At 53.5% G+C, this 57,671-nt stretch carries 54 protein-coding genes, 1 tRNA gene and 2 pseudogenes (1 of these 57 running past the window's edge); 21 read left to right on the top strand and 36 right to left on the bottom strand.

The window, feature by feature from the left end; all coding sequences use genetic code 11:
* The 3 genes from PZBJ_RS21005 to PZBJ_RS20995 form a co-directional block, all read left to right on the top strand.
* Positions 1–382 carry the end of a PP2C family protein-serine/threonine phosphatase gene (locus tag PZBJ_RS21005; protein ID WP_101764120.1) on the top strand. The gene continues 395 nt to the left of window position 1, outside the view, so only the last 382 of its 777 coding nucleotides appear in the window; its start codon lies off the left edge, out of view; it ends in the stop codon at positions 380–382.
* Between the two features lie 13 nt (positions 383–395).
* The gene (locus PZBJ_RS21000) at positions 396–1,346 is read left to right on the top strand and encodes a hypothetical protein (protein WP_101764119.1); all 951 of its coding nucleotides are present in this window, start codon (positions 396–398) and stop codon (positions 1,344–1,346) included.
* A 66-nt stretch (positions 1,347–1,412) separates the two neighbouring features.
* Complete coding sequence (locus tag PZBJ_RS20995) at positions 1,413–2,828, top strand: serine/threonine protein kinase (protein WP_101764118.1); 1,416 nt, start codon at positions 1,413–1,415, stop codon at positions 2,826–2,828.
* A gap of 6 nt (positions 2,829–2,834) precedes the next feature.
* Here PZBJ_RS20995 and PZBJ_RS20990 read toward each other — a convergent pair whose 3' ends face one another.
* Positions 2,835–3,506, bottom strand: coding sequence for a gamma-glutamylcyclotransferase (locus PZBJ_RS20990; RefSeq protein ID WP_167391208.1), 672 nt, complete (start codon positions 3,504–3,506; stop codon positions 2,835–2,837).
* 237 nt (positions 3,507–3,743) lie between these two features.
* Complete coding sequence (gene chaB / locus PZBJ_RS20985; protein ID WP_101764116.1) at positions 3,744–3,974, bottom strand: putative cation transport regulator ChaB; 231 nt, start codon at positions 3,972–3,974, stop codon at positions 3,744–3,746.
* A gap of 367 nt (positions 3,975–4,341) precedes the next feature.
* Here chaB and chaA point away from each other — a divergent pair, with 367 nt between their 5' ends.
* On the top strand, positions 4,342–5,427 hold the full coding sequence (gene chaA, locus PZBJ_RS20980; RefSeq protein WP_101764115.1) for a sodium-potassium/proton antiporter ChaA: 1,086 nt from the start codon (positions 4,342–4,344) through the stop codon (positions 5,425–5,427).
* A 119-nt stretch (positions 5,428–5,546) separates the two neighbouring features.
* Here chaA and kdsA read toward each other — a convergent pair whose 3' ends face one another.
* From kdsA to hemA, 6 genes are read right to left on the bottom strand one after another with little or no spacing between them, the layout of a single operon-like run.
* Positions 5,547–6,401: a 3-deoxy-8-phosphooctulonate synthase gene (kdsA, locus tag PZBJ_RS20975; RefSeq protein WP_101764114.1), complete on the bottom strand. Its 855-nt coding sequence runs from the start codon at positions 6,399–6,401 to the stop codon at positions 5,547–5,549.
* A gap of 35 nt (positions 6,402–6,436) precedes the next feature.
* Complete coding sequence (gene sirB1, locus PZBJ_RS20970) at positions 6,437–7,246, bottom strand: invasion regulator SirB1 (RefSeq protein ID WP_101764113.1); 810 nt, start codon at positions 7,244–7,246, stop codon at positions 6,437–6,439.
* The gene (locus tag PZBJ_RS20965; RefSeq protein WP_101764112.1) at positions 7,243–7,641 is read right to left on the bottom strand and encodes a SirB2 family protein; all 399 of its coding nucleotides are present in this window, start codon (positions 7,639–7,641) and stop codon (positions 7,243–7,245) included. Before PZBJ_RS20965 ends, sirB1 begins: the two co-directional genes overlap by 4 nt.
* 2 nt (positions 7,642–7,643) lie before the next feature.
* Positions 7,644–8,483, bottom strand: a complete 840-nt coding sequence (gene prmC / locus PZBJ_RS20960; protein ID WP_101764111.1) for a peptide chain release factor N(5)-glutamine methyltransferase — start codon at positions 8,481–8,483, stop codon at positions 7,644–7,646.
* Positions 8,483–9,565, bottom strand: a complete 1,083-nt coding sequence (prfA, locus tag PZBJ_RS20955) for a peptide chain release factor 1 (RefSeq protein ID WP_101764110.1) — start codon at positions 9,563–9,565, stop codon at positions 8,483–8,485. Before prfA ends, prmC begins: the two co-directional genes overlap by 1 nt.
* A 41-nt stretch (positions 9,566–9,606) precedes the next feature.
* Entirely contained in the window at positions 9,607–10,863 is a 1,257-nt protein-coding gene (gene hemA / locus PZBJ_RS20950; RefSeq protein WP_061718543.1) for a glutamyl-tRNA reductase, read from the bottom strand.
* Positions 10,864–11,079: 216 nt separating this feature from the next.
* Between hemA and lolB the strand changes: the two genes are divergently transcribed.
* The 4 genes from lolB to PZBJ_RS20930 all read left to right on the top strand — a co-directional run bounded on the left by lolB (position 11,080) and on the right by PZBJ_RS20930 (position 15,044).
* Positions 11,080–11,703: a lipoprotein insertase outer membrane protein LolB gene (gene lolB / locus PZBJ_RS20945; protein WP_101764109.1), complete on the top strand. Its 624-nt coding sequence runs from the start codon at positions 11,080–11,082 to the stop codon at positions 11,701–11,703.
* Complete coding sequence (gene ispE / locus PZBJ_RS20940; RefSeq protein ID WP_101764108.1) at positions 11,700–12,569, top strand: 4-(cytidine 5'-diphospho)-2-C-methyl-D-erythritol kinase; 870 nt, start codon at positions 11,700–11,702, stop codon at positions 12,567–12,569. The genes lolB and ispE overlap by 4 nt, the downstream gene beginning before the upstream one ends.
* A 124-nt stretch (positions 12,570–12,693) precedes the next feature.
* Positions 12,694–13,641 carry a ribose-phosphate diphosphokinase gene (gene prs / locus PZBJ_RS20935; RefSeq protein WP_006118899.1) on the top strand — a complete coding sequence of 316 codons (948 nt, stop codon included), beginning with the start codon at positions 12,694–12,696 and terminating at the stop codon, positions 13,639–13,641.
* Between the two features lie 227 nt (positions 13,642–13,868).
* The gene (locus tag PZBJ_RS20930; protein WP_101764107.1) at positions 13,869–15,044 is read left to right on the top strand and encodes a GGDEF domain-containing protein; all 1,176 of its coding nucleotides are present in this window, start codon (positions 13,869–13,871) and stop codon (positions 15,042–15,044) included.
* Here PZBJ_RS20930 and ychH read toward each other — a convergent pair.
* Positions 15,041–15,316, bottom strand: a complete 276-nt coding sequence (ychH, locus tag PZBJ_RS20925) for a stress-induced protein YchH (RefSeq protein WP_061723496.1) — start codon at positions 15,314–15,316, stop codon at positions 15,041–15,043. The genes PZBJ_RS20930 and ychH overlap by 4 nt on opposite strands.
* Before the next feature lie 257 nt (positions 15,317–15,573).
* Here ychH and pth point away from each other — a divergent pair, with 257 nt between their 5' ends.
* A complete protein-coding gene (gene pth / locus PZBJ_RS20920; protein WP_008107639.1) occupies positions 15,574–16,161 on the top strand; it encodes an aminoacyl-tRNA hydrolase in 588 nt (195 codons plus the stop codon).
* A gap of 111 nt (positions 16,162–16,272) precedes the next feature.
* Entirely contained in the window at positions 16,273–17,364 is a 1,092-nt protein-coding gene (ychF, locus tag PZBJ_RS20915) for a redox-regulated ATPase YchF (protein WP_101764106.1), read from the top strand.
* Between the two features lie 69 nt (positions 17,365–17,433).
* Here the strand turns inward: ychF and PZBJ_RS20910 are convergent, their stop codons facing one another.
* Together PZBJ_RS20910 and PZBJ_RS20905 are read right to left on the bottom strand one after the other, a co-directional pair.
* Positions 17,434–18,669, bottom strand: a complete 1,236-nt coding sequence (locus tag PZBJ_RS20910; RefSeq protein ID WP_101764105.1) for an MFS transporter — start codon at positions 18,667–18,669, stop codon at positions 17,434–17,436.
* Between the two features lie 62 nt (positions 18,670–18,731).
* The gene (locus tag PZBJ_RS20905) at positions 18,732–19,685 is read right to left on the bottom strand and encodes a sugar phosphate isomerase/epimerase family protein (RefSeq protein ID WP_101764104.1); all 954 of its coding nucleotides are present in this window, start codon (positions 19,683–19,685) and stop codon (positions 18,732–18,734) included.
* 323 nt (positions 19,686–20,008) lie between these two features.
* Between PZBJ_RS20905 and PZBJ_RS20900 the strand changes: the two genes are divergently transcribed.
* Both PZBJ_RS20900 and PZBJ_RS20895 read left to right on the top strand, forming a co-directional pair.
* Positions 20,009–20,890, top strand: a complete 882-nt coding sequence (locus PZBJ_RS20900) for an SIS domain-containing protein (protein WP_101764103.1) — start codon at positions 20,009–20,011, stop codon at positions 20,888–20,890.
* An 11-nt stretch (positions 20,891–20,901) separates the two neighbouring features.
* A complete protein-coding gene (locus PZBJ_RS20895) occupies positions 20,902–21,834 on the top strand; it encodes a ribokinase (RefSeq protein ID WP_101764102.1) in 933 nt (310 codons plus the stop codon).
* Between the two features lie 76 nt (positions 21,835–21,910).
* Here the strand turns inward: PZBJ_RS20895 and PZBJ_RS20890 are convergent, their stop codons facing one another.
* The 3 genes from PZBJ_RS20890 to PZBJ_RS20880 are packed head-to-tail and all read right to left on the bottom strand — an operon-like array spanning position 21,911 to position 25,277.
* On the bottom strand, positions 21,911–22,891 hold the full coding sequence (locus PZBJ_RS20890; RefSeq protein WP_101764101.1) for a LacI family DNA-binding transcriptional regulator: 981 nt from the start codon (positions 22,889–22,891) through the stop codon (positions 21,911–21,913).
* Positions 22,892–22,948: 57 nt separating this feature from the next.
* On the bottom strand, positions 22,949–24,022 hold the full coding sequence (locus PZBJ_RS20885; RefSeq protein WP_101764100.1) for a sugar phosphate isomerase/epimerase family protein: 1,074 nt from the start codon (positions 24,020–24,022) through the stop codon (positions 22,949–22,951).
* Positions 24,023–24,038: 16 nt separating this feature from the next.
* The gene (locus PZBJ_RS20880) at positions 24,039–25,277 is read right to left on the bottom strand and encodes an MFS transporter (protein ID WP_101764099.1); all 1,239 of its coding nucleotides are present in this window, start codon (positions 25,275–25,277) and stop codon (positions 24,039–24,041) included.
* A 214-nt stretch (positions 25,278–25,491) separates the two neighbouring features.
* Between PZBJ_RS20880 and PZBJ_RS20875 the strand changes: the two genes are divergently transcribed.
* Positions 25,492–25,878, top strand: a complete 387-nt coding sequence (locus tag PZBJ_RS20875; protein WP_167391207.1) for a cupin domain-containing protein — start codon at positions 25,492–25,494, stop codon at positions 25,876–25,878.
* On the opposite strand, the gene PZBJ_RS20870 is transcribed toward PZBJ_RS20875, so the two are convergent.
* Positions 25,875–26,549, bottom strand: coding sequence for a GntR family transcriptional regulator (locus tag PZBJ_RS20870; RefSeq protein WP_101764097.1), 675 nt, complete (start codon positions 26,547–26,549; stop codon positions 25,875–25,877). The genes PZBJ_RS20875 and PZBJ_RS20870 overlap by 4 nt on opposite strands.
* Positions 26,550–26,664: 115 nt before the next feature.
* On the opposite strand from PZBJ_RS20870, the gene PZBJ_RS20865 reads away from it, so the two are divergent.
* Genes PZBJ_RS20865 through PZBJ_RS20850 form a run of 4 tightly spaced genes read left to right on the top strand, consistent with a single transcriptional unit; the run spans position 26,665 to position 30,641 of the window.
* On the top strand, positions 26,665–27,345 hold the full coding sequence (locus tag PZBJ_RS20865; protein ID WP_101764096.1) for a DUF2848 domain-containing protein: 681 nt from the start codon (positions 26,665–26,667) through the stop codon (positions 27,343–27,345).
* An 8-nt stretch (positions 27,346–27,353) separates the two neighbouring features.
* On the top strand, positions 27,354–28,697 hold the full coding sequence (locus tag PZBJ_RS20860) for an amidase (RefSeq protein ID WP_101764095.1): 1,344 nt from the start codon (positions 27,354–27,356) through the stop codon (positions 28,695–28,697).
* A 2-nt stretch (positions 28,698–28,699) separates the two neighbouring features.
* Entirely contained in the window at positions 28,700–29,335 is a 636-nt protein-coding gene (locus tag PZBJ_RS20855; RefSeq protein ID WP_101764094.1) for a DUF4286 family protein, read from the top strand.
* Positions 29,328–30,641 (top strand): MFS transporter, encoded by a 1,314-nt coding sequence (locus PZBJ_RS20850; RefSeq protein WP_101764093.1) that lies wholly within the window; start codon positions 29,328–29,330, stop codon positions 30,639–30,641. Before PZBJ_RS20855 ends, PZBJ_RS20850 begins: the two co-directional genes overlap by 8 nt.
* A gap of 74 nt (positions 30,642–30,715) precedes the next feature.
* On the opposite strand, the gene PZBJ_RS20845 is transcribed toward PZBJ_RS20850, so the two are convergent.
* The gene (locus tag PZBJ_RS20845; RefSeq protein WP_101764092.1) at positions 30,716–30,919 is read right to left on the bottom strand and encodes a hypothetical protein; all 204 of its coding nucleotides are present in this window, start codon (positions 30,917–30,919) and stop codon (positions 30,716–30,718) included.
* 61 nt (positions 30,920–30,980) lie between these two features.
* Positions 30,981–31,598, bottom strand: a complete 618-nt coding sequence (locus PZBJ_RS20840; protein WP_101764091.1) for a TetR/AcrR family transcriptional regulator — start codon at positions 31,596–31,598, stop codon at positions 30,981–30,983.
* A 307-nt stretch (positions 31,599–31,905) separates the two neighbouring features.
* On the opposite strand from PZBJ_RS20840, the gene PZBJ_RS20835 reads away from it, so the two are divergent.
* On the top strand, positions 31,906–32,115 hold the full coding sequence (locus PZBJ_RS20835; RefSeq protein ID WP_007892931.1) for a CsbD family protein: 210 nt from the start codon (positions 31,906–31,908) through the stop codon (positions 32,113–32,115).
* 44 nt (positions 32,116–32,159) lie between these two features.
* Here PZBJ_RS20835 and PZBJ_RS20830 read toward each other — a convergent pair whose 3' ends face one another.
* Positions 32,160–32,438, bottom strand: coding sequence for a hypothetical protein (locus PZBJ_RS20830; protein ID WP_101764090.1), 279 nt, complete (start codon positions 32,436–32,438; stop codon positions 32,160–32,162).
* Positions 32,439–32,660: 222 nt separating this feature from the next.
* A pseudogene (locus tag PZBJ_RS20825) lies at positions 32,661–32,777 on the bottom strand (Bcr/CflA family drug resistance efflux transporter); the annotation flags it as partial.
* Positions 32,778–33,022: 245 nt separating this feature from the next.
* Here PZBJ_RS20825 and PZBJ_RS20820 point away from each other — a divergent pair.
* Positions 33,023–34,003 carry a GlxA family transcriptional regulator gene (locus PZBJ_RS20820; RefSeq protein ID WP_101764089.1) on the top strand — a complete coding sequence of 327 codons (981 nt, stop codon included), beginning with the start codon at positions 33,023–33,025 and terminating at the stop codon, positions 34,001–34,003.
* A gap of 78 nt (positions 34,004–34,081) precedes the next feature.
* Positions 34,082–35,092 (top strand): type I glyceraldehyde-3-phosphate dehydrogenase, encoded by a 1,011-nt coding sequence (gene gap / locus PZBJ_RS20815; RefSeq protein ID WP_101764088.1) that lies wholly within the window; start codon positions 34,082–34,084, stop codon positions 35,090–35,092.
* Positions 35,093–35,130: 38 nt separating this feature from the next.
* On the opposite strand, the gene phoA is transcribed toward gap, so the two are convergent.
* Positions 35,131–36,537 carry an alkaline phosphatase gene (gene phoA, locus PZBJ_RS20810; RefSeq protein WP_101764087.1) on the bottom strand — a complete coding sequence of 469 codons (1,407 nt, stop codon included), beginning with the start codon at positions 36,535–36,537 and terminating at the stop codon, positions 35,131–35,133.
* Positions 36,538–36,781: 244 nt separating this feature from the next.
* Here phoA and PZBJ_RS20805 point away from each other — a divergent pair.
* A tRNA-Ser gene (locus PZBJ_RS20805) sits at positions 36,782–36,869 on the top strand.
* Positions 36,870–36,986: 117 nt separating this feature from the next.
* Here the strand turns inward: PZBJ_RS20805 and PZBJ_RS20800 are convergent.
* From PZBJ_RS20800 to PZBJ_RS20725, 16 genes and pseudogenes are all read right to left on the bottom strand, one after another.
* Positions 36,987–38,336: a VasL domain-containing protein gene (locus PZBJ_RS20800; protein WP_101764086.1), complete on the bottom strand. Its 1,350-nt coding sequence runs from the start codon at positions 38,334–38,336 to the stop codon at positions 36,987–36,989.
* Between the two features lie 37 nt (positions 38,337–38,373).
* Positions 38,374–38,829, bottom strand: coding sequence for a type VI secretion system baseplate subunit TssE (gene tssE, locus PZBJ_RS20795; RefSeq protein ID WP_101764085.1), 456 nt, complete (start codon positions 38,827–38,829; stop codon positions 38,374–38,376).
* A complete protein-coding gene (tssJ, locus tag PZBJ_RS20790) occupies positions 38,826–39,362 on the bottom strand; it encodes a type VI secretion system lipoprotein TssJ (RefSeq protein WP_101764084.1) in 537 nt (178 codons plus the stop codon). Before tssJ ends, tssE begins: the two co-directional genes overlap by 4 nt.
* The gene (tssG, locus tag PZBJ_RS20785) at positions 39,340–40,407 is read right to left on the bottom strand and encodes a type VI secretion system baseplate subunit TssG (RefSeq protein ID WP_101764083.1); all 1,068 of its coding nucleotides are present in this window, start codon (positions 40,405–40,407) and stop codon (positions 39,340–39,342) included. Before tssG ends, tssJ begins: the two co-directional genes overlap by 23 nt.
* Positions 40,371–42,125, bottom strand: coding sequence for a type VI secretion system baseplate subunit TssF (gene tssF, locus PZBJ_RS20780; protein ID WP_101764082.1), 1,755 nt, complete (start codon positions 42,123–42,125; stop codon positions 40,371–40,373). The genes tssG and tssF overlap by 37 nt, the downstream gene beginning before the upstream one ends.
* A gap of 63 nt (positions 42,126–42,188) precedes the next feature.
* Positions 42,189–43,760: a type VI secretion system protein TssA gene (gene tssA, locus PZBJ_RS20775; RefSeq protein WP_101764081.1), complete on the bottom strand. Its 1,572-nt coding sequence runs from the start codon at positions 43,758–43,760 to the stop codon at positions 42,189–42,191.
* Complete coding sequence (locus PZBJ_RS20770) at positions 43,760–47,140, bottom strand: ImcF-related family protein (RefSeq protein WP_101764080.1); 3,381 nt, start codon at positions 47,138–47,140, stop codon at positions 43,760–43,762. Before PZBJ_RS20770 ends, tssA begins: the two co-directional genes overlap by 1 nt.
* Positions 47,140–48,627, bottom strand: coding sequence for a KPHS_23130 family T6SS system protein (locus tag PZBJ_RS20765; protein WP_146001315.1), 1,488 nt, complete (start codon positions 48,625–48,627; stop codon positions 47,140–47,142). Before PZBJ_RS20765 ends, PZBJ_RS20770 begins: the two co-directional genes overlap by 1 nt.
* The gene (locus PZBJ_RS20760) at positions 48,579–48,842 is read right to left on the bottom strand and encodes a PAAR domain-containing protein (protein ID WP_101764078.1); all 264 of its coding nucleotides are present in this window, start codon (positions 48,840–48,842) and stop codon (positions 48,579–48,581) included. Before PZBJ_RS20760 ends, PZBJ_RS20765 begins: the two co-directional genes overlap by 49 nt.
* Positions 48,843–49,234: 392 nt before the next feature.
* Entirely contained in the window at positions 49,235–51,226 is a 1,992-nt protein-coding gene (locus PZBJ_RS20755; RefSeq protein ID WP_101764077.1) for a T6SS effector phospholipase Tle3 domain-containing protein, read from the bottom strand.
* Positions 51,223–51,996: a T6SS immunity protein Tli3 family protein gene (locus PZBJ_RS20750; protein WP_146001314.1), complete on the bottom strand. Its 774-nt coding sequence runs from the start codon at positions 51,994–51,996 to the stop codon at positions 51,223–51,225. Before PZBJ_RS20750 ends, PZBJ_RS20755 begins: the two co-directional genes overlap by 4 nt.
* A 315-nt stretch (positions 51,997–52,311) precedes the next feature.
* Complete coding sequence (locus PZBJ_RS20745; protein WP_146001313.1) at positions 52,312–53,064, bottom strand: T6SS immunity protein Tli3 family protein; 753 nt, start codon at positions 53,062–53,064, stop codon at positions 52,312–52,314.
* A 15-nt stretch (positions 53,065–53,079) separates the two neighbouring features.
* Positions 53,080–54,099 (bottom strand): annotated as a pseudogene (locus PZBJ_RS20740) (DUF2345 domain-containing protein); the annotation flags it as partial.
* A gap of 146 nt (positions 54,100–54,245) precedes the next feature.
* Positions 54,246–56,189: a T6SS effector phospholipase Tle3 domain-containing protein gene (locus PZBJ_RS20735; protein WP_101764073.1), complete on the bottom strand. Its 1,944-nt coding sequence runs from the start codon at positions 56,187–56,189 to the stop codon at positions 54,246–54,248.
* Positions 56,182–57,225, bottom strand: coding sequence for a T6SS immunity protein Tli3 family protein (locus tag PZBJ_RS20730; RefSeq protein ID WP_101764072.1), 1,044 nt, complete (start codon positions 57,223–57,225; stop codon positions 56,182–56,184). Before PZBJ_RS20730 ends, PZBJ_RS20735 begins: the two co-directional genes overlap by 8 nt.
* Position 57,226: 1 nt before the next feature.
* On the bottom strand, positions 57,227–57,671 hold a 445-nt coding region (locus PZBJ_RS20725), incomplete at its 5' end, for a DUF2345 domain-containing protein (RefSeq protein WP_146001312.1).

Raw genomic sequence — 57,671 nt, 5'->3', positions numbered from 1 at the left:
GCGTGACCACAGTCTGGCCCAGCAGTTACGCGAGGCGGGCTATGAAAATACCGGCATTAACAGTAATTTACTCTATAATGCGCTCGGTGTTGAGCCTGCCCGTCCGGCCACTTTTAGCGAGGTGATTACGCTGGCCGATGGCGATGCGTTCCTGGTTTGCAGCGATGGATTCTGGCTCAATCTCACCACCCACGAAATGGAACTGGCCCTGCGCATGGTGAATGCCTGCGAAGAGTGGCTGACTTTGATGGAACAAGCCGTTAACCGCAGTGTTAAAAGCGACAATCTCAGCGCTCTGGCCGTCTGGATTGGCGAACCGCAGGAAGCGACGCTGCTTTATTCCCAGGCTGATGCGGCACGTTTTCTGCCGTCACGTTATTGATCCAAGGATGCTTATGAAAGTGTGGTTGACGGGCTTCGCAACCCTGTTGCTGGCCGTAAATGCGCAGGCAGAAGATTACCGCGTGGTGTATTCCCCGAGCCTGTCATTAGAAGTCTACATTGATGACGTGGCGAGCAAAGCGCCCAACGACTGGTGCAAAGAGACGCTGCCGCTGCGCATCGTTTCGGGCAAAAGCACCGACTCCAGCATCCTGACCAGCTTCCTGCCGCGCGTCGGTACGCTGCTGGCGAATCAGTGCGGCCTGCTGGATGAACTGCCGTGGCAGATGACCAATAAAGAGGGCAGCGTGCTGGCTAACGGCAGCGCAGCCAAATTACAGAACTGGCGCCCGATCGTGCTGAACGATGCCACCGCCAGCGCCACCACCAGCAACGCCGCGCCGCTCGATCTCTCGCGCCCGGCGGATAGCACGCCGCTGCAGCACTTTGCATTGCCGGGCGGCTGCCATTTCCGTACCTGGTGGGATGACAAAGGCGAATCGCTGTTTATCCCGGATAACCCGAATCAGCACTGCTCCACCGAAGGCTGGCTGGAAGGCCCGAGCGAAATGACGCTGATGAGCGCTGGCAAAACCCATAATCTGGCGCTGAACTTCTATCAGGGCTACCCGATTGCAGATTTAAAGATGAGCGGTCCGCCGCTGGAAGTGGTCTCGGTGAATAACCAGCGCATGATTGTTACGCGTCCGGATGCCGATGATAGCTGGTTAGTGCTGCCGTTTGATGCACAACAGCATGTGTGGCGTTTTAGCGGCACACTTCTGGTCAAGATGGACAAAACCGCCGATCAGAGCAGCGATGTGCTGAAAAAGCGGGTTGAGACGTTACGCGGCGTTTGGTCGCCGCAATTTATGCCACAGCAAAAAGTGACTGTGTTACTGATTGACACCCTGCATGCGGATCTCGCCGATCCGGCGATTGGTGCCTGGCGTAACATTAATTAATTAGCGGTCGTTGCCTGCCGTCATCGTGATGACGGGGCGCTACAGGACGTGTTCAGAGAGTTCACTATGTCGGCAAACGAAAACCATACACCTAACGCCCTCCCTGCGGGCTACCGGTTTAATGAATTTGAAATCAAGGAAGTGATTGGCGGCGGCGGCTTCGGCATTGTTTATCGTGCCTGGGATCATCAGCTGGAACGCACCATCGCGATCAAAGAGTACATGCCCGTCTCGTTGGCGGTGCGTGCGGCGGATATGTCGCTGGAACTGCGCGGAGAGCGTTTCCATAAGCTGTTTACCGCCGGTCGTAATAGCTTTATTCAGGAGGCGCGCCTGCTGGCACGCTTCAATCATCCCGGCTTGCTGCACGTGCTGCGCTTCTGGGAAGAGAACGGCACCGCCTACATGGGCACGCTCTATTACAGCGGCATGACGCTGAAAGAGTGGCAGATCACCAGTCCGGACAGCATTGACGAGAGCTGGATCCGTCGTCTGCTACCGCCGCTGTTTGGCGCCATTGATACTATCCACGCCGCCGGTTATCTGCATCGCGATATCTCGCTGGATAACATCCAGATTCAGGAAAACCAGCTGCCGGTGCTGCTTGATTTTGGCTCGGCGCGCAAAGAGATCGGTAACCTCTCGGATGAAACCGAGATCATGCTGAAGCCCGGCTTTGCGCCGATTGAGCAGTACAGCGAAGAAGGCGAAATAGAGCAAGGTCCGTGGACCGATATCTATGCGCTAGGCGCAGTGCTGCACAACCTGATCACCGGCCATGCACCGCCGGTGAGCGTGGTGCGCTGCATTGAGGATAACTATCAGCCGCTGGTGGAGCGCAAGCCGGAAGGCTATTCGCTGCCGCTGCTGCACGCTATTGACTGCGCGTTAGCCATGAAGCCAGCAGATCGTCCGCAAAGCATTGATGCCTTTGCCAGCTTGATCGATCTGCCGGTCAGCGATGTCGAAGCGCTCTCCACCACTATTCCGCTCGTGGCTGAGCCGGTTGTGCCGGTGGAGCCGAGTGTTGCAACGCCGGAACCGCAAGTGTTGGCCGTCAATCATGCCGCTGCCACCGTTGAACCTTTGACGCCGCGCAACGTGCGTCGTTTATCGCCGGGTTTAGTGGCGGCCGCTGCAATTGCGCTGCTGGCGGTTGTGGTGGTGGTTTGGAAAGCGAATCATCACAGCGAAGTACCGCCGGTTGCCGCCAGCTCCGCGCCCGCTGCGCCTGCCGCAGCAGGCAACAGTGTAGCGAGCAGCGCACCGACGGTGGCGACGGTTTATCTGCGTTTGCAGGCGGGTGAGAATGTGATGCTGAATGGCGAAGCCCGCGATGTGAAGCCCTCCTCCAGCGGATTCGCTTCACTGAATCTGGCGGCGGGGAACTATCGCATTGAGGTGCGTAACGGCAACCAGGTGCATAGCCAATCGCTGACCATCGATAAGCCGGGAACCTGGCTGATTAATCCGGCGCAGTAATCCGTATCAGCGCGCTGCCAAATGACTCTGCAGCGCTCTGACATCTGCTGCCAGGCGCGTCAATGCCGCTTCCTGCATGCCACGTTTGCCTAGCTCCTGCTCCAGCGCGTAGAGGTATTGTGCGTTGGTGCCGAGCGGACCGCTGGCCTGGGCAATCAACGGCGCAATGGTGCTGCGGCAGGAATCGGTTTCATACAGCGGATGACGTGGATCCATGATAAACACCAGCGCGGTAACGTTGCGTCCATCCTCCAGCTCCAGTTCACACCAGGTTGGCAGATAGCAGCCAGTAATCATTTCACGCTTCCACAGCAGCTCCAGCTCATCATGCAAACGCGATTCCGGTAAGCGGAACGCCAGTCCGCTGGTGGAACCGCCCTCTTTCAGCGCCAGCATGCGGCCAGGCGCGGTTACGGTGCCGCGACCGGCAATTAGACGCAGGCAAAACGCACGGTGCCAGCCCTCTAAACGACCCGGTGCCACTTCGGCCGCTTCAAAAATGGGATTCCACATCAGCGAGCCGTAGCCAAAAATCCACACCGGGCTTTGGTCAGGACGACAGGCCAGCGTCGCGGACAGCGATGCCGCACGCTTTTCACAGCTCCAGAACAGCGCTTCATCAATATCGCCAAACGATGTTTTACAATCTGCTTTTAACAAAAATTCCCGCGTTAACACTGTGGTCTCCTCTACTACGCTGACATCTTGCCGGTGTGGTTCCTCAAAACTGATGTCTAAAGGCGACGCTCATTGCATCGTCTTAAGAGAAGACATTAATTCATTTTTAACAAAACATTCAAGATTGACCCCGATCACAAAAGGGAAATTCTGTGTAAATAGCATCGGCTGCCTGGTGAGGAACTTGAATGGCGAAGGGAAAAGTGCGAGGCGGGCCGCACCGGCCCGCAAGACAAACTAGTTTTTAGGGTGCCACTTGTCATCGTCACCTTTCGAGTACTCGTGCTTGACTGCTGCCCAGGCGACTTTGTGTGCCACCTCTTCGCGCGACTCATCGCCACGCCGGTCGTCGGGATCTTTGTATTGGTCCCAGGCGCTGTTAAAGGCCTTTTGATAGATGGTTTGTGCGTGAGCCGGCAGGACATGACGCACGCTGTCTGGCAGCTCTTTGTTTGATGAATAAGGCATATTTCCTCCTGTTTCATACCCAGGGTTTAAGTCTGGATCATCTGGGTCAAAACGCAAACTGGTACTTTTACTGGCAGATGGCGTAAAACAGGTTTAAACCTCTATAAACTTCACCCTATACGACGATTAACCAGACCAATCTCACCTTTAATTGGGTGAGTGACTCATGCAACATAATGAATACAGGCGTTAATCCAGCGATAACACACTCTTTTGCCGTGTTATGCATAATAAACGCTTTTGGTAAAATCGCGTAAAGTCACAGCAGCACAGCTGATGAAAAGTTACACTGCGTTACGTCAGAAAACTCATTATATTTATCAGGCAATGATTGCCTGCTTTGTACTTTTTCCGGAGAGGATGGTAAATGCCTGGACATGAGAAAACCCGCCATACCGAGTACTCACTGATTTTCCCCGTTGCTGCGCTGGCGGTGCTGAGCTTCTTCGGCAACCAGACAGCGCTTCTGCCGGTTATCGGCATCAACCTGTTGGCATTAGTTGCCATTCTGTTTAGCGCCTTCAGCGTGGTGCGTCACGCCGACGTGCTGGCACACCGTTTAGGCGAACCTTATGGCTCGCTGATTCTCAGTCTTTCCGTCGTCATACTTGAAGTGAGTCTGATCTCCGCGCTGATGGCCACCGGCGATGCCGCGCCCGCGCTAATGCGCGACACGCTCTACTCGATCATCATGATTGTGACCGCCGGTTTAGTCGGCTTTGCCCTGCTGCTGGGCGGACGCAAGTTTGCCACGCAGTACGTTAATCTGGCGGGCGTAAAACAGTACATGATCGCCATTTTCCCGCTGGCGATTCTGGTACTGGTGTTCCCCAATGCGTTACCTGGCGGTAACTTCACGACTACGCAGGCGCTGATCATCGCGGCGATTTCTGCGGCCATGTACGGCGTATTCCTGCTGATTCAAACCAAAACCCACCAAAGCCTGTTCGTTTATGAGCATGAAGATGATGGCGACGATCCGCACCACGGTAAGCCTTCTGCGCACAGCTCGTTGTGGCACACCGCATGGCTGATCGTGCATCTGATTGCGGTGATTAGCGTGACCAAGATGAACGCCAATCCGCTGGAAAGTCTGCTGACAGAACTGAACGCCCCGGCGCAGTTCACCGGCTTCCTGGTGGCGCTGTTGATCCTGTCGCCGGAAGGTTTAGGTGCAATCAAAGCGGTACTGATGAATCAAGTCCAGCGTGCTATGAATCTGTTCTTCGGTTCGGTGCTGGCGACCATTTCACTGACGGTGCCTGCAGTGACCATCATCGCTACCCTGACCGACCAGCAATTGGTGTTCGGCCTTGAGCCACCGCAGATGGTGATCATGAGCGCCGTGCTGATCCTGTGTCACATCTCGTTCTCAACGGGCCGCACCAACGTGTTAAACGGTGCCGCGCATCTGGCACTGTTTGCCGGGTATTTGTTGACGATTATGCTGTAAGACTAGCGGTCGGCATAAATGCCAACCATACGGAAATCGTGCATGTTGTAGGATCGCCATAAATGGCGACAAGCCAATAAAAAAGGCGCCATCGGCGCCTTTTTCACATTTCAAAACAATCAGTTGCTGGTATCCAGCTCTGGGAAGCTCTTCACCAGATCGTCGATTGCTTTCATCTGCACCAGGAAGGGTTCCAGCTTATCCAGCGGCAGCGCGGATGGACCGTCGCATTTGGCGCTGTTTGGCTCTGGGTGCGCTTCGATGAACAGGCCAGCAATGCCAACCGCCATGCCGGCACGCGCCAGCTCGGCGACCTGCGCACGACGACCGCCTGACGCAGCGCCGAACGGATCGCGCGTTTGCAGCGCGTGGGTAACGTCGAAGATCACTGGGCTATTTTGGGTGACGTTCTTCATCACGTTGAAGCCGAGCATATCGACAACCAGGTTGTCATAGCCGAAGTTGCTGCCGCGATCGCACAGGATAACCTGATCGTTGCCGCCTTCGACGAATTTGTCGTAGATGTTACCCATCTGGCCTGGGCTAACAAACTGGGGCTTCTTGACGTTGATTACCGCGCCGGTTTTCGCCATCGCTTCCACCAAATCGGTCTGACGCGCGAGGAAGGCCGGCAGCTGAATCACATCAACCACGTCAGCCACCGGCTGCGCCTGCGATGCTTCATGCACATCGGTGATGATTTTCACGCCGAAAGCCTGCTTCAGCTCCTGGAAAATCTTCATTCCCTCTTCCAGGCCAGGACCACGATAGGATTTGATTGAAGAGCGGTTCGCTTTATCAAAAGAGGCTTTGAATACGTAAGGGATCCCGAGTTTGTCGGTGACCTCAACGTAGTGTTCGCAGATGCGCATGGCGAGATCGCGCGATTCCAGCACGTTCATGCCGCCGAAGAGAACGAATGGCAGATCGTTTGCGACCTTGATATCGCCGATATTCACTACTTTCTGTGTCATGCCCTTTCCTTTCCTTTCCTTTTATCGGGTAACGCTTAATGCAGCGTTACCTGTTTCTGTTCAATTGCGTGAATCTGCACTTTAATCATCTCGCTGACCGGATCTTCAGGACACTGTTCAACGAAATAGGTCAAATCATTCAGCGCGATGTGTTCACACTCTAATTGCGCGTAAATCAAACCACGGTCGCGAATCTCGTAAGGATCGTCAGGATCGATCTGCAGCAGCACTTTGCTGACGTTCAGCGCCAGCTCCATCTGCTTCTCTTCCATCAGCGCGGATTTCAAGGTGTCGAGCATCTTGCGCATCACGTTGATGGTCTTGGCTTCGTCGAGATCGTCGTTATACAGCTTAGCGGTTGGGCTGATGTTGCCTTTCAGCCACACTTCCAGCGTATGCGTATCAAGCGTTTCGCCGTTGAACGGGTTGATCAGCCACATTTCGCCATCTAACCAGTCGGCACGCAGAATCAGCTGTGTCGGGAAAATCACCGGCATCAGCGGCAATTCCAGCTCATCGGCGATGTGCAGCAGGATCACGCCCAGCGACACCGCCGTGCCCTGACGGCTCTTCAGGACTTTGTCGATCCACAGCGCGTCGGAGAGATTGTAGACGCCGCTGGCGCCGCCAAATCCCCACTGACGATAGAACAGCTCCAGCAGCTTACCCAGCTGCAAATCGGCGTCCTGTTCGCTGCTGACAAACTCACGGGCTTCATCTACCAGCGCCGCCAACTGTTGTTGCACAGAAGGCGCGGAAAAATCATTGCGTATGGCGCATGTGGCACCAATCACCGCTTCACTCAACGGTGTTTTACTGTAATCGAGTTGCTCTGGCGAGGTCATACAATCCCCAATAACGGCATTTTGGTCATCGCCAGCTTAATCACAAACAGCAACGCTACGATTGCAATCAGGAAGGCGATCCAACGTGTCCCCATTTTACGTGGGCGACGGCTCAATGCCACGGAACCTAAGGCGATGTAGATAATAACCGCTAACAGCTTCTCCGTCAGCCAGCTTCCTTGCGGTGTGAACGGATAAAAATGCGTAATCATCACCAGCAGCGCACCGCTTAACAGCAAAAAGGTGTCGTTAACGTGCGGCGCAATGCGCACCCAGCGGCGTTGCAGCATCGCTGAGCCGGTGGTTTGCCAGTAGAAGCGCAGCAAAAACAGACAAATCGTCAGCGCGACGGTCAGCAAGTGAAAATGTTTAATCAGGGGATACCAGCTCGCCATCGTTATTCCTTATTAAAAAATTGTCCTAGTGTGACGCGCGGATTACCGCCGTAATCGTCAACGGTGCTCACCGCCTGATAACCATGCTGCGTCATGATGGCGCGCACGGCATCACCTTGCTGCCAGCCATGTTCCAGCAGCAGCCAGCCGCCAGCGTGCAGCCAGTGCGGTGCGGTGTGAATGATAAAACGTAAATCGGCCAAACCCTGATCGTCCGCCACTAACGCGCTGCGCGGTTCAAAGCGCACGTCGCCCTGCTGCAGATGTTCATCGGCGGCATCAATATAGGGGGGATTACTGACAATCAGATCAAAACGTTGGGCGGGAAGATCGTTAAACCAGTTGCTGAGGATGAAGCGGGCGTTATCAATGTGCAGACGCTGCGCATTGTCCTGCGCCAGTTCCACCGCCGCCGCGATGCGATCGCAGCCGATAACCTGGCAGCCTGGCCGTTCGCTGGCCAGCGCCAGCGCAATCGCGCCGGTGCCGGTGCCTAAATCCAGCAGTGAAGTCGCGGCGGCAGGCAGATGCGCCAGCGCTTGCTCCACCAGCACTTCGGTGTCCGGACGCGGGATCAGCGTGGCATCACTGACGCGCAACGGCAGCGACCAGAATTCACGCTCGCCGACCAGATGCGCAATCGGCTCGCCGTTGACGCGGCGCGCCAGCAGCGCATTCAGTTGTTCCAGCTGCTGCGCGTCCAGTTCCGCATCGTCAAAGGCAATCAGCCAACTGCGCGCTTTGCCCGTCACAAAACCCAGCAATATTTCCGCATCGCGCTTCGGGCTGTCGCCGCCACAGAGCGCTACCACAGCCTGCTGTAGCCAGCGACGGATGATCATTAATCCTGTCCAGCCAGCGCGGCCAGCTGATCGGCTTGATACTCCTGCACAATCGGCTCTATCAGCGCATCCAGCTTGCCTTCCATCACCTCATCGAGACGGTAAACCGTGAGGTTGATGCGGTGATCGGTGACGCGGCCCTGCGGGAAGTTGTAGGTGCGGTTACGATCCGAACGGTCGCCGCTGCCGAGCAGGTTACGACGCGTCGAAGCTTCAGCGGCATTACGCTTTGCCGTTTCCGCCGCGTGAATACGCGCACCCAACACCGCCAAGGCTTTGGCTTTGTTTTTGTGCTGTGAACGTTCGTCCTGACACTCCACCACAATGCCAGTTGGCAAGTGGGTGATACGAATCGCGGAATCGGTGGTGTTAACGTGCTGACCACCGGCACCGGAAGAACGGAAGGTGTCGATTTTCAAATCGCCGGCGTTGATTTCCGGCATTTCCGCTTCGGGCAGTTCCGGCATGACCGCAACGGTACAAGCCGAGGTGTGAATACGGCCCTGCGATTCGGTTTCTGGCACGCGCTGTACGCGATGGCCGCCCGATTCAAACTTAAAGCGGCCATACGCGCCATCGCCGATGATGCGGGCGATCACTTCTTTATAGCCGCCGTGCTCACCTTCGTTGGCGCTGATGATCTCAACCTGCCAGCGACGCGCTTCGGCGTAACGGCTGTACATACGGAACAGATCGCCGGCAAAAATCGCCGCTTCATCACCGCCGGTACCGGCGCGCACTTCGACAAAGCACGAACGTTCATCGTCGGGATCTTTCGGCAGCAGCAGCACTTGCAGCTGTTGTTCCAGCGCTTCACGCTTCTCGCGTGACAGCTTTAATTCTTCCTGCGCCATCTCGCGCATTTCCGGGTCTTCCAGCATCATTTCGGCAGTTTCAACGTCTTCCTGCACCTGCTGCCATTCGCGGAAACAACGGGTGACGTCGCTAAGCTGGGCATATTCGCGTGATAACGCACGGAAACGATCCTGATCGGCAATCACGCCGGCATCGCCCAGCAACGCTTCCACTTCCTCGTGGCGTTCCTGGAGCGCTTCCAGCTTGGCAACAATAGAGCTCTTCATGTAATAGCGGGTATCCCAGTGATAGGTCGTGACTGACCAGATTACTCTAAACCGAGGCTGTCACGTAAGATCTGCAGGCGTTCGCTGTCGCCGTCGCGCGCGGCCTGCTGCAGTGATTTGGTTGGTGCATGAATTAAACGGTTGGTCAGCTTGTGTGCCAGTTCCTGTAGCACTTTTTCGGCGTCAGCGCCCTGCTGCAGCGCGGCCAGCGCGCGTTCCTGTAACTCGGCGCGCACCTGATCGGCCTGCGAACGGTATTCACGGATGGTCTCAACCGCGCTTTGCGCGCGCAGCCAGGCCATAAATTCGCCGCTCTCCTGCACCACAATGCTTTCAGCCTGCACGGCGGCGGCTTTGCGCTGCGCCATGTTCTGCTCGATGATCGCTTGCAGATCATCAACGCTGTAGAGATAGGCGTTCGCCAGCTTGCCCACTTCCGGCTCGACATCGCGCGGTACGGCGATATCCACCAGCAGCATCGGCTGATTGCGACGTGCTTTCAGCGCGCGCTCCACCATCCCTTTACCGATAATCGGCAGCGGGCTGGCGGTGGAAGAGATAATGATGTCGGCATCGGCCAGACGGGTTTCGATATCGCCGAGGCCAATCACTTCTGCCCCCACTTCATCGGCCAGCAGCTGTGCGCGTTCGCGGGTGCGGTTGGCGATCATCAGCTTCTTAACGGAGTGTTCGCGCAGATGACGCGCCACTAACTCGATGGTTTCACCAGCGCCGACCAGCAGCACGTTAACGGTGCTGAGCGATTCAAAAATTTGACGCGCCAGTGAACAGGCAGCGAAGGCGACCGATACGGCGCTGGCGCCAATCTCGGTTTCGGTGCGCACACGCTTGGCCACCGAGAAGGTTTTCTGGAACATGCGCTCCAGTTCACTGCTCAGCGCGTGGTCGCGTGACGAATCAACAAAAGCTTTTTTAACCTGACCTAAAATCTGTGGTTCACCCAACACCAGTGAATCCAGCCCGCTGGCCACGCGCATCAGATGGCTAACCGCCGCGTTATCCTGATGCCAGTAGAGGCTGTTGCGCACATCCTCTTCACGCAGATCGTGATAGTCACACAGCCAACGCACCAGCTTCTCCTGCAGGTCGGCTTGCTGCTCTACACTGAGGTAGAGTTCTGTACGGTTGCAGGTCGAAAGGACCACACCGCTCTGCACCATCGGCTGGGACAGCAGGCTATTCAGCGCCAGTTCCAGCGTGTCTGGTGTAAACGCAACGCGTTCGCGTAGCGCAACAGGTGCAGTTTTGTGGTTGATTCCGAGTGCAAGCAGCGTCATGTGATTCGGGTTGGGATATCCCAAGTGTTGTCAGGGTTTTGTGCAGCGCATTCTACAAGATGCCACAGGTCAAGAAAAGCCATACAAAGCCTATGACAGTAATAAGATTAAACTGATCGTGCGCAATTATTGCCATAACAGCATTGACGGCTTACATGCGGATGGTTAGCGTTACCGGTTACGAAGTAAAAACGTGTCTGAGGAGATGACCACGTGATGCATTTGCCCCCGCGCAAGTTACTGCGCCTTTTACCCCTTGCCAGCGTGTTACTGGCTGCATGTACCATTAACAAACCACAAGGTCCGGGCCCAAGCACCACGTCACCGCAATGGCAGCAGCATCAGCAAGCCGTGGCGAAAATCAGCCAGTATCAGACGCGCGGTGCGTTCGCTTACCTGTCGGATAAGCAAAAAGTGTATGCACGCTTTAACTGGCAGCAAACCGCTGCGGATCGCTATCGCCTGCTGCTGACCAATCCGCTGGGCAGCACCGAATTGCAGTTGGATGCACAAGGTTCCGTGGTGCAGATCGTGGATAACAAAGGCAAGCGCTACGTGAGTAACGATGCCGAGAAGATGATTTCACAGCTTACCGGCATGGATATCCCGCTCGCCAATCTGCGTCAGTGGATGATGGGCTTGCCGGGCGATGCCAGCGATTATCAGCTGAATAACAACTACCAGCTGCAAAGCCTGAACTACAGCCGCAACGGTCAGCAGTGGAAAGTGAACATTTCTGATTACGACAGCAAAGTGAATCCGCCGCTGCCAGCGAATCTGGAGCTGTCTGAAGGCGGTCAGCGCATCAAATTACGCATGGATAGCTGGACCACTCAATGATCACCACGTGGCCCGCGCCAGCAAAACTGAATCTGTTCCTGTATATCACTGGCCGTCGTGCTGACGGCTACCACAATCTGCAAACGCTGTTTCAGTTCCTCGATTACGGTGACACGCTGGAAATCACACCGGACAGCAGCGGCAAGATAACGCTGCTGACGCCGCTGACTGGCGTGTCGGATGACGAGAACCTGATTGTGCGTGCTGCGCAGGCGTTAAAAACCGTTGCCGCTGCGCGTGGCACCTTGCCCGCGCAGGCCGGTGCCAGCATCGCGCTGGAGAAGGTTTTGCCGATGGGCGGCGGGCTTGGCGGCGGCTCTTCAGATGCGGCAACGGTGTTAGTGGCGCTGAATCATCTGTGGCAAACCGGATTAAGTGTTGCTGAGCTGGCGACGATTGGTATCAAACTGGGCGCGGATGTGCCAGTGTTTATTGGAGGTCATGCGGCCTTTGCAGAAGGCGTGGGCGAACTGTTGCAGCCGGCTGAACCGGCAGAAAAATGGTATCTGGTGGCGCATCCAGGCGTGAGCATCGCGACGCCAGATCTGTTCTGCGATCCCGAACTGACGCGCGATTCACCAATCCGCACATTAGATGAACTGTTACAGCGTCCTTTTCACAATGATTGTGAGGCTGTGGCAAGAAAACGTTTTCGTAAGGTTGATGAGCTGCTTTCCTGGCTGCTAGAATACGCGCCGTCGCGCCTGACTGGGACCGGAGCTTGTGTGTTTGCTGAATTTGACACCGAATCCGACGCACGTCAGGTGCTGGAGCTTGCCCCGAAATGGATTTGCGGATTTGTGGCGCGCGGGCTTAACCTCTCGCCGTTACAGCGCACACTTTCTGGGCTAAAAGCGTCTACGTGACAGTGTCACCCGTTCCAGACACTGCATGTTGCGCATTAACACACCCGTATGAACATGCTCTTTGGTATTCGCCGGTTACTCTAGAGCCGTTCATTCTCTGGACGCCAAGCCTGAGGTTCTTCTCGTGCCTGATATGAAGCTATTTGCTGGTAACGCCACCCCGGAACTAGCACAACGTATTGCCAACCGCCTTTACACTAGCCTCGGAGACGCCGCTGTTGGCCGTTTCAGTGATGGTGAAGTAAGTGTACAGATTAACGAAAATGTACGCGGTGGTGATATTTTCATCATCCAGTCCACCTGTGCCCCCACCAACGATAATCTGATGGAGCTGGTTGTGATGGTCGACGCCTTGCGTCGGGCTTCTGCTGGTCGTATTACTGCTGTCATTCCTTACTTTGGCTATGCGCGTCAGGACCGCCGTGTGCGTTCTGCTCGTGTACCGATCACCGCCAAAGTGGTTGCCGATTTCCTTTCTAGCGTGGGCGTTGACCGTGTTCTCACCGTTGACCTGCATGCTGAACAGATTCAGGGCTTCTTTGATGTCCCGGTGGATAACGTCTTCGGCAGCCCAATCCTGCTGGAAGATATGCTGCAAATTGGCCTGGAAAATCCCATTGTAGTTTCCCCAGACATCGGTGGCGTAGTGCGTGCCCGCGCCATCGCCAAACTGCTCAACGATACCGATATGGCTATCATCGACAAACGCCGCCCGCGCGCGAACGTTTCTCAGGTGATGCACATTATTGGTGACGTTGCGGGTCGTGACTGTGTACTGGTCGACGATATGATCGACACCGGCGGTACGCTGTGCAAAGCGGCTGAAGCGTTGAAAGAGCGCGGCGCGAAACGTGTTTTCGCTTACGCTACTCACCCGATCTTCTCCGGCAACGCGGTGGAAAACCTGCGTAAGTCGGTGATTGACCAGGTGATTGTCTGCGATACCATTCCGCTGTCTGAAGAGATGAAATCTCTGCCAAACGTGCGTACTTTGACGCTGTCTGGCATGTTGGCCGAAGCGATTCGTCGTATCAGCAACGAAGAATCAATCTCCGCGATGTTTGAGCATTAATTCATCGCGTGAAACCGGGCCTCGTGCCCGGTTTTTCTTTGCACCCGGCCCTCAATCTGACTCACCGATTAAGCCACTTTCCCCATTGATATTTGCGCGATAAATTTCGTTAAATCTCGCTATTCTCGCTGCCATCCACTCTTTTCCATCAACTCGCATTGCCGCCCTTTAGCGCTCCAATAATTAATGGTATTTTCTTCCCCACTTTTTTAAGAGCTCCGACCACTATGACTCTCGACCTCTACACACTGTTTGTTTGCGAGCTCTTTGTGCTGGGGTTTTTGAGTATCATTTTGATTTTTGCCTGGGTCGGTGCGCAGTACGATCGCGTATTGGGCTGCACCACGCTGGCGCTGGTTTTAACCCTGGCGGCGGTGTTCCTTAGCAGCTTACGCAGTGCGGGATTCCATTTTTTACCGGTCGCGGTCGGCAACGTCATGCTGTTGCTGGCTTATGGCAATCTGCTCAATGCCTTCCGCATCTTCTGCGGAAAAGCGATTGGCCTCAGCTGGTTAGGCGGCGGTTTGTTGTGGGCGATTTTGTGCCTGTTCCCCGCGTTTTATCACAGCCAGCCGAAGCGCGTGCTGGTGGTTTGCCTGCTGTGCATCATCTATACCGGCGCGCTAATCCGCTTGCTGTGGCGCGTGCGCGCGTCGTTGACCGTCACCTTCTGGCCGGCGCAAATCCTGCTATGGATCCATTTGCTGTTTCACGTGGCGCGTATCTTTCTGGACGATGCGGTGGCGACGCCGGTGCGCGGTGCGATTGGCGGTTCCACCTTCTCAGTGTATGTGATTCTTGAATCCATTCTGTGTGTTATTGGCCTGAGTTTCACCATTCTGGCAATGGTCAACGAGCGCACGCAAATCGCCCACAAGCTGGCATCAATGCACGATCCGCTCACCAGCGTGTGGAACCGTCGCGCGCTATTCGAGCAGGCCGATAAAATGTTATTGCGCAGCGCGCGACAGTCACAACACTTTGTCTATAGCGCGGTGCTGTTCGATCTGGACCATTTTAAAAGCATCAATGACCGTTTCGGCCATCAGCAAGGCGATCAAGTGTTAATCGATTTTTGTCAGGTGGTGCAGGCGTTGATGCCAGAGAGTGGACATTTTGCCCGTTTGGGTGGCGAGGAGTTTGCTGCGATCATTCCCGGCGATGCCGAGCAGGCGCAGCGGGTATGTGAACGTATCCGTTTGGCGACACAGCTGTCGCAACCTAACGACGTGCGTTATACCGTCAGCATCGGCTTTGCCACCGCGCTGCAGCCCGGCGAACCTTTCCCGCTGTTGCTGGCGCTGGCCGATGAAGCGTTGTACCGTGCAAAAGCCAGCGGCCGTAACCGCATCGAACGTTATCTCGCGCAGTTACAGCCGCTACAGCAAACCGTACTCACTTAATGTGATGAGTGATTGCGACGGCAACGCTTATCGCCGTAATGACGTAACCAGTAATAACGATCTTCCACGCGCTCACGTCCGCTGACGCGCGCGCCCACCAGCCACAGTAAAGCGCCAACAAAGATGCTGAACATCGCACCGTGCGCAAGGAATTGCGGCAGGTTGAGTGAAGGAAGCTGGTTGATAATGGAATAGCCGACGCCTAATACCATCGTCAGTAAACCCAAACACATCAAACCGTTACCTACAAAGCGGCAATTTTGACGTTTCATGATCCACCTCCATCCTTTTAAAAGCAAAACAGCACGTATGGTTAACTAGCCATAAGCTTAGACAATACCTGCCGCTTAAGTTGCGTACAGGATCACATATCCTTCACAACCTTTGACAAATCTTTACCGCCAGCGCCTTGATTTCGATAGAAAATGATTAGTCACGTAGAGACATTATCTGTGGCGCGTGGCCTTTGTCATCCGTGCCGCCAGGCAGTAAACTATCGCCCTTTCCGCAGCAAGACAGGATAAACATCGTGAGCAGCATTAAACTGATTGTGGGGCTGGCCAATCCCGGCGCTGAATACGCCGCAACCCGCCATAACGCTGGCGCCTGGTATGTCGATTTACTGGCGAGCCGCAACAATCAGTCGTTAAAAGACGAGCCAAAGTTTTATGGCTACACCGCGCGCCTGTCGCTGGCGGGAGAAGATGTGCGCCTGCTGGTGCCCACCACTTTTATGAATCTCAGCGGCAAAGCGGTGGCGGCGATGGCGACTTTTTATCGCATTGCGCCAGAAGAGATTTTGGTAGCGCACGATGAGCTGGATTTACCGCCGGGCGTGGCGAAATTCAAGCAAGGTGGCGGCCACGGCGGCCATAACGGCCTGAAAGACATCATCAGCAAGCTGGGCAACAACAATAATTTTCACCGTTTACGCGTGGGTATTGGCCATCCTGGCGACCGCAATAAAGTGACCGGTTTCGTGCTGGGTAAGCCGCCAGCCAGCGAACAAAAGCTGATTGATGATGCCGTAGACGAAGCGGTGCGCTGCACCGAACTGTGGCTGAAAGAAGACAAGATTAAGGCGATGAACCGCCTGCACGCGTTCAAGGCGGGCTAAGGCCAATTCCCGCGCCGCAGAAGGCAATTCTGTGTATAATGCGCGAAATTTTTTGAATCTGTCGGCGCTATTGAACAGCGCTGCGCACTCAGTGAGAAAGGTAATCAGACCATGGGATTTAAATGCGGTATTGTGGGCCTGCCGAACGTCGGTAAATCCACCCTGTTCAACGCGCTGACTAAAGCGGGTATCGAAGCAGCCAACTTTCCGTTCTGCACCATCGAGCCAAACACCGGTGTGGTACCAATGCCCGATCTGCGCCTCGATCAGCTGAGCGAGATTGTTAAGCCACAGCGCGTCGTGCCCACCACCATGGAATTCGTCGATATCGCCGGTCTGGTGAAAGGCGCGTCCAAAGGTGAAGGCCTGGGCAACCAGTTCCTGACTAACATCCGTGAAACCGAAGCCATCGGTCACGTGGTGCGCTGCTTTGAAAACGACAACATCATCCACGTTGCCGGTAAAGTTAACCCGGCGGAAGATATTGACGTCATCAACACCGAGCTGGCGCTGTCGGATCTCGACACCTGCGAACGTGCGATTCAGCGTTGCCAGAAGAAAGCAAAAGGCGGCGACAAAGATGCCAAAGCCGAGCTGGCTGCGCTGGAGAAGTGCCTGCCGCATCTGTCAGAAGCGGGCATGCTGCGCGCACTGAATCTGGATGCTGACGAGAAAGCGGCCATCCGCTACCTCAGCTTCCTGACGCTGAAGCCAACCATGTACATCGCTAACGTCAACGAAGACGGTTTCGAAAACAATTCGTACCTCGATCAGGTGCGCGCGATCGCCGAAGCCGAAGGTTCGGTGGTGGTGCCAGTGTGTGCTGCCGTTGAATCTGATATCGCTGAGCTGGAAGATGACGAACGCGACGAGTTCATGGCTGAACTGGGTCTGGAAGAGCCGGGCCTGAACCGCGTGATCCGCGCCGGTTATGCGCTGCTCAACCTGCAAACCTACTTCACCGCAGGCGTGAAAGAAGTGCGTGCATGGACCATTCCTGTCGGCGCCACCGCGCCACAGGCGGCGGGTAAAATCCATACCGACTTCGAGAAAGGCTTTATCCGCGCTCAGACCATCGCGTTTGAAGATTTCGTTGCGTTTAAAGGCGAACAAGGCGCAAAAGAAGCCGGTAAAATGCGCTCAGAAGGTAAAGAGTACATCGTTAAAGATGGCGATGTGATGAACTTCTTGTTCAACGTCTAATCTCTTAATCGCAATAAAAAGCCCAGTTAATTAACTGGGCTTTTTTTTATAACGAAAATCTCACGTCTTTCAGGCCGCTTTATCCGTCATCGCCACCCGCGCATCCAGCTCTTCAGGCGTTTTCAGGAATGGCGTCAATACACCGCTCAGAACATAAAGCCCGGCATAAATCCCCAGCACCCCGCCCGCGCCCAGCGATGAGTAGAACAGCGCGGTGATGGCAGGAGCTATAAACGCGCCGAGACCTGCGCCCAGATTCAGCACCGACATTGCCGCGCCTTTGCTGTCCGGGGCCAGCAACGGGAACAGCGCCGACAGCGGCACATAACCCGCCATGGTAATGCCGCACAGGCACAACACGAACGCCATCACATAGAAGTTGTGGCCCAGCACCTGCGGCACGGCCCAGACCAAAATCAGCACCGCGGCATAACCAAAGCCACCGACCCACATAATAGTGGTACGCCAGCCAAACTTATCGCCAAAGAAACCAAAGAACAAGTTGGCGAAAATCGCCACCAGGAACACCGCCGACCACATATGCAACCATTCGGTTTTACTGTAGCCGAAACTGATCAGATAGAGCGGCAGGAAGGTCGCCAGGCCATATTGGGCGATGCCGTTTACCGATTTCACCACCAATCCCATCGCAATCACCGGACGCTGCAGAATGGTGATGCCTTTAATTAACTCCGCCGCGCTGAAAGGATGAATTTCAGATGCCGGTACCACGTCGCGGTTCACCCAAATGCCTAACACGGAGCCGACGACCACAAATACCATGCCGACCCACAGCACATGAATTTCGCCCATCACCGGCAATGCCAGCGAGGAGAAGAACGGACCGATGACGCTCAAACCCAGCGAGAAGGTAAACCAGAACCAACCCACTGCGGTAGAACGGCGCTCCACCGGCGTGCTGTAGTTAATCCAGATGAGAAACGAGTAGGCAAACAGTGGATAACCGATGCCGCGAATGGCATAAAACGGCAGCATCCAGGCCATGTGCATGGTCTTGAGGCCAACGCCGATAAACCCGATACTGCCGATAACAAAGGTGATCAACCCATACAGCATCACTTTGCGCGGGCCGAGGGTTTGCACCAGTACGCCGGTCACCCAGGCCGCCAGCGTCACGGTGACACCGTATGCGGTGATCAGATAAGAGGCTTGCGCGACAGACAGCCCTTTATCCACCAGCCAGATGGCAATCCACGCTTGTTCTACACCATCGCCGATCATGAATATCGCGAGGCCGATATAGCCCCAAAGCAAGTTTTTAGGCAAACCTATTTTGTCGAACATAGTTTCCCCCGTGTCAGACACTGACTGGTGGTAGTTAATAGAGGTAAGTTTTGATTTTGTTTTTATTCAGCGATGATTTTCATCAGCATGCCCTGCACTTTCAGCGCATCCTGGCTTTTAATCAGCTGATCGATTTCATCAATGCTCAGACGATCAATAAAGCTGGAGAGCGCTTTATACATGCGAATGTTTTGCGCGCATTCGGCAACCGGATCTTCACGGCTTGGGAAGGTATCGAAATAGATCAGGCCGCTGAAGTTAACGCGTTTTGCGTAATAGATGTATTCCAGCGTCTGCATCAGGTGCACGGAACCCAGCATCAATCCATCATCAAAATGGCCATAACCATCATTTAGGTGGAAGCCCACCAGACGGTTTTTGCGTGCCGACTGGAACAGTGAGAAAGCGGGATTCTCTTTCTTCATGATCATGTGACAGAAATCGAGGGTAATACCAAGATTGTCGGAGCCTACATCATCAATCAGCATCAGCGTTGAAGAGACATCACCAATAAAGGAGAAGGTGCGCGGTTCATACGGCTTATATTCAAAACTGAATTGCATATCCGCGTGTGCCTGGGTCACGGTCTGTAATGCGCTGACCAGCCACTCATAGGCGCGGAAGTAATCCTGCTGGAATGGATAATCATAACCATCATAGCCAAACCACAGCGTGACGGTATTGCCGCCGAGGTATTTGCACATCTCTGCGGCTTCGAGGGTAATTTCGATCGCTTTTTTACGCAGTGCGGCATCAGGATTGGTGAATTCACCCTCGATGAACTCTTTGTTATAACGCAGTGCGATGCCGCCCACCTGCAAATTGTTATCGGCGATGGTCTGTTTAATCAGCGCTTTATCCTGACCAATAAAGTGTTCCGGATAATTCAGCTCAATATGCGTCAAGCCCGCAACGCTACCCATACGCGTAATAAGATCGCAAGTATCCATATTGTTCTTCGCCGCAAACAGATCGGCTCTGGAGCGAAATGAATTTATACGTGATGAGAATTTCATTTTTTAAATTACCTTTAATGGGATTTCCATGTTCTTATAAATGAGAATATTCATCAGGTAAATGCGATCAGCTAAATACTACCGCTAATAAAATAAACGGTAGATTTATAATAGTAAAAATTTTACTGCGAGTAAAATCATTGCAATACAACAGGTTAAATGGCCATTTTACTGTTAATGAAATAACAGTCGCAATAAGGATACTTTTATTTTACTAACAGTAAAATGCATCAGTAAAACGTTTTACAGCGTGTGATCCAGTTAACACTTTTCCCCTAACTGCCATGCTAGCTTAGCGACAACGTTTTTAATGAGCGCGCAAAATGCATAATCGACTTAAAGGCAATGAGATATTCCTGCTGGCTCGCACGCTTGCGCCTGAGCTGGGAAAAAAGGAGCGTTCAATTGCACGTTTTATTGACGACAATCCGCAGTCTTTATCTAAAATGTGCATCACTGATATTGCGAATTATCTGAATGTTAGCGTGTCGAGCATTACTAAAGTATCGAAGAAACTGGGTTTTACCGGTTTTCACGATCTGAAAATCAATATTGCCCGGCAAGTCAGCACGCAGGAAGATATTATCGATATTCCGGTAATCCCGGATTCAGAAAAATATGTCGAGCAGGTGATTGAAAGCACCTTTTTAAATTCGGTGCTGGCACTGCAGGATTCCCTGAGCGTGATTAACAGTGCCGTGATAAAAGCAGTGGCGTATCTGTTTATTAATAAACCAGAAAGCGCACGCATAGTTATTGCCGGGTGCGGTGGCTCAGGTTCTATCTGTGATGACTTCAATCATAAGCTGCTGAAGATCGGCATCTTCTCGTCGGTGTTTAGTGACAGCCACAAGCAGCTGATGACCGCCTCATTGATGCAACCCGGCGATCTCCTGCTGGCGATTTCTCACTCCGGCCAAACCACGGACATTATTCAGATGGTAAAAGCGGCGAATGAGAACGGCGCAGAAACCATCTGCCTGACCAATTATCCCAACAGCCCACTGAGTTTAATTGCCCGGCACTCGATTATCTCGTCGGTTAAAAACAATCCGATTACCGGAGAGAACGCCACCACGCGCATTGTGCATCTGAATATTCTGGATGCCATCTTTACCCTTATCGCCAGCAAGACCAGCGAAAAAAGTCAGACCAGTTTACACAACACCAGAAATGCGGTTGCGTCCAAGCGCACCGCCAATTAAGGGCCGAAATGATGAAACATAATATTGTTGTTATTGGCAGTCTTAACTACGACATTCTTGTCCAGCAGGATCGCCTGCCGGAAATTGGGGAGACGTTTACCGGCAACGAATTAATGTTGATGCCGGGCGGTAAAGGGGCAAACCAGGCGGTTCAGTGCGCCAAGCTGGGGCTGAACGTCAATATGGTGGGCTGTGTGGGCAATGATATTTATGGCAGCGAACTCATAAAATCACTGAATGAAAACGGCGTATCGGTAGATAACATTAGCCAGCGCGGAAAAACCTCCGGCATTGGCATCGTGCAGATTCTGGAATCCGGCGATTATTGCAGCACCATTATTAAGGGCGCAAACTACCTGATTAGCGAACCCGATATTCAAGATGGATTATTTAGCGATCGGCCTCTGTTAATCCTGCAGTCGGAAATTCCCGATCGTGTGGTTGAACGAGCCATCAGCGTGGCCCGCCGCCACGATTGCCAGATTTTGCTCAACAACGCGCCGGCGCGCGAAATCTCTCCGCAGGCGCTGAGTCAGGTCGATTTACTGGTGGTGAATGAGACCGAAGCCAGCTTTATGAGCAATACCGCTGTCACGTCGGTTAAGGAAGCGATGACCTGTGCGGCAGCGCTACAGCAGAAGGTGAATGGCCGGGTGATTATCACGCTGGGCGAGAAAGGCGCGGTGTTATCCGGTGATGCCGGTGCCAGACATTATCCTGCTGTGTTCTGTCCGGATGTGGTGGATACCACCGGCGCAGGGGATTCCTTTATTGGCGGCATCGCCTATTGCCTGGTGAACAACATCGCTCTGGAAGAAGCGATTCCTTTCGCGGCTGAAATCAGTTCCTGCTCAATCCAGAAATATGGCGGTCAGAGTTCTTTCCCGATGCTGCCTGATGTGGCGCACGCGCTGACGCAAAACCGCCAGCGCCTGTTTGGTTGAAAAATACGGACCTGAAGCTCTAAGCGGCACCTTTACATCATCAGACCATCAACTTCGCAGCCTTCGTAAACGCCGATTAAGTACTGGCGCGCACCACAAAGTGCCAGTCCATCATAATGCGTTGAGCCGGCGAATCAGGTTGATCGATCTTATTCAGCAGCAAGGTAAACGCCTTGCGTCCCATAGCGCGCGACGGCTGCGCCAGCGTGCTCAGCGGCGGCGTGACCATTTCGGCGAGGTCGGATCCATCAAACCCCGTCACCGCTATATCCTGCGGCACGCGCAGCCCGGCGGCATGAATGGCTGACAGCGCGCCCGCCGCTAAGGTATCCGACACGGCAAACACGGCATCTGGACGCTCGGGCGCTCTCAGCAAGGCTTCCATCGCCTTTTTACCGGCATTAAAACTCAGCTCGGTGGCGTACGTGATGGCCTGCCAGCTGCGTGCTTCATGGATAAGTTGCTGCTGATAACCCGCCTGCCGCAGCTGCGCATATTTATAGCTGAGATCGTGGTTGATTAAGGCAATACGCTGTCGTCCCCTGCCCGCCAGAAACGCCACGACGTGCTTTGATGCCTGCACATCATCAATGCCCACGCAGGAAACATCACCGGCATCGGCGTATTCCGCGCATTGCACCCACGGCGTTTCACCAATCAGCTGCGCCAGTTCTGGCAACTTACTGAACGCATCCATGGTGATAATGCCATCCACCATTTTCCCGGCCAGCAATTGCAAACTGGAGCGGGAGCGCTCGATGTCTGAGCCAGAATTGCACAACAGAATGCGATAGCTGTTCTTCTCCGCCTGCTCCTCAATGCCTTTTACCAACTCGGCACAAAAGGGATTGGAGATATCCGACACCATCACGAGAATCATTGAGCTACGTGCAGTTCGCAACTGACGCGCTAATAAATTTGGCTGGTAATTACTCGCTTTAATAGCGTGCAGGACTTTCTCACGATTCAGCGCTTTTACCGTATCGCTGTTATTCAGCACCCGTGAAACTGTTGCCACAGAAACGCCCGCTAAGCGGGCGATTTTTTGGATGGACATGCTTACAACTCTTGCTCAGTCAGATACTACGGAGGCTAGCATAATTTCGCGCCCGCCTTAATCATGCGACTTTACCGCATTTAACCCCAACTGGGCGCGGATGCTGGCCGCCTGCTGCGGTTGTGCGGCAAAGTCATCGAATGCCCGTTCAGCCACCGGAATGATGTGGCGACGAATGAAGTCGGCGCCCTCGCGCGCGCCGGTTTCCGCCTCTTTCAGGCAACACTCCCACTCCAGCACCGCCCAACCGGCATAATCGTATTGCGCCAGCTTGCTGAAAATGGCCGGGAAATCGATCTGTCCGTCACCGGGTGAGCGGAAGCGACCAGCACGATCTATCCAGCGCTGATAACCGCCATACACGCCGCTGCGTCCGTTCGGCAGATATTCGGCATCTTTGACGTGAAAGGCCTTAATGCGCTGATGGTAGATATCGATGAACTGCAGATAATCGATATGCTGCAAGAGCAAGTGGCTGGGATCGAACAAGATGTTGCAGCGCGGGTGATTGTTCACTAACGCCAGGAAGCGTTCAAACGTCACGCCATCGTGAAGATCTTCACCAGGATGGATCTCGTAGCAGACATCAATGCCGTAGCGGTCAAACTCGTCCAGCACCGGCAGCCAGCGCCGCGCCAGCTCTGAGAAAGCTTCACTCAATAGCTGAGGATTGTGTGGCGGCCACGGATAGAGATATGGCCAGGCCAGCGAACCGGAGAACGTCGCGTGGGCCTGCAATCCCAGGTTGGCTGACGCGGCAGCTGCCTGCTTCACCGTCTGAATCGCCCACGCGGTGCGCTTTTCTTTGTCGCCACGCAAAGCGGGGGGTGCAAAACCGTCGAAGGCGCGATCGTGCGCCGGATGGACGGCAATCAGCTGGCCTTCCAGGTGCGTCGATAATTCACTGATCTGCAAGCCGTAGTTGGCCAGCAAACCCGTCACTTCATCGCAATAGGTTTGACTGGTTGCGGCGCGCGGCAGATCAAAAATTAGAGGGTGATTACAGGGTATCTGTAGCGCCTTGTAACCGAGCGCAGAGGCCCATTGCGCCAGCCCTGCCAGCGAATTAAACGGTGGCTGTTGCCCAATAAACTGCGCGAGAAAAATTCCCGGTCCTTTTAACGTTTTCACCTACACCTCCCATCAATCAAACCGCTTCATCCCGGTATTTAAAGGTGAAGAGGAAAAGAACGGCGATCGCCGCCGCGGCAATCGCGGGGATCCACCAGAATGTTGCCCAGTTTTGCGCCGTGCCCTGTCCGGCAATCAGGCGGTTATACAGCGCGCCCGAGATCTGCGAGCCCAGCAGCATGCCAATACCGTAGGTGAACATCACCACCATGCTCTGCGCCTGCCCTCTCACTTTCTCGCCGGCGATGCGGTCGGTGTAAATAAAGCCCACCACAAAAAAGAAGTCGTAACAGACACCGTGCAGCAGAATGCCCATGTAGATCAGTGCGCGGCTTTCATCGTTCATGCCCAAGGCAAACAGCGCGTAGCGCACAAACCACGCCACCATGCCGACCAGCAACATGTATTTGACGCCAAGGCGGCGGAACAGCAGCGGGATCACCAGCATAAAGAAGATTTCCGACATCTGGCCAAATGACATCGCGGTACTGACGTTACTCACGCCCGCATCCGCCAGCCAGGACGCGGTGTAGGCGTAATAGGTGCCGAGCGGGATGGAGATCAAGGTGGCGCAGAGAGCAAAGACGAAGAAGTGACGGATTTTCAGCAGCGCAAAGGCATCCGCACAGAACAGATCGCGCACTTTTAGCGGCATGCCTTTCGCCGGTGCAGGCGTATGCGGCAGCGTCAGACTGTAAATCGCCAATGCCACCGAGCAGATTGCGGCCAGGGTGAAAATCGCGGTACTGGAGGCGATGCCGGTAACACCAATAAAGATGCCCGCCACAATCCAGCCAATGGTGCCGAACACCCGCACCACCGGAAAACTTTTGTCACTGCTGGCCAAGCTGTGAAAGGCAATGTTGTTAGAGAGCGCCAGCGTCGGCATAAAACACAGCGTATAACCAAACAGCAAGCCAATCAGCAGCGCGCCGTTTTCGGCCACCAGCGCGCCCGGGACAAACCATAAAATCACCGCGCCCGCCAGGTTCATCACCGCCATGACTTTCTGCGAAGGAAAGAAGCGGTCAACCAACATGCCCAGCACAAACGGCGACAGAATTGAGGCGATCGGCCCTGCTGAGAAAGCATCACCAATCAGCAATGACATGTTGTGCTGCGTCATCACCAGCCCGAGCGTTACGGACCAGCTTCCCCAAATGAAAAACTGCATGAACATCATCAATGACAAGCGGGGAATCAGCAGACGCTGCTGCCTCGCCGCGATCTCAGAACCTGTAGTTGTCGAAACCATGCTGACCTCGCGCCAAAAAGAAATCGATTACATTTCACTGAGAGAAACAAAGTAATCGATTACTTTAAGCAGTTCCTGGTGACCGATCACAATTCTTTTACAAGTGACCCGAGCATCACCGAGCGGCTTAGGCTGACAGTGATTGCACGCGCAGCCTTGCTGATTTGCACTATCCTGTGCGGGAGAGATTTTAATGACGATTCAGAGGAATGGGATGAGCGCCGATAACGAACATGAAAACAGTGCAGAAACGCTACTGCAAAGCGGGCAAGCCTGGAATGGCCAGCATATTGAACACTATCCAGCCGGTAAGCCCGAGATCACGGTGATGAAGATGACCATTCCTGCACATTCCGAGCTGCCGTGGCATACGCATCCGATGCCGAATACCGCGTATATTTTATCGGGATCGCTCACTATCGAAGACAAAGCCAGCGGCGAGACTAAAACGTTTAACGCTGGCGAAGCCTTTAATGAATCCATCGATATTGCCCATCGTGGTTTCACCACGGATCAGCGTGCCGAGCTGATTATTTTCTACGCCGGGGTTGAGGGCATGGAACTCTCTATTCCGCTGCCGGGTGAAGAAGCCGAATATTAATTATTCAGCAGCGCCTGTTTAAACGAATAGATATGCACCCGCGCCGCCTCTTCCGCTAGCTCGGCATTTCCCTGCTCCAGCGCCGCAATGATCGCTTCGTGTTCGGCGATGACTTCGTTCATGTGCGCAGCGCTGGAAAGCGTGGTGGCCCAGAAGCGCTGCGCCTGCGCGTGGATAATGCTGAGAATATCGGCCAGCCGACCGTTGGCGGCGATGTCCGCCAGTACCTGATGAAATTCGCGGTCCAGCAGCATCATCTGTTCGCGATCGCGTGAGGCGCTGGCATTGGCAATGCGCTGATTCATCTCCCGCAGATAGACGATCTGCGCCGCATTGACCCGCTGCGAAGCCAGCCGCAAGCAAAGCGCCTCATTCACCAGACGCACCTCAATTAACTCCAGCGCATCATCAATTGACAGCGGCGACACCATCACGCCCTTGCGCGGGATAATCTGCAACAGCCCTTCCGTCGCCAGTCGATGCACCGCCTGATTCACCGGCGTTCTGCCCATCTCAAGATCATCCATCACCTGCGCGATATTGAGATAGTCGCCCGGTTTGTAGCGCAGCGTGATCAGCCGGTGCTTGAACGCCAGATAGGCGCGCTCGTTAAGCGAAATGCTCTTCGGGGTCGTCGGCGAGCTCACATTTTCAGCCATCACATTACTCATCACGCAAATCCTTATTAGGTAACTGAGACATATTACACAAAAACCTGGCATGAAAATGGCTAGATTGAAATCACAGTGAAATTTCACACGCATTTCTCACCTGGAGATCGATCCCATGCAATTACGGTTTACAACAGATTACGCCGATGCGGCAGTACTGGATGTTGAGATTAATCAACTTGTTATCGCGGGCTGGGTAGGACGCGATCAGGAAGCGGTGCTGCACCATATCAGGGAGCTGGAAGCGCTGGGCGTGCCCGCTCCTGGTGCAGTGCCGCTGTTTTATCGCGTCGCAACCAATCAATTAACTCAGGAAACGCAGCTGGAGGTGGTCGGCGATCATACGTCCGGTGAAGCTGAACCCTTTGTGTTTTTCCATCGCGGCGAATATTGGGTTTCGCTGATTTCTGATCATACCGATCGTCATCTGGAAACGTTCAGCGTGGCGCTATCGAAACAGGCGTGCATCAAACCGGTGGCCGGTCACGCGTGGCGCATGGCGGACGTCAAAGCGCACTGGGATCAGCTGGAGCTGCGCGCCTGGATCAACGTCAACGGTGATTGGGTGACTTATCAGCAAGGCGCCCTCTCCTCGCTTCTGACGCCACTTGATCTGTTGAGCCGCTATTTTGCCGCGGGCCAGGTTGAGGAAGGTTTCGCCATGTCGTGCGGCACGCTCAGCGCCATCGGCGGGATTCGTCCTGCCAGTGAATTCCGTATGGCGCTGCACGATCCGGTGCTGAACCGCACGCTGGAACACACCTACATCACTGGCTCGCTGCCGGTTATCGCATGAGGTTCTCTATGACAACGTTATGGCAAGCGAGCCAGCAGCTGCTCGCCGGGCAAATCAGCCCTGAAACCCCGACCCAGCATGCGCTGCGTGCCATTGCAGCGGAAAGCGGAGAAGGCAAACGCGTCTTCACCAAGGTGTATACCGCTGCTGCGCGCCAGCAGGCCGAGCAAGCCGGCGCGCGCTGGCAGCAGCAACAGCCACGCAGCGCGATTGATGGTCTGCCCATCAGCATCAAAGATCTGTTTGATGTCGCCAGAGAAGTCACCACCGCCGGCTCCCGCTTGCTCAGTAGCGCCAGCCCAGCCGCGGCGAACGCCAGCATGGTGGATCGGCTGCAGCAGGCTGGTGCCGCCATCGTTGGCAAAACCAATATGAGCGAGTTCGCCTTCACCGGCCTCGGCGTCAATCCGCATTACGGCACACCCGCCAATCCGTGGCAGCGCGCGCAGCAGCGCATTCCGGGCGGTTCCTCTTCCGGTGCGGCAGTCGCGGTGAGCGACGGCATGTGTCTGGCGGCGGTTGGCACCGATACCGGCGGTTCGGTGCGCATTCCGGCGGCGCTGTGCGGCTTAACCGGTTTTAAACCCAGCGCCAGCCGCATCGATCAACACGGAACGCTGCCGCTGGCGGCATCGCTCGACAGCATCGGTGTGATCGCTCACGACGTGCGCAGCTGCTGGTTGCTCGATAGCGTGATCGCCGATCGGCCCCTCACAATCGATGAGCGGAATCTGTCAGAAGCGCATTTCGTCATCCCGCAGACGCGCGTGCTGGCTGGCCTTGACGAACACGTCAGCGCCGCCTGGCTGCATGCGCTTGATGTGCTGTGCGCGCAGGGCGTGAAAATCACCGAGCTGCCGCTGCCAGAGCTGGCAGAACTGGACTCCATTAACGCGCGTGGCGGCATTACCGCGTGGGAAGCCTGGCAATGGCATCAGCATTACGCCCAATCCCAGCCAGAAGCCTACGATCCGCAGGTTCTGACGCGCATTAATCGCGGCAGCTTACTGAACGAAGTGGATGCCGCCGAACTTTACCAACTGCGCGCCGACTGGAAACAGCGCGTCGAGCAGGCGGTTGCGCCCTTCGACGGCATCCTGATGCCGACGGTGCCGTTGATCGCGCCGACGCTGACTGAGCTCGACGATCCCGCGCGTTATATGCAGGTCAATCTGCTGATGCTGCGCAATACCAGCGTGATCAACATGCTGGATGGCTGTTCGATTTCTCTGCCTTGTCATCAGCCCGGCGCTGCGCCGGTTGGCCTGATGCTCTCTTCCACCCATGGCAACGATGCTGCGTTACTCAGCTGGGCTGCCGCGATTGAAACCACCCTGAAACGGAGTAGCTGATCATGACTCAACCCCACGGCATGCTGTTTGTCGCCACCCATATCGATGCTGCAGATGAAGCGGATTTCAACCAATGGTACGACCACGAACACGTTGAAGAGCGCGTGGCCATTAGCGGCTTTCTTAGCGGCACGCGTTATCAGGCGGTGGATGCCGAACGCAAATACCTCGGCCTGTATGAAACCGCATCGCTGGAAGCCTTTACCAGCGCCGATTATCACGCCGCCTTCACGCGCCAGACCGAATGGTCGGTGAAGAACCTTAACAAAATGGTCAATCCGATGCGCCGCGTCTGCGCCATATCGCATCAGCATGGACAAGGCACCGGTAGCCATCTGGCGGTGCTGACCTTAAAAGCGGGTACAGATGTTGCATCGCTGGGCAGCTGGCAAAGCAGCGTACAGCAAACGCCCGGCTATATCGCCTCACGTTTGCTGACGCCTGACACCACGCTGAGCTCGCCGCTGCCACGGGAAACCAGCGCAACGCGACCAATGCATCCGATGCTGCTGCTGACCTGCCGCGACGCCCAGGTGTGTAAAACCCTCGCCGCCGATGCCGCGCAGGCACTCAACGCGGACGTACAGCTCTACTCCCTCAGCTGGCAGTTAACCCAACAGGAGATGGCTCATGGCTAATACCGATTCAACGTTGCCGCACGCGTCAGGCGCGCGCGCCAGCCACAGCAAAACCGGTCGCCTCGCGGCGGCTAGCTCCATCGGTACCGCGCTGGAGTGGTATGACTTCACGGTCTACAACATCATGGCGGCGCTGGTGTTTAACCACGTCTTTTTCCCCAGTTTTGATCCGCTGGTCGGTACCATTCTGGCGTTCTCCACCTATGCGGTCGGCTACATTTCCCGTCCGGTAGGCGGCTTTATCTTTGGTCATCTCGGCGATGTCGCCGGGCGTAAAGCAGTATTGATCACCACCCTGGTGATTATGGGCGTTACAACCGCACTGATGGGCCTGCTGCCTGGCTATGCGGTGTGGGGCATCTGGAGTCCAGTGCTGTTGGTGGCCTTGCGCTTTATTCAGGGTATTGCATTAGGCGGCGAATGGGCCGGTGCAGTGTTGCTGTCGATGGAGCATGGCGATGCCAACAAGCGTGGCCGTAACGCCTCGTTTGCGCAGGTAGGTCCCTCGTGCGGTACCTTGATTGGCACCGGATTTATCACGCTGGTAACGGTTGCGTTGAGCGGCGAGCAGTTTCAGGAGTGGGGATGGCGCATTCCGTTCCTGCTGAGTCTGCTGCTGGTGATGTTTGGCTTATGGCTGCGTCGCGGCGTAGAAGAGACGCCAACCTTTGTCGCGATGCAGCAGGCGGAGAAAACCACGCATACGCCACTGAAAGAGGTGTTTGTTCGCTATCCGCGTGAGCTACTGATCGCTGGCGGTTCACGTATCGGCTCCGACGTGTTGTATGCGTTGGTGGTGGTGTTTACCCTCACCTACGTCACCACCGTGCTGCAACTGCCGCGTCCGCTGGCGTTAATGGCCACTATGCTCGGCGCAATTGGCAATGCGATTACGGTGCCGATGTTTGGTGCGCTCTCCGACAAGCTCGGCCGTCGTCCGGTCTACATTGCCGGTGCGCTGCTGGCGATGGTCTGGTCGTTTGTGTTCTTTGTGCTGCTGGATAGCTCACAGCCGGTGCTGATTGTGCTGGCGGTCATTGGCGGCTTGCTGATTCATGCGGTGATGTACGGACCGCAGGCGGCGTTTGTCACCGAGCAGTTCCCCAGCCACGTGCGCTACGCCGGATCGTCACTGGCTTACACGCTGGCAGGAATCATTGGCGGTGGCTTTGCGCCCCTGATCATCACGACCTTGTATAAAGAGATGGGCAGCACGCTGTGGGTATCGCTGTATGTCAGCCTGGCGTTGCTGATCACGCTGTTTGCGCTGTGGAAGGCGAAAGAGACCGCGCATCGCCCGCTTTAATTAGAGAGGTGTTTGGCGAGGGATTGCCAGACTTCAGCAGAAGAGAACAACAAGGCGCGGCACGCGCGACCCTATTAGTGCAGTTTTTTCGCCAGGATACGAATGGCTTTCTCGCAGGCGACTTTGGTTTTGCTGTCGGTAGAGCGCAAACTTAGGCGATACAACGCGCCTATGAGTTCCTGAACGGTAAGCGCTTCATCAGGACGCAGGATACGTGTCACTACCCTGCCCACCAATGCGCGAATCTCTTCCGTAATATCTGAATCTTCGTCTTTCACTTGCCCTCCGGCTTTACGCTTCGCTTATTTAGGAAGTATCCGACTCCTAATTAGACAAATTTTAGTCCAGCAGCTTCATAACTAACTTGATGGTCTCTGGTTCATCTTTTACATCGGTGATCTTGCCCACAACGCGCATGCCAAAGGCGATGCAGAGGATCAATCCCGCGGCGGTGTCCACATCCAGATTGGGCGTGACCGAGCCATCTTGCTGGCCCAGTTTGAGCAGCGAGGCGAGGAAGTTTTTATTACGAATGACCGCTTCACTCACCAGTTGCGAAAGATCGTCATCCAGCACCTGCAGCTCTACCGCGCTGCCCACCACTAAACAGCCGGTGCGACCTTCCACCGCCCGCGCGGAATCAAGGTAAAACTGCAGCAGCTCGCCGAGCTTCTCACGGCCGCTGGTGAACTGTGCCAGACGCTGGCGCAGATCGGCATTACGCACCGAAAGATAGCGTTCAAACACCAGCAGAAACAAGCTGCGCTTATCTTTAAAAGCCTTGTAGATGCTGCCCGCTGTCAACCCCATCGCTTCGCCCAGATCGTTAAGTGAAGCCGCATGAAACCCCTTCTGACGAAAAACAATCATGGCTTTGTCCAGAGCCTGTTCGATGTCGAACTCTCTGGGGCGGCCACGTTCTCTGCTTTTCATGTCGGTGGGTTGCGTTTTACTCATACGGATGGCATCAGGGAATGCGGGTTTCCAAAAGTTGACGGAAATGTCTTATCGGCGGTTACTATATCGCAACCCGGCATTGTCTGTATAGCCGGGCAAACATAATGCCTTATAGAGCAAAGAGTTAGAGAATCACTTTTTGCTATTAGCGGCTTTTTTCTCCACGCTGGCTCACACATTCGCAAATTTATGAGTCAGCTCACAGCTCAGGCAAGCAAAGCGCAAATCCTGTGCCAGGATTAATTCACCCGCTGGCATCAGGCCAGCGAAGGGCAGCACACAGTCACCACGAAATAGGGAGATCAACATGAACGAAGATCGTATTAGCGGCAACTGGAAGCAGTTCAAAGGGAAAGTGAAGGAAAAATGGGGCGACCTGACCGATGATGACATGACCGTGGTTGAAGGAAAACGCGATCAGCTGGTCGGCAAAATCCAGGAACGCTACGGTTATGAAAAAGACCGTGCGGAGAAAGAAGTTAAAGAGTGGGAAGATTCGAATAAGTACCGCTGGTAACGCCGCGCCGTTATGCCGGACAACCTTTGTCCGGCATTCAGCGATCAGTGCTGCGTTGAGTCATCCGCCGAAACGTTTTTCGCCCTAAAGCTCATCACGTTCTCTTCCGATTGCTCAACCTTGTCGGCTGTGCTGCTGTTCGTCACCAGCTCTAAAGCCAGTCTGGCGATCCGTACCTCTTCCGCCGTCACACCCGCATGTATCATCTTCTCTAATTGCGCGAGCAGCGTGGTACGCGAAACCGGCGCATCCTGGTTGAATAATTCCATCACCGCATCACCAATCGCGATGTCGCATAACTGTTTGTCATTACTGTTTTTCATGGGCTCTCTGTAATCGTCTCAACCAACCCTGGCCGGGGGATCCTGACGTGGCTGAGCATACCCACTGAGAAAAAAACGTCAAATACAAAAAAGTGTCGATGCAATCGAAAATGCATAGACATACAACGCTTGCGGCAGCTGAACGTCACACCGCAAACGTTAGTCTGGCTTAGCCGCCAACCCGCTCCTGTAGAGCAGCAGGATAACGTTCAACAATCACTCTGTAAGTTCCGCATCGCCGTGCAGCTCGCGCGCCATGATCGGCATGGCGGGCAGATAGATATCCGAGGATAACGAAGTGATCACCATTAACCCACTCAGAATGAGGATAAACGGCAAACCACTCGACTTGACGGTAAAGGATTACGTACGCATTGAGGCGTGATCCATGTTGAATTCCAGCGAGATCGAATTCATCCATGTTAGCGGATGTGATTGTGAAGATAATGGCGTGAAATGACGTTGCGCCAGGGAGGAAAATTCATTAATCAAAGTTGCCGCATATCGCGATCTGCTATGCCTGGAAATACTCCCGACGCCATGAGACACTCTGGCTTATTCCGTCAAAATATCTATTTCACGCCATGAAAACCTTTCTGATTATTGTGCCCGACGGCGGCATGCTGTTTGAAGCGGCGGGTATCGCCGATATCCTGATGCGCGCCAATCAGCATCTGCCGGTTGGCGTCGATCAGCAGCGCTATCGCGTTAGCCTCGCCACCACCCAATCGCATCAGGTGATCCACGGCCAATCCGGCCTCAATCTATTAGCCGATCTCAAGCTGGCCGATCTCGATCCGCGCACTGCGTGGGACACCATCATGATCACCGGGCGCGGCGACAGCGTGGAAGAAGGCAATATGGTGGTCGATTTCATCAAGCTGGCGGCTCCGCAGGCGCGCCGCGTGGTGTCGGTATGTGGCGGCGCGATGCTGCTGGCGGAATCCGGCTTGCTGGCAGGTCGCCGCGCCACCACGCACTGGCGCTTGCTCGATACCTTGCAATCGCGCTATCCCGAGATTCAGGTGGAAGGCGGCCCACTGTTTATTCAGGACGGACCGATCTGGACCTCCGGCGGCGTCAGCTCGGGCTTTGACCTGACATTAGCGCTGGTGGAAGAGGATTTCGGCTTTAGCATGGCGCGTGATATTGCGCAGGACATGGTGATGTATCTGCGCCGTCCCGGCGGACAGATGCAGTTCAGCCGTTTTCATCTGCAGACGTCGAGCGGCATTGGCCCGATCGGTGAACTGCAGCGCTGGATCCGCACCAACCTCGCCGAAGATCTCTCTGTCGAGAAACTGGCGGAGCGCGTCGCCATGAGCCCGCGCAACTTTACCCGCGTGTTCACCCGTGAAACCGGCGCGCCGCCCGCGCGCTATGTGGCCGAAGCGCGCCTCGCCGCCGCGCGTGAACAACTGGAACAAAGCAACGACACGCTGGATCGCATCGCGCAACAGACCGGTTTTGGCAGCAGCATCAATTTACGCCGCAGCTTTGAGCGTCAGCTGCATCTCACGCCGGGCGAATATCGCCAGCGCTTCCACTGTCGGAAATTGGCGTAAAGTGATCCTTTTTTGGCGTTTACGCCATCACACCATCGGCTTAGAGTGACTCCAGCATCTTCGGAAAAGGAGTCAATCATGACTAAGATCGGCATTAACGGCTTTGGCCGTATCGGACGTAACGTTTTTCGTGCAGCGCTGGGCAGCGATGATATTGAAATCGTCGCCATTAACGACCTCACCGACAGTAAAACTCTCGCGCATCTGTTGAAACACGACTCCCTGCTCGGCAGGCTACCGGCGGAAGTGGAAGCCGGTGAAGGCGAATTACGCATTGATGGCAAAGCGGTGCGCGTGTTTAGCGAGCGCGATCCGGCGAATATTCGCTGGCGCGATGTCGGCGTGGATATCGTGATTGAAGCCACCGGCTTCTTCACCGAACGCGACAAAGCCGCAGTGCACATCACCAGCGGTGGCGCGAAACGCGTGATTATCTCCGCGCCGGGCAAGAACGATGACCTGACAATTGTGCTGGGCGTGAACGATCAACGTTACGATCCGCAGCAGCACTTTGTGGTGAGTAACGGCAGCTGCACCACCAACGGCTTAGCGCCAGCGGCGGCAGTGCTGCACCAGGCGTTTGGTATCGAGCACGGTTTAATGAACACCACGCATGCTTATACCAACAGCCAGGTGCTGCACGATCAGCCGGAGAAAGATCTGCGCGGTGCACGGGCGGCGGCGTTGTCGATTGTGCCTTACTCAAGCGGCGCGGCGAAGGCGTTAGGTCGGGTGATTCCGGAGCTGGAGGGTCGATTGACCGGCTATTCCCTGCGCGTGCCGGTGCCGGTGGTGTCGATTGTGGATTTGACCGTGACGCTGAAACGCGACGTGACCGCAGAAGAGGTGAATGACGCGTTTAAAGCCGCGGCGGCAGAAGGTCCGCTGCAGGGGATTCTTGGATACAGCGACGAGCCGCTGGTATCAAGCGATTATCAGGGCGATGCCCGTTCATCGATTATTGATGGGCTTTCGACGCTGGTGATTGGCGGCAATCTGGTGAAGATCCTTGCCTGGTACGATAACGAATGGGGCTTCTCCAATCGTCTGGTGGATTTAGCGCGGTTGATGGCAAAACGCGGGTTGTAAGGTATAACGGTCGCCGTTAATGGCGACCGTTATCCTGGCTACTTCAACCCCATCGCATCCTTCAGGGTAAAGAACAGATCGGTCTGATCGGTCAAGCCCACCACGTTAGCCGCATGCGGGCCGTACGCCGCAATGCGCACCTGCGTACCAGTGTGCTCCTGCGAATCCTCTTCTGAATTGCCGTAGCTGATGGTCATCACCGCGCCATCTTTGGTATTCACCGCTTGCGTCAGACCCGGCGCTTTGGTGCCATTCTCCACGATCTGGCTGCTGTGCGCGTGGTCGGCGGTCACCACCACCAGCGTGTCGCCATGTTCGCGCGCAAAGGCCAGCGCCTGCTGCACCGCTTCATCCAGATCGACGGTTTCACCAATTTGACCGCATGGATTGGCCGCATGATCCTGCTTATCAATTGACGCGCCTTCCACCTGCAGGAAGAAGCCTTTCTCATTAGTGCTTAGCAGATCGATGGCTTTTTTGGTCATCTGCGCCAGCGTCGGTACCGAAGCGGGACGCTCTTTATTCACTTCACAGGTCACCACCGGCTTATCAATGTTGCCGTGATAGCTGGCTTTCGGTCCCTGCCAGCGCACCGGCATATTGCCGTCGGCAAACAGGCCAAGCACCGGTTTACTCTGGTCGGCCTGCTGAATGGCGTTCATGCCATCGAGATTATCAACCCACTGATAACCCAGCGCCTGTGACTGTTCGCGCAGGGTTTTACCCTGATACTCGCCAGCTTTGGCGGTTTCGCCGAAGGATTTTGCGCCGCCGCCCAGCGTGACGTCCGCACGGGTTTTTAGCATCTGCTCGGTAATCGATCCTTTACCGCCCTGCTCCAGCGCGTTAGTCGGGCACAATTCGCTGGTTTTCTCCGGGCCGTAGCATTTGCGCGAAGTGACGTGGGCGATCAACGCTGCTGGCGTGGCATCCTGCAGTTCAGCAGTGGAAACGTTGCCGGTGGCTTTACCGGCGGCTTTCGCCAGCTCAAGAATCGTTACCTGATCTTTGCCGTTCACGTCGACGCCAATCGCACCGTTATAGGATTTGGTGCCGGTGGCCCACGCGGTGGCCGACGCGGCGGAATCCGTCACGTAATTCGGCTTGTGGGTTTTCTTATCCAGTGAATAGTGCGTGTATTGACCGGTGAGCGGCAACGCATCAAGGCCGGGGAAGAAACCGCCTGCACCCCGCGCCTGATTACGCGCGGCGGTGATTTCCGAATCTCCCATGCCGTCACCAATCAGCAGAATCACGTTTTTCGCGGTGCTATTGCTTAATGACGCTCTTAGCGCTTCGGTCTGGTCGCCAGTGAGACGACGCGCGCCGCCGTGCTCGGTGACATCGCCGGTAGCAGCGCGGGAATAGTGTGCATCGTCTGCCACTGCTGATGTCGCGATCAGAGAAGCCAGCAGCGTAACCGTAAAGAGAGGTATCTGTTTCATTTATAAGCATCCTTTTCCATAGATATAACCAAATGTTTCCGCGGACAAGTCTGCGACAGTGCGGTGACATTTTTGTGACAGAGAGGGAATGATTTGATGACAGAATCGCCATGATGAGCAGGCCAACGGCAATACGCTCAGAGCTTAAGCGAATAGAACAAAAGGAGAAAATAGCGCTTGACCCTTTTCAGCGATCTCCCTATAGTAGCGCCCCGTTGACCCAGCGCGGTTGACAAAAAAATGTGGTGAGGTGTCCGAGTGGCTGAAGGAGCACGCCTGGAAAGTGTGTATACGGCAACGTATCGGGGGTTCGAATCCCCCTCTCACCGCCACATTCTAAAGAAGAGCCTGAACGAAAGTTCAGGCTTTTTTTTGCCTGTTTTCTGCGAGGGGGATTCGAACCCCCGCAAAGTTTGATAGCTGCGAATACCGGTTAGCTGCGGATTTTGCTAGTCCTGCTCTTTTGACGATGTAGCTATCGTTTGGTAACTGGCGATAAGCTGCTTCAGGTGCATTTCCGCTTGTGTTAACTGATTCTGTGTAGCGTCATCGTCCGATTGCTGCAACACGCGCAGTTCCTCTTCCAGTGGCACCGTTACGTTGAACGCCTGCGTCATATTGTAGACCGCTGTTTTCAGTTCGCTCACCGTCAGATATTTGCCGCGCTTCTCGTCAAGTCCATTCAGGCGCTGCGACAACGCGTTGAGCTGCTCCATGCCCTGTTGCCATCGCTGCATTTTATCTGCTGGCATTGCTGCCGCGTTAAGCTGCTTGTTCCAGCGTGCGCTCATCGTTTTAACCGCATCCGAATCAGGCCACAACAGGCTGGCCTGCATTACCAGCGCATTACCGAGCTGCAGATTCCAGTCCGGCGATACGTTTTGTAGCCGGTTCAATTGCTGCTGCGTTTGCTCCAGCCATGCCGCTTCGTTTAGCCATTCGGGGGGATTCGCCTGCAGTTCAGCCATCATTTCCGGTGAGAGAGGCGCAGGAAGTGGTGATATTGAAGCCAGTAATGCTTGCTGTAACGGAGATTCCTGCTCAGTTTTTTGCACAACCAAATAGCCTATAGCGGCGATAAGTGACACGCTCAGCAGCGTCGCGCCCACGCCACTGATAAATGCCCGACGCCGCAGCCGCCGCAAATCGGGTGCAGGCGCACCCGCAGAAGGAACATACACCCAGCCGCTGACTTCTGCACTTGCTAACGCCAGCGCGGGCTTCTCAATCGGAACGACTTCAGGCAGCTTGGCCACAGCATCAGATGTTGAAACATCGCAGTGTTCCAGCATCACCACCGCACTGCAAATGCGGTCCAGCAGCGGATCAATCTGACTAAGCTGACGCAGTTCAAGACGTTGCAGATGATCGCCGGCTTCGCTGAGCAAGCGCGCCGCCTGGCTCAGCGCCGTTAAGTCTGCTTCGGTTATCGTTTGAGTACGCAGGAATTGCTGCAACCGACGGCTCAGTCCCGCCAGCATTTCGATGCGCGCGCGCGTTGGCTGCGGCCATAACGTCGGCCATTCGCGGGTAATCAATGCTACCAGCACCGCCAGGCCTTCCGTCATACCTGCCGTTCCTGCCGTGTTCGCGCGCGATAGCGTGTACCAGACCGCGCTTTGCAGCTCGACACCGTTTTTTTCGAACAGCGTTAAACTGAGCGCAGAAACGTGCGGCCAATCGACATCCGGACGCGCCGGATGTGTGAGTTTCTGCATTTCCTGGCGCAGCGCGGCATATTCCGCCAACGCGCGTGGATCGCCACCGGTTTTGACGAAGCGAGGTTGAGATGAAGTCATTGCTGTGTTCCGAAAAGCCTTGATCAGGCAAAAAAAATTAAACAGATGCCCTGGCATCCAGATATTGCTGCTGTTTCATATGGCGGATCATCACGCGCCCTTCCGGCATAAATTCGGTGCCGAAGCGCACTAATCCGATCTCATTTAGCTCAGCATCAATCGCATAACGCAGTTCGCCGGGTATGCTCTGTTCCAGTAACACCACGTCAATGCGCTTCAGGCGCGGCTCGTATTTCAGCAGCACCTCAGAGAGCGTATACAGCAGCTGATGCGCGGTGCCGGGCATGCCCTGCAGGATGCGCGTCATATCGGGCAGGCCATAATCGGGGATATGCGACAGCGATCCGGCGCGAGTATTGAGGATGCGCTGCATGTTATCGAGCACGGAGAGGATCACCTGATCCTGTTCCTTCACACGGTCCAGCTCCAGCCCACCCGCGAAGCTGCCTTTCAGCAGCTCATACAGCGAAGGTTGATGATTGCCGCCACTCATGGTTTTGCCTCGGTGATCAGGCGCAGGCTGTTGCTGCTTAATTCAATCACGCGCGCTTTATCCGGGTCTAAATCGTTGCGCTCCAGCACCAGCCGCCAGCTGTTTTTCGCCATATCCGGCTGCTGGAACAACGCGACTACCGCGACAAATTTAGCTTCTTTTTCCATCGGCATATTCAGCGAAACGTCGCCGCCCGGCGTCAGCACCACATCGCGGTCGGCGAGGAGTTCGGCTTTGAGCACGTCCGCCGCATCGCCGGTCAGTTGCTGATATACCGCGCCGTCAAAAGCTTTGCGCTCGCTGAGCTGGAACACGCGCACCATCACCGGCTGCGACAGCGGATTATGCTCGCGGCTGTCGCTGTTGAGGCTTTCACGCGCGCTGAAATCCAGATGCAGGGTTTTAATCTGCTTGTAGAAAATCGCGTCAAACGCCGCGACGGATCCATCGGTGACTTTCTGCTGCAAACCGCAGCCGCCAAGCAGCAACAGTGCGCTGCACATCATAAATTTAATCAAAGTGGTAACTGACACGTCGCTGCTCCTCGCAGGGTTTGACCGGGCGCATGCCTGCATAGCAACCCAGTTCAGTAGTAAAAGTTTGGGGGATGTCGCTGCACGCCTCGTCCGCGCCCAGCACACCGGTCATGCCAAGCCAGAACGGCGCATCGCCCAGCTCTGGCGGGGCCAGCAGCTGCGTCTCCAGACACAGCCGGATGCGCGCGCGATAGCGCCAGCCGAGATAAACCCGCAGCATCACCAGAAAATCCTGATACAACTGGCCGTCCGGCAGCCAGCGTTCGGCTTCGTTCGGGCAGGCGGTTTGCAGTTCGATCAGCAGCTGGCTGTTGGCATCCATCGCCTCATCGCCGAGTGGCGCGTTGCCATCCAGCACGAACTCGCACTCCAGCGGATGACTCACCGGCACCGGACGCAGACAGTACGGCTGCACGTTCACCGAGGTGTTCGGCGCAAGCAAACGCACCAGCGCGCGAATGCCCTCTTCCGTTCTGCCCGGCTGACGCATGACGCCGAGCAGCGCCAGAAAGCGTGAAACCGGCGTGGCGATATGCCTGCCGGTGCCGGGAATACCCAATCCCACCAGCCCGAGCAGCGACTGCGAAGTGCTGTCGCCACCGCCCGCTTCGAAGGTCGCCGGATATGAGTATTTGCGCCAGATGCGATAAAACTGCGTCAGGATGCGGTGGTTAAAAATATCGAGAAAACCCTGCAGCGCTTCATGCCCTTCATCGCGCTGGGTGATGTCATCGATATAGCTGCCGGGAAGCGGCGAATCCACGCCGTACAATCCGAGGAAAGTGGTGCGCACCACCGGCGGCGCAGCGGCATCGGCTTCGTTGTACTCAAACGCCTTCAATTCGCCAGCCGGAAACCCCATGCCAGGATGCGGTAATAGCCGCACCGCGTCGTTTTCCGGCTTGCTGGTGCTGCCGAGCGGCGGCTTATCTTTATGCTGATGCTCAATCAGCTGACAGAAACGGTAAAAGTTCAGCCGCGTCAGCTCCTGCTCCAGTCGTGGCGTCAGCCGGAGATGCGGCGATTGTGCTTCTCTTCCCATTCGAGGCGCTCTCCGGTTGGCTGCAGGATTAAAATCAGACGGTTAAACAGGTGAATGTCGGTATACAACGCGAAGAAGCGGCTGAGCATTTCGCCAAACAGGCAGATATCGCCGCTGCCGGCAAAGCCGCTGCTGTCGAGGGTGATTTCAATCTGCACGCCGCGTAGAAGATAACCCTGCTCAAAGCGTTCGGTCTCTTTGTGGCAGACGTGCAGGATGGCGTCCAGACGGCGGCGGTTCATTTCGCTGTGTGTCCAGTCGTACAGCGCCAGCGTGCCGCGTAGCACCTCGGCGTTATCCATCATCCACAGAAAACTCGAGCCGAGATGGCTCAGCACGCGCCAGTGAAAGCGATCACGATTGGGCGGATAGCACGGCAGCGTTGGCGCGCACAGGTTGCGCACCTGCATCGCCACGTCGGTGCTGCTGACGGCGGTATCCAGCAGTGTGCTCTGCAGCGCGCGACGCGGCAGCTGGCCGTTGGTGCCGGTGACGCTCACCGACAGGCTTTCGTTTTCCGGCAGGCTGTGATTATCAAAGGCTTCGCCGCCGAGGATCATCCAGGTTTCATGCAGCCCGGACGGCCCGCGCCGCACGCGCGTGTGATAGTAATGTTCCGGCGCTTCGTGACGCAGCATGCCGCCTTTGTGGCGGAAGCTGCTGAACGGCACGTACGGCAGCCCTTTCGAGGAAATCACCGAATCCACCGAGTAGATTTCGGTATGGCCGTCCTGCACGCGCATCGGGCGCAGCATATATTCGGTCTGCAATCCGTTGATCATCAGCGGATCGGATTCCATCGCAAACAGGTTAATCACCGGCACGGAGTTAAGGCGCAGATGTTTTTCGCTGAACTGGAAATCATGCTCCCAGCGCTCGGCCAGCACCACGTCAAGCTCGAACCACGGCAGCGACGCGGGCAGCGTAACTTGCTCCAGCCCGCGTAGGTTCACCGCCATAAACTTCTCGCGGAAGGTGAAATATTCCAGCAGCAGCTGATATCCGCTGAAACTGCCTTCATCGCCCGGCCACAGCCGGTCTTCCTGGCTGAAGCCCTGCGCGCTGAAATGTCCGTCAAAGCGGCGACTGTCGGTTTCACCCGGCAGACGCAGTGCGATGCTGGCGACGTTAAGCGTCAATGCTTCATGTAGCGCGCAGGCCAGCGGCGCATCAGCGTTGAGATAGAGCGGAATGCGGCTGAGGTCGGTGCGGCTCCAGTCGGCCAGCGCGCCGCCGTTAAAGCGCAGGCGAACAACCGAGCGTCCTGCGGCATCGGTGGTTAATTTTGCCGACTCCAGCGCCAGCGGCAGCACCTGCACGTCGCGCGTGGTGGTGTAACGGCAGCGCGTGCCTTTTTCACCCACCGGGCGTGAAATTACTTCAAAGCCGCGTGCCAGCCGCATCGGCTCCTTCATCTCGCGCCAGTCGGGCGTGAACTCCACCACCGACATCGACGGAATGGTGCGCAGATAGTGCGGCCACAACAGGCTGACCAGACCTTCAGTCAGTTCCGGCAGGTCATCGTCGAACTTTTCACGCAGGCGACCGACCATAAAGGCAAAGCCTTCGAATAGCCGTTCAACGTAGGGATCGCGGGCGCCAGCTTTGTCGAGATTGAGCATCGCTGCCTGTTCAGGATGGGCGCGGGCAAACTCTTCGCCCGCTTCCTGCAGGTAGCGCATTTCAGCGTCGTAATAACGCAGGGTTAAATCGTCCATGGTATTCACATCAGTAATGTGCAGCCCGAACCAGTCAGGCAACAGGAAGTTAAAAAGCAGAAGTCAGCTGCAGAGGATGGCGGCCCTGACCGGGTCAAGCGTGATGAGGCCGGATAACAGCGAGTCCATTTCCGGCTGGATGCGCGTACGTTCACTTTCACTGCGCGCGGCTCGGGCACGCAGCAGCTTCAGCCGCCGGGCGCGCACTTCGAATAATAAGGTTGGTTCCCACTGCGCAAGCGTCAGTGCGCCGGCATGCTGATTGAGTTCATCCAGCAGATACAGCGCCATTTCACTTTTACCGAATTGCTCGCACACTCGCGCCATTAGCAGACGTATTAACCACTGATCTCGCAAACTATTGGTGCCCGGACGCATCTGCAGCCATGCCAGTGCGGCTTCCACGCTTTCCGATTCCGCTTTATCCACCGCCTCGTTTTCCAGGGACAGGATGTCGTTGTCAGGTCCTGCAACCAGCGTGTCGCTCTCCGCAAAGCCCACGTCGCTCATCACTTTTTGCGCGATCCAGTTGCGCGTCACCTCATCGGCAAACGGTGTGCCGTCTGAATACGAGAGCGTTTCCAGTCCCGGCAGCCTTGATAAAAGTCCATGCAAATCCTGCTGCACAATGTTCGCCAGCGCCGCGCCCTTGTCCTGACGATTCAGCGCTTCACAGGCGTACCACTGAAGATCGAACCACACGTGATTGATGGCCTGCGCAAACAGCGAGTCCGTCAGTTCCAGCAGTTCCGTCCAGCTTTGCTGCAGATACAGGCGCTTAAGGTGCGCACGGTGATCGGGTTTTGGCGGCGGCAGACGCGTATTGCCGCCGGTTCCAAGCGCGGGAAGATTGAGGATGGTATCCCAACGTACGCTTTTCATCAGATGGTGGGCGGAAAGCCAGCCGCCGGGCTGCTCGCGCAGGTAGTTTGCCAACACTTTCGCCTGTGCCTTCAAAGTTTCACCGGAGTTAACCGGCGCGAGTTCAGCAAGCGACGAATCATCCACGTCCCTATGTGTCGGGCTGTTGAGTGGCACCATCGCGCTGGCACCCCCGTTCTGAGCTAAACGCAGCTCCAGTGCGCGCAACAGCGGCTGAAGCCCGTTGCGTTCATCTTCATTAAGTGCATCTTCAATCAGCAGCAATGCACCGCTAATGCGGCAAACCCGCGCGACATCGGCTTCCGGCCATAACGTCAGGCTGTCGAGCATTCTGGCGCTGCCGAGCCAGGCCAGCGCGCCCTGCCGACTGCGGCTGCGTTGTGGATGAAGCTTTCCACCAAACTTCTGCAGCGCGGCGGCCAGCAGTTCCAGTCCTTCCGCCAGCCCCTGCTCGCCGTCCTGATGCAGGCGCGCCCACGCGTAAAAGGTGATAACCCGGATATCCTTGCTCACGGTTGTCAGCAGCGATTCCGACAGGCGGGCGATGGTGTCGGTATCAAAGCCGGAAAGCTTGTTCACCTCTTCACGGATCTGCATAAACTGATCGTCGTAAGCCGGATCGTCTCCGGCGGGCAACGCTTCACTGATCGGTTCCAGCCAGCGCGTCCAGTTGCTGCAGCGTTGTTGTGCATCGGTTCTCAGCGTGGACTCATCCACGCCGCAGGCGTGCACCAGTTCGGTCATTGCGCTCATTATTCTGCTCCCTCCATGTCGGTAATGACGTCATCCGTAACGGCGTCGCGCGGGGCCATCGCCTCGGAGGCACTGGCAGCATCGACGCTGAATATTTCCGTCGGCAGCGTAAAGCCGCGCAGGCGCAGCAGCGCCAGCGGGCCGTCGCGCATCTGCGTGCGCAGCACCCACGTCAGCGTACGCTTATCCGGCGTGGTGAAGCTCAGCAACCAGCGGCTGCGATCGAGACGTTCACGTTTGGCCTGCTCCAGCCAGCGGATAAAGCCCCAGGTGCCGGGATAATCACCGTAAATCTGTGCACTGCTTTTCACACCGGTCCAGGTCAGCAACGTACCCGGCTTCAGGCTGTCGCCCGGCCAGCGCATCGCCTGCCACGTCGCCATCTGGTTGAAGTAGCGCAGCGGCTGACCATCAAGCATCAGCTGGGTTTCCACCACGTCTGGCGCAGCGCGGCCCTGTAGTTCAAAACTGATGCCCTGCGTGCCGTCAGTAAACAGAATGTCGGACAGCTCGCGCAGCTGATTCACCGCCTTGAGGAAAGCGGGATTAAACGTCAGTCCCTGACTGTGTGCTGCATCCGGCACCCAGCTGCTGCCCTCTTTCTGTAGTACGCCACCGAGGCGGCTGCTGAGGAAGCTGTCGATGCGCCCGGCATCGCGGCGGATAAACTCCGCCAGCATCGGCAGTGACGCGTCACTTTGTCCCGCCGCGAATGGATAGCGTCCGTCAAACGCGGTGCGCCAGTTTTCCACGATGGAGCGCTGCCACTGCGCGTTCAGGCTCACCGCAGACGGTTGCAGGATGGTTTCCCACGCCTGCGTCAGCGGCTGCACGAACATCGTCTGGCCAAAGCCGCTCCACTCTTCGCCGAGGCTCGCCGCCATCAGGCTGCCGTATTGCTGCGTATCAGTAAGGTCAACGCTTTTGCCCTGGAAAACCGTCTGCGCCAGGGTTTGCAACATCTCCTGTGGATCCGGCGCGGCGGCCACCTGCTGCAGACGCAGGCGCACGCGGGTGATGCGGGTGAGATAGGTTTGCAGCGTCAGGCTGCTGTCGGCGGCCATCAGCTGAGAGCCGCTGTTTTTGCCGGTCAGCGCCAGCAATGGGCCGAAGGTCACATCCAGCGGTCCTTCAGGGCCGGTAGCTTTCTGGCTGATAACCGGCTTGTCTTTCTGGCCAATCAGGTCTTTGGCCGAGTTGATCAGCGTGTCTGACAGCGCCTCACGCTGCTGGCCGGTCTGGCCCTGCCACGCCAGCGTGTTCATTAATGCAATCAGAGGCGACTGGCGCACGTCGCTCATCAGCGTCAGCTGATCCGTAACGTCGGCGATGTTCTGCGCCGGATTGAGCCTGATACCGTTGAGGAAGTTAAGCCAGCTGGCGGCGAAGTCACTGAAATAACGTTGCGTTAAACGGGCCTTCAGCGCCTCCGGGGAAATCTCCTGCGGCACCGCGCTGCGGCTGTCGCTGAGCACCCAGTCGATTTCATCGCGACGGGTGTTGGCCGCTTTCTCAATCTCCTGGCGCACGCCGCCTTCCCACGCCTGGCGAGTAAACACGCCCGGAACTCTGTCGTCACTGCTGAACAGCCGGCGCATATCGGTGCCCGGCGTCATATCTTCCAGCGTCAGGTCGGTGTAGTTGCGGCGCACGTCGCGCAGGACGTTCTGATACAGCGTCATCTCGGCGTTGCGCTGGCCGGTCTGCAGCAGCAGAACCTGACGTACCTGACTCAGCAGCGACGCATTGGGTTTGATGCGCCAGCCGGGCTGGGACGGCAACGACGCGGCATAGAATGCCCACAAATCCGGGGCCAGCGTCTGCCACAACGACGTTGAAATGCCTGGATATTCCGGCTGAACGGTCGCCATGGTCTGCGCATAAAACGCCGGTTCGGCACGCTCCGGGCGCGCCATCATCAGCCAGGCCTTTAACTGCTTATACCCCGGCTGCGCCAGCGTGGCGCGCAGCGGGCTGGCAGCAGGCAGGCTGGCCAGATAGTTCAGCTTATCTTCCAGCGCGATGCGCGCCGGTTCGTGGATCAGCCGCTGCGCCGCGACGCCGTACCACGGCAGCAGCGCATCATGCAGCTGCTGCGTATGGTTAATGCCGAAGCGCTGATACCAGGGCGCACCGTGCTCCAGCCAGTGCTGCTGCTGACCGAGATCGTTACGCAGGCCGTGCAGCGCAATGAGCTGCGCATCATCAACCTTCGTTGAATTCACCAATACCTCGGCTTTATCCGCCGCGCTGACAATCTGATGACGGTTGAACAGCGAAGACGCCAGCATGCCCGCGCCAGCGAGCAGCATCAGGCTCAGCAGCGACCAGGCCAGGGTCTGTTCCCAAGGCAGCCCGGTGCGACGACCTCTGGCGCGGTCTGACGCGATGCCCTGCCAGAGCGCGCTGTCGGTTAATGCGTGAGGATGCAGGCTGTCAAGTACAGGCTTTGCTTCAGGCAGGCTGAACATCAGACCACGCAGCAAACTGCGGCGCGCGGGGTCCAGCCAGGGCGCTAAGCGCTGCTGCCAGGCCTGACTTTCACCGCTGCCGAACTGCTGCGACAGGCGCAGCAGCCAGTCGTTACTGAGGCTGTGATCGACCTGTGCCAGACCGCGATCACGCAGTGGCGCGATCAAGCTTTCAAGCTGCTGCGCAACATTTTCCGGCAGCGCTTTGGCCGGAAACACTGCGCCTACCGCGTTGTTCTCACGCTCTGGCTGCGGCCAGTCACTGCGTCCAAGCTGCCAGATCCACACCGGCGCGCGCCAGCGCAGCGCGGCGGCAATCTTCTCCAGCGAGCGCATCGCTGCATCGCTTTTTTGTGGTGTCAGGGTGGAATTTGAATCCTGAACCAGCACAATGCCGTCCAGCGGACGGCTGCGGCGCAGCTTGCGCAGCGCGGCGTATTTTTCAGCATCTAACTGAGCATCGAGGCTACCACCGTAAATAAGAACCGTCCGGTTACCCTCCATCCACACATTTTTGCCGAGTCCCGGTACAAGCGGGCTGATCGCGGCGTCGTCGCCGACCACCAGAAGCAGACGAACTTTGCTGCGCCAGAAGAGGTTGTAGCGTGAGCGAAGATAGTTGCTCATATCGCTCGCCAGGCATGTGGAAGCAGTGGCAGAGGCAGGCATATCTTCTTTTTTGTCACCCGATGGCCTGACCGGGACGCCCGCATTCAACGGACTGAATAAGAAGAAAATCACCGTACATATCAGGCACGCGAGAAAAACAAATCCCGTCAACGGTAACCAAAACTGACGGGTGGTTGCTTCAACGGGTAAGGCTTTTAGCTGGGATAGCAGGAATAAAAAAAGCAGTAAAACGGACACGGCAACGAGCCCGTACCCCAGCAGACGAAAGAAGTTTTTCATTATTTTTTATTCCTTTCGTGCTCACCGGCAGCACGGAAAAATCCCGGCAGCAGCGCGCTGGCCACCACCTTTCGTAACGCGAATGCCAGACCCGGTAAGGTCACGCCAAGTACGGCCAGTAAAGTGATCGTTCCCCACCACGAAAATAACCAGACCGGGAAGGCAAAACCTAAAGACCAGATAAGAAGAGTATTAAGCAGCACCGCCAGCATCATTCCACCGGCAGGGAAAGGCGCGGCCTGCGCCCGTTCGGGGGAAGTGTTCATCAGCGGCATTTTCCTGCCAGCCACCATCGCCCAAGCCTGTTTATCATCGGCCCACACCAGCCACTGGCTACCCATGTCGTAATTGACGGCTTCGATTGCCGCAACGGGCATCAGCCAGCCGGCAAGGTGGCCGTAACGATCGCAGCCTTCATCAAAATCAATGAGTCCCGCCATCGGCGCGGAACTGCGAAGAGACAACGGCAGTTCAAATACGGCAGACGTCAGTTGCTGACGCTGAGGGGCGGTGAGTCCACTGAACCACACCAGCCCAACAGATGAAGATGGTTGCTGGTTCATCTCTTTAAGCTCTTTTAGCTCGGCTGAGAGTTCGCTGGTTTGCAGCGGCATCGCCCGAAAGACTTTTACGGTTTCTCGTTGCTGAACAGCAGAAAGCAGTGACGGGGGCGCGAGTAATAACGCGCTGGCAAATTCAGCCAGGGTTTCATTTACCTGACGATAATGGATTGCCAGAATCAGTACCGGGTTGTGCGATGCCAGCAACTGGTTATTCCAGAACTCAAAAGGATACTCAGCGGGCAACACATGAAAGGTGGGCGTCCACGGCAGTGCATGCTGTTTCCACAGTGACGCAACACGCTGCTTTTCCTGCTCCAGAGAGGCGGCCGAGGTCTGGATGACAACGGTGAGCGCACCACCGGGATACCAGTTTGCTAACGATAGTGCTACCTGCTTCAGCAGCGCCTGGCTAAGCTGCTCAAAGCGTGAAATGCCGGGGATGAGCGCTTCACCGGCCAGCAATGTGGTGGGTTTATCAATAACGTCTTTTTTTGCGACCAGCCCTGTTAACTGAGGGACGCAATCCGTGCTCACCGTTAAATTTATCTGATTAACCACGCACAGATGCTGATGGGCATGCTGCTGCCAGGCGGCATGCACATTCAGTCGCCAGCTGTTCCAGTAAAAAGCTTTCAGAGCCTGAACTTCCCAGCCTAATAAATACACCGTCAGGATTGCCATCACACTCACCAGCATCGCTGCGGCCAGCGGCAGCCAGGCTCCGGATGAAAGGGAAGACAGTTCTTCCGCTGAACCAGAAAATAAAAGCCAGGCAACACTGATTAATACGCAAAAGAAAATAATAAAAAAACAGATCCACGGAGAACATGCGCTGGCGGGTGTCCGCTCAGGCACTTCCGGTACTGACCATCCCATTAGCCGATCTCCATATCCGGCAGGCTGGCGATAACCACCGAGCCACATTCCGTTTTGCAGCCATGTATTACGATCCCACGGCCATTTTCTTCATAAGATGCAACATCGCATTCGATAATACGGTTGGTGCCATGTAATGGGCAGGACACCGTATCATGCAGCAGGGCGGCATTTTTTCCCTGAATATCGAAAGTAGATGATGCAGATGTGACTTTGCCGCCGTGAGACGTAGAATCTCCCAAGACGATTGCGAGTTTGCCCATTATTATGACCTATATTTTATTTACTGAACGGCGGGTGGAATAACTTATTTAATAAAACTGACTAGGCGGAATCATTAAATGTCATTTAAAATCACCTAAACAAAAGAAGGACAAGTAAGGCATTAACTCCAAAGAATCATCTAATTATCGGAACACCATGATAATCGAGAACATTAAAAACGCAGAAAGAAAAAGAAACTAACAGAAAAAACACAACCACATAATTCAAGCCACTTCTTTTAGTTAAGACCCAATATATCAACGTCAGAACACTGCCTGATAAGATTGCGTATAAAAACATCACCAGATAAATTACCCCAAGCATTCTTTCCTCATTAAAAATCAACCAACTCTTAATTAAATTTTAACTTGCAATACAAAAACAAGTAACATCACCCAAAGTTAATTGATGTTCGTGAATTAATTTTTTTATTCATTTCATACCATTCAGCCTTTCTCTTTTCGAGTTCTACATCAGAAATGGTTTCTGTGAATATTTCAGCTGGAATTGGTGGGATGTTTAGCTGGCCTGTTTCAAAATAAGTGTCATATCCCTTAGTCCAGTCTGCCATATCACGCAACTTTGCCATAAAATTCTTATCCCAAGTAGCATCACAAAAACCAATAGGCAAATCATAGGTGACTACCCGTCGCATAAAGTCAGGGCTATTAGGTAATGTACTGTGATCGGTTGGTTGAGAAATATAAGCACCTACGCGAATACGTCTCTCCTCATCAGTTTCAAGACGCATCACTGGCTCAAACTGAGGGAATGCTTTGCCTGATGGTTGATAAGCACCTGTTGGAACTTCTTTTTTGGGATACAGCACAACAAAGTTATTAAACGTATCATCATTAGGAACAACAACTGACTTTTCATCTTTGTCAGATTTTTCGGAAAATTGTCCCCAACCCTTTCCCTTATGGGAAATGGGCATTTCATCCCATTCACTACCATCACCTAGACGTTTAACGTCAAAATCGGTCATTTGGTCAGCAAAAATAGGTTTAGGAACCTCTTCTGAATTAATAGTAATGGTTTGATATTTTGGCGTAGAATATGTTGGGTAATTACCGCCATCATCCCAAAAAGGTTTTCCGTCAGGCAAAGGCCAAAAGGGGGTTTTAAAATTCGGCGCGGCCCCACAAGAGGTCGAACGTGCCATCATTCGTTGAAATAAATGTCCTTTGTGGGCCGTAATTAATTTATGTGGTTGTTGCTCCAACCCACTATTAGGCAATCCTTGCCAACCAAGGCTTAATAGAGGAGATGATCCCATGACCCTGTCGTGTGGGTTACAATATATATATAACCTACCGTGATTATCTCTTTCAGGGATCTTTTTTCCCGATGAAGATTTATGAAATATATCTGGTGTCCAAGGTTGATTGTCTGAAGATTTACCAACAGACAATTGATTGTATTTATCCGGTTGCAGAAAATTAGAGCGCTCAGCTATTCTATTAATAATTGCCTCAAGAGTCTGTTCGCGTGCGGTGTCTGTAATGATCTCTTTATCTTGTGTAGAGAATTTATCCGTAATTTTCGGTTCCATTGCATAAGGTGAATTCAAAATGAAGAGACAATCAGGTGCTTTCTTAGCTAGTGACGTTGCTGCTAGAGCAATCATGGTTCCCTGACTGTGAGATATTACACTAACAGTGTCTCGTGGAAATTTATCACGGATAGAATCCATCAAATCAGCCAAGCGCTTTGCTGCATGTGCATAATATTTCCTTGGTGGTGCAGTCTTGAGCAAACGGTCAAAGTCTGGTGCAAAATCCTGCACTTCCAGACCTAAATAACGCATCCTCTCATTAAATCCGACATCACTCCAAAGTGATACCAAATTATTTGTTCCGTTTTGGAATGGCCCTCCTCCCCAGAACCAAGGGCCTTTCCCTCTCAATTCTTCTAATTTCAATCCTTTTTCTTTAAGAAGATGGTAGTCTTCATTATTTTTATTAACTAACGGTATTTCATATGTTCCTTCTTCACCATCAACTGCTCTATAACCCCAATAAAAAGGAACCACCGGGGAATTAGCCTCACCCGCATTAAGCAACACCCGATCCAATTTATAACCTTCTAAATCAAATATATTGTCACAGTTATATTTATTAGGAATCAGTTCAAAAGATGTTGATTTTAAACCCAAGCGTTCATTAAGCCCTTCACATATATTTCTTTCTGCTGTTGAATACCACTCTCCAGTGGAATTAACACCATGCACGAATAAAATGATCCCAGGGTGATGTATAGGATGTTTACACTCTGCCCTTACTTTAATACTTTTTGGAGACGGACTGCTTTTAAAATAAGGATTCCCGTTATCGCCAAGAAAACAATTAGACTCGCGAGTAGGATCGTTCACTTTATTCATTTCATAACTCCACTACTAGCCTTTAAATACCTAATGCTTCGAGGTTTGATATTGTCATCACAGTGGAATCGTTCATCAATTGATTGCGCCTCAATTTTGAAATCTGGGTTATCAATCCATTTGCCAACCTTATCTTTACTTCCGATGGATATTATTCGCTTTAATAATTCCTTGTGAATTCTATCCTGTATATAAACTGCATCATTGGTAACAATCACTGTATCACTTGGAAGTATATTTTCACTTTTGTGCGACTTAGCCCCCTCCCTTAAACTTTCGCTAACTATATAATGCTCCGAATTCCCATATTTATAGTTAACAAAGCGATGGGGGTATGAAATTAAATCATCACCTGCAGCATAGATAAACTCACCATTAAAAGATAAAACATCATTCTGTCTACTTATTGAGAATTCATCTTGAGGATTTTTATCGTCACCTTCCAGCCCAGCGAATATCTTTATCTTTTTGTTTGTATCATTGTAATACACAAGCCCACCACTGTGACAACTGACATAATTCTCTAAAGTAAAGAAGCGATGATTGTCTATGCGATAAACCACTTGCGGGTCAACATCGATCTCAACACTCCTGATAGCCCGACCGCCCGAACCACTTGGAAAGCCATAACCAAAACTTCCACCTACAGTAGCTGCTATCATAGGTAATACAAAATTCCAAACAACAATCATCACCACTGCAAGAGAAATTAATATAGCTAATATTATTTTCTTTCTTCTGCTCATAGTTTTACTTTCAGTATTATCCATTGTAATACCCCAATATTATTTTGATACCGGATTAAATGTCAGGATCTTATCGTAAACAATTTCAGATTGAGCTAGTTTTGTCTCGGCAGATGCAGAAACTACGCTCTCAATAGTCTTACCACCCGGCATGGTGGTGCAATACGGCAGGTTGAATATCGGATGACCCGTTAACGAGGAGGATGCTTACATTCAGCCCTGACTTGAACACTTTTTGGTGAAAGACTGCTTCGAAATTGAGGACTCCCGTTATCACTAAAAAAACAAGCAACATCTCGCGTTGGTTCTTTTCCATTCTTCATATTAGTGAACATCCTGTCAGTTAGAAATGTACTTTATTTTTCTAGGTTTGATACTTTCATTACAATGAAAACGATCATCTATTGACGCACTATTCAATACTAAGTCTTCATCATTGATAAAATTATAATCACCTGAATTTAATGGCGCCTTATGACTGTAGTAAAACTCACTCAAAATACTTGTTTTAGCAAGTACAGAATCACTCATGACTATGATGGAAATATTTGGACCAGCAACTTTCATAAAGGAATCCTTTGATGAGTCATTTACATCCTGAAAAGATATAAAGTGAGTAGAATTACCATACTTATAGTTAATATCCCTAGTAGGATATGCAATGATATTATCTCCAGCAGAGTAGATAAATTTACCAATAAAAGATAAAACATCATTACGCTCACTGATAGAAACCTCATTCTGAAGTTTTTTATCACTGCCCTCTATTCCAGCGAGCTTCTTAATTCTTTTATTTGTGTCATTGTAATATACAAATCCACCACTGCTACAACTCACATAATTTTCAAAGGTGAAAAAACGATGATCATCTATGCGATAGACAACTTGCGGATCAACATCGATCTCAACACTCCTGATAGCCCGACCGCCAGAACCACTTGGAAAGCCATAACCAAAACTTCCACCTCCAGTAGCTGCTATCATAGGTAATACAAAATTCCAGACAACAACCATAACAACTGCTAGAGAAATTAATATAGCTAATGTTATTTTCTTTCTTCTGCTCATAGTTTTACTTTCAGTATTAACCATTGTAATACCCCGATGTTATTTTAATGCCGGATTAAATGTCAGGATCATATCGTCAACAATTTCAGATTGAGCTAGTTCTGTCTCGCCAGAAGCAGAAGTAACTCCCTCAATCACTTTTCCTCCCGGCTTAGTAATGCGGTAAGGCAGGTTGGCTATCGGATGACCTGTTAACGCATTTGTGGCGACAAACTTCTCATCAAAAGTTTCTGGTGAAAATGACTTCATCACACCTTCCATATTCGCTGCACCAGCTTTACTTATGCCCGCATTTTTAACCAGCAGTTTGCCCGGTCCGCCAATCTCCACGTTGCCGCCTTTAAGCCTGATATAACCGCCGCCGCAAATCAGCGTCAGCTCATCCTGCGCCGTCACGACCAGCTTCCTGCCGCTCGAAATATGAGTGTCCTGCGTTGACCAGGTCGTCACGTTTCCGCCCTGCGCCTGCACGTCGATATCGCCCCGGAAAGTAAACAGCTTCGCGCCCTCGCGGCTGTACAGGCTGATTTGTTTGCCTGCCGCCACGGTGAAGTTCTTCTGCGCGCCGAGGTCCATCTGCTTTCCGGCGGTCAGCGTCAGGTTATCCTGCGCCGACAGCTGCATATTCCCGCCGCTCACCAGCGCCACGCCCTGCGGCGCGCTGCCCAGCAGCACTTCCTGCTGCATGTCTTCTATCTTTTTCTGCAGCAGCGCCTGCTGCGCGCTGGCCGCCAGCGACTGCATTTCCGTCAGCGCGGCGGACAGACGCGACAGCGCCGCCTCCATGTCCTTCTGCTTACCCTGTGCCGCTGCCTGCCCATCGGCGCTGATAAACAGCTCTTTGCCAGCCCGGATGGCGCGCCAGCCGTCGGTGCGCAGCTCAAAGCCTTCGCCGCGCGGCTGACGCTCGCCATCGACCAGATGCCCAAGATTCAGCTGGCTCTTGCCACCGTATTCGGTACTGAGCTTGATGTGCTCCTGGCCGCGCGTGTCATCGAGGCGCAGCTTGTTGTTCGCAGGCGTGCGCAGCACGTTGCGCCTGTAGTTCAGGATCAATACGGTTTGTGCCAATGGGCAGACACCGTATTATTCAGCATGGGCAGCATTTTTTTTCTGAATATTTAAAGTCGATTATGCAGACGTGACTTTGCCACCGTCGGACGTATAATCTCCCAGGACGACCGCTAGCTTATCATTATTGCTACCTATGCTTTATTTACGGCCCTATATACCGGCAACGTCATTTGCTCTCGATTAAATTTATCTGTGACAGTATCTCTGCTAATTAAATCGGGTTCAGGTACTTTGTCAGGTACTCCACTAAACAGGTAAGGATCCTCACCCTGTACCCAATCAGCTTTTCGGCGCAATTCATCCATGAAGGCTTTATCCCAAGTTGCATCGCAATATCCTATCGGCAAATCATAAGCAACTACCTGAGCCATAAACTCAGCGCTCATTGGTAAAGTACTGTGATCAGTTGGCTGAGAAACATAAGTTCTCAGGCGAAGATCCTTTTCTTCAAAAGTTTCCTCCCGAGTCACAGGTACCATCTGAGGTCTAGTTTTAGTGCCTATATTACTAAAACCGATTAATACATCTTTATTTGGATAAAGATTTATGTAATTGTCATATGTATTATCATTCTTATTACTGCCGCCAACTTTAATTTCTCCCCACCCATCTTTTTGTTCTTCTACACTATGTTCAGCCCCTACTCGGGTTCCATCAAATCTTGCCAAGCTTTCAGGTTGAATCGGTTCTGGAACTTTTTCTGCATTGATAAAGACAGTTTGCCACTCAGGAGGGTTAGGATATGTAAAGCTGCTACTTTGGTATTTGTCGCCTGCATCGTCCCAAAAGGGTTTTCCGTCTGGTAATTTGGCAAATGGTGTTTTAGGATTGGGAATATCACCACATGGCGTACTACGCGCAAGCATTCTCTGAAAAAGTGCACCTTCGTGCTTTAGTAATAAAGGATGTGGCTTACCTATAATATTATTTGGTAATCCTTGCCAACCAATTGAACGTAATGGACGAGACCCCATTACACGATCATGAGGGCAGAAATATATATATGTCCTACCGTGATTATCTCTTTCTTGAATCTCATCGCCATTTTTAGATAACAAAATCACATCCGGCCGCCAGTTTTTTTTATTACTTGTCTGACCAACACAAAGCCCACCATAGCCAATAGATGATAAATGTGTTTTCCTAGTAGCTACTTTACTAACTATAGCAGATAAAGTGCTTTCGCGTCCTTCAGGAGAAATACATTCATCGTCAGTAAGTGAAGCTTCAGTAAGAATATTGTGCTCCAATGCATAAGGTGAATTAAGTACAAATAAAGCATCAGGTGCATGTTCCGCTATCGCTACTGCAGCCATTGCTATCATTGTCCCCTGACTATGGGATATGATCGTAACAGTATCTTTCGGATATTTATTACGTACACTGTCAATTAAGTTAGCAAGACGTTTCGCTGCATGTGCATAATATTTACGTGGTGGCGCATTGGTTAGTAAACGATCTTCGTCTTCATTAACCCACTGTACTTTAAAACCAGAGATGCTCTCCTTAAAACCTTTGTCACTCCATAAAGAATGTAAATTATTTGTACCATTTTGAAATGGTCCGCCCCCCCAAAAAAATGGTCCCTCCTCTGCAATTTTTTCATTGGAAAAGCCTCGTCTTTTGAGTTGATGGTAGTCTAATCCTTTCTTATTAGCTAAAGGTATAACATACTTATTCTCCTCACCTTTGATTGAAGAATACCCCCAATAAAATCGAATCACTGGAGAATCTCTTTCATTTTTATTTGTTAATGGTATGACTCGCTCTACTAAAGGTTCATTCGCGACTTTTTCATCACTAACATATACTTTAGGTTTTAACTCAAAAGATGAATTATCAAGTCCTAACCTCTTATTTAATCCAGAACATAAATTATCTTCTGCACTTTTGAACCATTCCCCTGTAGAGTTCACACCATGAATCAAAATAATAACCCCTGGTAAATGAGGCGGCAAATCACATCCGCCTCTGACTTTGCAATTCTTATGTGAAGGGAATGATGTCCATGATGGATGTCCGTTATCATCAAATTCACATTCAAGTTCACGGATTGGCTCTATTCCATTACTCATGATCAATCACCTCTTTTCTTCCGTCTTTAGAGATATATGTTATTCTTTTTGCTCGTTCATTCATATTGCATCGATATTTATCATCCCTATCCATTTTGGAAAAAATCGGTAATTTTATTTTATTTTTATAAATTTTTTTTTCTTCCTTCCCAATGAGATCTCTTAATTCATCAGCCATGCGATTAATCTCATCACTCGTTGGTACTGGTTTCAGTGTTTTGGCGTAGGAGTAAATGTTAAAACTTTGATCGTAAACATCAGCGTAAGAAAGCTTTCTTTTCTCAATCTCTGACTTTATGTTTTTGTAAACAAGCTTATCCCAATAATTGTAAATATTTATCAACTTCCCTGACTCGTAGTAGTAGAAAATCACCCTCGTTATGTCGTTATAAGACCTCTTATAATCATCATGTAGAGGTTCTTCCTCAGACTCATCTCTTAAATAAACACCATTATTGTTTACGACTACCTTAAGTTTACTAAATCGCTTAGGTGTATCATAACCATCTTTAATAGAATTATAAATAAAGGTCTTACCATAATCAGGAGAGAAGTAAAAGAAAACAGGACAACCTCTTTCAGAATTACCACTACCACAGTACTGTTGCGTCGACGCACCAGGAAATGCAAGATAACCGTTATTGGCCCCATTAATTATGGTACCCTGATAAGCCGAAACACTATTTCCTTTACTGTATGAGAAATCATAAAAATCATTATTGAAACCCACAAAAGTCTTAATCCCCCTCTGGGTATCATTATAATAAACCTGCCCACCCTTATCGCATGAAATATAGTTCTCCAGCGTTAAAAAACGATTTTTATCAATTCGATAAATGATCTGACTGGGTGCATCTGTATCAACCTTACGCGCTTCGATAGTTTTTTGAGAGCCACTCATCCCCCCTAAACCGACTCCGAAACTTGCCCCCATGCTATGCACTATAAAAATTCCAAAAATCTTATAAACACCGAAAAATATCATAAGAATGACAAAGGCAATGAGAACCTTATTATTTGATGAGTTCCACATCATATTAATTTACCTTGCTTAAGGTGATTATCATATTGTCAATAACATCAGATGAATTGAGAGAAGTTGCGCCAATGCCATCGGTGATACCTGAAAAAACAGAACCATCTGGCAGGGTAATGCTATAAGCTTTGCCTGGTAGTGGTTCTTTCGTTAACGCATTCCTGATAATAAACTTCTCATCAAAACTTCCCGGCTCAAAGGACTTCATCACGCTCTGCATATTTGCTGACCCTGCCTTACTGATGCCCGCGTTTTTAACCAGCAGCTTACCCGGTCCGCCAATCTCCACGTTGCCGCCTTTCAGCTTTATATAACCGCCGCCGCAAATCAGCGTCAGCTCATCCTGCGCCGTCACGACCAGCTTCCTGCCGCTCGAAATATGAGTGTCCTGCGTTGACCAGGTCGTCACGTTTCCGCCCTGCGCCTGCACGTCGATATCGCCCCGG

It is taken from the genome of Pantoea endophytica, assembly GCF_002858935.1.
Lineage (GTDB): Bacteria > Pseudomonadota > Gammaproteobacteria > Enterobacterales > Enterobacteriaceae > Pantoea > Pantoea leporis.
This window is presented reverse-complemented; position numbering and strand designations above follow the sequence as displayed.

Bases quoted from the DNA above. Each gene is read 5' to 3' on its own strand.
- PZBJ_RS21000 (WP_101764119.1), top strand. From the start codon at position 396: ATGAAAGTGTGGTTGACGGGCTTCGCAACCCTGTTGCTGGCCGTAAAT.
- PZBJ_RS20995 (WP_101764118.1), top strand. From the start codon at position 1,413: ATGTCGGCAAACGAAAACCATACACCTAACGCCCTCCCTGCGGGCTAC.
- chaB (WP_101764116.1), bottom strand. From the start codon at position 3,974: ATGCCTTATTCATCAAACAAAGAGCTGCCAGACAGCGTGCGTCATGTC.
- chaA (WP_101764115.1), top strand. From the start codon at position 4,342: ATGCCTGGACATGAGAAAACCCGCCATACCGAGTACTCACTGATTTTC.
- kdsA (WP_101764114.1), bottom strand. From the start codon at position 6,401: ATGACACAGAAAGTAGTGAATATCGGCGATATCAAGGTCGCAAACGAT.
- sirB1 (WP_101764113.1), bottom strand. From the start codon at position 7,246: ATGACCTCGCCAGAGCAACTCGATTACAGTAAAACACCGTTGAGTGAA.
- PZBJ_RS20965 (WP_101764112.1), bottom strand. From the start codon at position 7,641: ATGGCGAGCTGGTATCCCCTGATTAAACATTTTCACTTGCTGACCGTC.
- prmC (WP_101764111.1), bottom strand. From the start codon at position 8,483: ATGATCATCCGTCGCTGGCTACAGCAGGCTGTGGTAGCGCTCTGTGGC.
- prfA (WP_101764110.1), bottom strand. From the start codon at position 9,565: ATGAAGAGCTCTATTGTTGCCAAGCTGGAAGCGCTCCAGGAACGCCAC.
- hemA (WP_061718543.1), bottom strand. From the start codon at position 10,863: ATGACGCTGCTTGCACTCGGAATCAACCACAAAACTGCACCTGTTGCG.
- lolB (WP_101764109.1), top strand. From the start codon at position 11,080: ATGCATTTGCCCCCGCGCAAGTTACTGCGCCTTTTACCCCTTGCCAGC.
- ispE (WP_101764108.1), top strand. From the start codon at position 11,700: ATGATCACCACGTGGCCCGCGCCAGCAAAACTGAATCTGTTCCTGTAT.
- PZBJ_RS20930 (WP_101764107.1), top strand. From the start codon at position 13,869: ATGACTCTCGACCTCTACACACTGTTTGTTTGCGAGCTCTTTGTGCTG.
- ychH (WP_061723496.1), bottom strand. From the start codon at position 15,316: ATGAAACGTCAAAATTGCCGCTTTGTAGGTAACGGTTTGATGTGTTTG.
- ychF (WP_101764106.1), top strand. From the start codon at position 16,273: ATGGGATTTAAATGCGGTATTGTGGGCCTGCCGAACGTCGGTAAATCC.
- PZBJ_RS20910 (WP_101764105.1), bottom strand. From the start codon at position 18,669: ATGTTCGACAAAATAGGTTTGCCTAAAAACTTGCTTTGGGGCTATATC.
- PZBJ_RS20905 (WP_101764104.1), bottom strand. From the start codon at position 19,685: ATGAAATTCTCATCACGTATAAATTCATTTCGCTCCAGAGCCGATCTG.
- PZBJ_RS20900 (WP_101764103.1), top strand. From the start codon at position 20,009: ATGCATAATCGACTTAAAGGCAATGAGATATTCCTGCTGGCTCGCACG.
- PZBJ_RS20895 (WP_101764102.1), top strand. From the start codon at position 20,902: ATGAAACATAATATTGTTGTTATTGGCAGTCTTAACTACGACATTCTT.
- PZBJ_RS20890 (WP_101764101.1), bottom strand. From the start codon at position 22,891: ATGTCCATCCAAAAAATCGCCCGCTTAGCGGGCGTTTCTGTGGCAACA.
- PZBJ_RS20880 (WP_101764099.1), bottom strand. From the start codon at position 25,277: ATGGTTTCGACAACTACAGGTTCTGAGATCGCGGCGAGGCAGCAGCGT.
- PZBJ_RS20875 (WP_167391207.1), top strand. From the start codon at position 25,492: ATGAGCGCCGATAACGAACATGAAAACAGTGCAGAAACGCTACTGCAA.
- PZBJ_RS20870 (WP_101764097.1), bottom strand. From the start codon at position 26,549: ATGAGTAATGTGATGGCTGAAAATGTGAGCTCGCCGACGACCCCGAAG.
- PZBJ_RS20865 (WP_101764096.1), top strand. From the start codon at position 26,665: ATGCAATTACGGTTTACAACAGATTACGCCGATGCGGCAGTACTGGAT.
- PZBJ_RS20860 (WP_101764095.1), top strand. From the start codon at position 27,354: ATGACAACGTTATGGCAAGCGAGCCAGCAGCTGCTCGCCGGGCAAATC.
- PZBJ_RS20855 (WP_101764094.1), top strand. From the start codon at position 28,700: ATGACTCAACCCCACGGCATGCTGTTTGTCGCCACCCATATCGATGCT.
- PZBJ_RS20850 (WP_101764093.1), top strand. From the start codon at position 29,328: ATGGCTAATACCGATTCAACGTTGCCGCACGCGTCAGGCGCGCGCGCC.
- PZBJ_RS20840 (WP_101764091.1), bottom strand. From the start codon at position 31,598: ATGAGTAAAACGCAACCCACCGACATGAAAAGCAGAGAACGTGGCCGC.
- PZBJ_RS20835 (WP_007892931.1), top strand. From the start codon at position 31,906: ATGAACGAAGATCGTATTAGCGGCAACTGGAAGCAGTTCAAAGGGAAA.
- PZBJ_RS20830 (WP_101764090.1), bottom strand. From the start codon at position 32,438: ATGAAAAACAGTAATGACAAACAGTTATGCGACATCGCGATTGGTGAT.
- PZBJ_RS20820 (WP_101764089.1), top strand. From the start codon at position 33,023: ATGAAAACCTTTCTGATTATTGTGCCCGACGGCGGCATGCTGTTTGAA.
- gap (WP_101764088.1), top strand. From the start codon at position 34,082: ATGACTAAGATCGGCATTAACGGCTTTGGCCGTATCGGACGTAACGTT.
- phoA (WP_101764087.1), bottom strand. From the start codon at position 36,537: ATGAAACAGATACCTCTCTTTACGGTTACGCTGCTGGCTTCTCTGATC.
- PZBJ_RS20800 (WP_101764086.1), bottom strand. From the start codon at position 38,336: ATGACTTCATCTCAACCTCGCTTCGTCAAAACCGGTGGCGATCCACGC.
- tssE (WP_101764085.1), bottom strand. From the start codon at position 38,829: ATGAGTGGCGGCAATCATCAACCTTCGCTGTATGAGCTGCTGAAAGGC.
- tssG (WP_101764083.1), bottom strand. From the start codon at position 40,407: ATGGGAAGAGAAGCACAATCGCCGCATCTCCGGCTGACGCCACGACTG.
- tssF (WP_101764082.1), bottom strand. From the start codon at position 42,125: ATGGACGATTTAACCCTGCGTTATTACGACGCTGAAATGCGCTACCTG.
- tssA (WP_101764081.1), bottom strand. From the start codon at position 43,760: ATGAGCGCAATGACCGAACTGGTGCACGCCTGCGGCGTGGATGAGTCC.
- PZBJ_RS20770 (WP_101764080.1), bottom strand. From the start codon at position 47,140: ATGAAAAACTTCTTTCGTCTGCTGGGGTACGGGCTCGTTGCCGTGTCC.
- PZBJ_RS20765 (WP_146001315.1), bottom strand. From the start codon at position 48,627: ATGTGGCTCGGTGGTTATCGCCAGCCTGCCGGATATGGAGATCGGCTA.
- PZBJ_RS20760 (WP_101764078.1), bottom strand. From the start codon at position 48,842: ATGGGCAAACTCGCAATCGTCTTGGGAGATTCTACGTCTCACGGCGGC.
- PZBJ_RS20755 (WP_101764077.1), bottom strand. From the start codon at position 51,226: ATGAATAAAGTGAACGATCCTACTCGCGAGTCTAATTGTTTTCTTGGC.
- PZBJ_RS20750 (WP_146001314.1), bottom strand. From the start codon at position 51,996: ATGGATAATACTGAAAGTAAAACTATGAGCAGAAGAAAGAAAATAATA.
- PZBJ_RS20745 (WP_146001313.1), bottom strand. From the start codon at position 53,064: ATGGTTAATACTGAAAGTAAAACTATGAGCAGAAGAAAGAAAATAACA.
- PZBJ_RS20735 (WP_101764073.1), bottom strand. From the start codon at position 56,189: ATGAGTAATGGAATAGAGCCAATCCGTGAACTTGAATGTGAATTTGAT.
- PZBJ_RS20730 (WP_101764072.1), bottom strand. From the start codon at position 57,225: ATGATGTGGAACTCATCAAATAATAAGGTTCTCATTGCCTTTGTCATT.